The 57,671-nt window shown below is 40.0% G+C and carries 48 protein-coding genes, 1 tRNA gene and 2 riboswitches (2 of these 51 cut by a window edge); of the genes, 37 read left to right on the top strand and 12 right to left on the bottom strand.

The window, feature by feature from the left end; translation table 11 throughout:
* Window positions 1-52: the 5' portion of an amino acid ABC transporter substrate-binding protein gene (locus BTO23_RS19905; protein WP_105064396.1), read on the bottom strand. Its footprint begins 701 nt before the window's first position; the window shows 52 of its 753 coding nt (coding positions 1-52); the start codon lies at window positions 50-52; its stop codon lies beyond the left edge, outside the window.
* A 294-nt stretch (window positions 53-346) separates the two neighbouring features.
* Between BTO23_RS19905 and dnaA the strand changes: the two genes are divergently transcribed.
* The 5 genes from dnaA to ibpA all read left to right on the top strand — a co-directional run bounded on the left by dnaA (window position 347) and on the right by ibpA (window position 7,278).
* Window positions 347-1,756 carry a chromosomal replication initiator protein DnaA gene (dnaA, locus tag BTO23_RS19900; RefSeq protein WP_060993461.1) on the top strand — a complete coding sequence of 470 codons (1,410 nt, stop codon included), beginning with the start codon at window positions 347-349 and terminating at the stop codon, window positions 1,754-1,756.
* A gap of 31 nt (window positions 1,757-1,787) precedes the next feature.
* Entirely contained in the window at window positions 1,788-2,888 is a 1,101-nt protein-coding gene (gene dnaN, locus BTO23_RS19895; RefSeq protein WP_060993460.1) for a DNA polymerase III subunit beta, read from the top strand.
* Between the two features lie 15 nt (window positions 2,889-2,903).
* Window positions 2,904-3,983 (top strand): DNA replication/repair protein RecF, encoded by a 1,080-nt coding sequence (recF, locus tag BTO23_RS19890; protein WP_060993459.1) that lies wholly within the window; start codon window positions 2,904-2,906, stop codon window positions 3,981-3,983.
* Window positions 3,984-4,000: 17 nt separating this feature from the next.
* The gene (gene gyrB / locus BTO23_RS19885) at window positions 4,001-6,418 is read left to right on the top strand and encodes a DNA topoisomerase (ATP-hydrolyzing) subunit B (RefSeq protein ID WP_105064395.1); all 2,418 of its coding nucleotides are present in this window, start codon (window positions 4,001-4,003) and stop codon (window positions 6,416-6,418) included.
* 425 nt (window positions 6,419-6,843) lie between these two features.
* Window positions 6,844-7,278 (top strand): small heat shock chaperone IbpA, encoded by a 435-nt coding sequence (gene ibpA, locus BTO23_RS19880; RefSeq protein WP_023604444.1) that lies wholly within the window; start codon window positions 6,844-6,846, stop codon window positions 7,276-7,278.
* A gap of 246 nt (window positions 7,279-7,524) precedes the next feature.
* On the opposite strand, the gene BTO23_RS19875 is transcribed toward ibpA, so the two are convergent.
* Window positions 7,525-8,772 (bottom strand): valine--pyruvate transaminase, encoded by a 1,248-nt coding sequence (locus tag BTO23_RS19875; RefSeq protein ID WP_105064394.1) that lies wholly within the window; start codon window positions 8,770-8,772, stop codon window positions 7,525-7,527.
* A 218-nt stretch (window positions 8,773-8,990) separates the two neighbouring features.
* Between BTO23_RS19875 and glyQ the strand changes: the two genes are divergently transcribed.
* The 4 genes from glyQ (at window position 8,991) to BTO23_RS19855 (ending at window position 14,185) form a co-directional block, all read left to right on the top strand.
* Window positions 8,991-9,923 (top strand): glycine--tRNA ligase subunit alpha, encoded by a 933-nt coding sequence (glyQ, locus tag BTO23_RS19870; protein ID WP_060993456.1) that lies wholly within the window; start codon window positions 8,991-8,993, stop codon window positions 9,921-9,923.
* Window positions 9,924-9,925: 2 nt separating this feature from the next.
* Window positions 9,926-12,007 (top strand): glycine--tRNA ligase subunit beta, encoded by a 2,082-nt coding sequence (gene glyS, locus BTO23_RS19865; protein WP_105064393.1) that lies wholly within the window; start codon window positions 9,926-9,928, stop codon window positions 12,005-12,007.
* Window positions 12,008-12,151: 144 nt separating this feature from the next.
* On the top strand, window positions 12,152-13,774 hold the full coding sequence (locus BTO23_RS19860; protein ID WP_105064392.1) for an alpha-amylase: 1,623 nt from the start codon (window positions 12,152-12,154) through the stop codon (window positions 13,772-13,774).
* A gap of 150 nt (window positions 13,775-13,924) precedes the next feature.
* Entirely contained in the window at window positions 13,925-14,185 is a 261-nt protein-coding gene (locus tag BTO23_RS19855) for a hypothetical protein (protein ID WP_060993453.1), read from the top strand.
* Window positions 14,186-14,243: 58 nt separating this feature from the next.
* On the opposite strand, the gene tusA is transcribed toward BTO23_RS19855, so the two are convergent.
* On the bottom strand, window positions 14,244-14,495 hold the full coding sequence (gene tusA / locus BTO23_RS19850; protein ID WP_060993452.1) for a sulfurtransferase TusA: 252 nt from the start codon (window positions 14,493-14,495) through the stop codon (window positions 14,244-14,246).
* 186 nt (window positions 14,496-14,681) lie between these two features.
* Between tusA and BTO23_RS19845 the strand changes: the two genes are divergently transcribed.
* Complete coding sequence (locus BTO23_RS19845; RefSeq protein ID WP_060993451.1) at window positions 14,682-14,873, top strand: hypothetical protein; 192 nt, start codon at window positions 14,682-14,684, stop codon at window positions 14,871-14,873.
* Between the two features lie 165 nt (window positions 14,874-15,038).
* Window positions 15,039-15,980 carry a LysR family transcriptional regulator gene (locus BTO23_RS19840; RefSeq protein WP_060993450.1) on the top strand — a complete coding sequence of 314 codons (942 nt, stop codon included), beginning with the start codon at window positions 15,039-15,041 and terminating at the stop codon, window positions 15,978-15,980.
* A gap of 108 nt (window positions 15,981-16,088) precedes the next feature.
* On the opposite strand, the gene acuI is transcribed toward BTO23_RS19840, so the two are convergent.
* From acuI to fadB, 3 genes are all read right to left on the bottom strand, one after another.
* On the bottom strand, window positions 16,089-17,069 hold the full coding sequence (gene acuI / locus BTO23_RS19835) for an acrylyl-CoA reductase (NADPH) (protein ID WP_060993449.1): 981 nt from the start codon (window positions 17,067-17,069) through the stop codon (window positions 16,089-16,091).
* Between the two features lie 758 nt (window positions 17,070-17,827).
* Window positions 17,828-18,991, bottom strand: coding sequence for an acetyl-CoA C-acyltransferase FadA (gene fadA, locus BTO23_RS19830; RefSeq protein WP_061030387.1), 1,164 nt, complete (start codon window positions 18,989-18,991; stop codon window positions 17,828-17,830).
* A 13-nt stretch (window positions 18,992-19,004) separates the two neighbouring features.
* Entirely contained in the window at window positions 19,005-21,185 is a 2,181-nt protein-coding gene (gene fadB, locus BTO23_RS19825) for a fatty acid oxidation complex subunit alpha FadB (protein ID WP_105064391.1), read from the bottom strand.
* A 243-nt stretch (window positions 21,186-21,428) separates the two neighbouring features.
* Here fadB and BTO23_RS19820 point away from each other — a divergent pair, with 243 nt between their 5' ends.
* From BTO23_RS19820 to thiH, 13 genes are all read left to right on the top strand, one after another.
* The gene (locus BTO23_RS19820; RefSeq protein ID WP_105064390.1) at window positions 21,429-22,043 is read left to right on the top strand and encodes a YigZ family protein; all 615 of its coding nucleotides are present in this window, start codon (window positions 21,429-21,431) and stop codon (window positions 22,041-22,043) included.
* A 53-nt stretch (window positions 22,044-22,096) separates the two neighbouring features.
* Window positions 22,097-23,554, top strand: a complete 1,458-nt coding sequence (locus tag BTO23_RS19815) for a TrkH family potassium uptake protein (protein ID WP_060993445.1) — start codon at window positions 22,097-22,099, stop codon at window positions 23,552-23,554.
* A 32-nt stretch (window positions 23,555-23,586) separates the two neighbouring features.
* Window positions 23,587-24,111 (top strand): menaquinone-dependent protoporphyrinogen IX dehydrogenase, encoded by a 525-nt coding sequence (gene hemG, locus BTO23_RS19810; protein WP_060993444.1) that lies wholly within the window; start codon window positions 23,587-23,589, stop codon window positions 24,109-24,111.
* A 118-nt stretch (window positions 24,112-24,229) separates the two neighbouring features.
* Window positions 24,230-24,306: transfer RNA gene (locus BTO23_RS19805), tRNA-Trp, on the top strand.
* Between the two features lie 859 nt (window positions 24,307-25,165).
* Window positions 25,166-27,922 carry a M16 family metallopeptidase gene (locus BTO23_RS19800; protein ID WP_105064389.1) on the top strand — a complete coding sequence of 919 codons (2,757 nt, stop codon included), beginning with the start codon at window positions 25,166-25,168 and terminating at the stop codon, window positions 27,920-27,922.
* 102 nt (window positions 27,923-28,024) lie between these two features.
* A complete protein-coding gene (locus BTO23_RS19795) occupies window positions 28,025-28,219 on the top strand; it encodes a hypothetical protein (protein ID WP_061005034.1) in 195 nt (64 codons plus the stop codon).
* A gap of 101 nt (window positions 28,220-28,320) precedes the next feature.
* Window positions 28,321-28,387, top strand: a riboswitch (Fluoride riboswitch).
* Between the two features lie 126 nt (window positions 28,388-28,513).
* The gene (locus BTO23_RS19790; RefSeq protein WP_060993440.1) at window positions 28,514-29,893 is read left to right on the top strand and encodes a voltage-gated chloride channel family protein; all 1,380 of its coding nucleotides are present in this window, start codon (window positions 28,514-28,516) and stop codon (window positions 29,891-29,893) included.
* A gap of 256 nt (window positions 29,894-30,149) precedes the next feature.
* Window positions 30,150-30,262, top strand: a riboswitch (TPP riboswitch).
* Window positions 30,263-30,449: 187 nt separating this feature from the next.
* Window positions 30,450-32,384 carry a phosphomethylpyrimidine synthase ThiC gene (gene thiC, locus BTO23_RS19785; RefSeq protein ID WP_105064388.1) on the top strand — a complete coding sequence of 645 codons (1,935 nt, stop codon included), beginning with the start codon at window positions 30,450-30,452 and terminating at the stop codon, window positions 32,382-32,384.
* Window positions 32,385-32,468: 84 nt separating this feature from the next.
* Window positions 32,469-33,137 carry a thiamine phosphate synthase gene (gene thiE, locus BTO23_RS19780; RefSeq protein WP_060993438.1) on the top strand — a complete coding sequence of 223 codons (669 nt, stop codon included), beginning with the start codon at window positions 32,469-32,471 and terminating at the stop codon, window positions 33,135-33,137.
* Window positions 33,138-33,140: 3 nt separating this feature from the next.
* Window positions 33,141-33,983 carry a HesA/MoeB/ThiF family protein gene (locus BTO23_RS19775; protein WP_060993437.1) on the top strand — a complete coding sequence of 281 codons (843 nt, stop codon included), beginning with the start codon at window positions 33,141-33,143 and terminating at the stop codon, window positions 33,981-33,983.
* A gap of 8 nt (window positions 33,984-33,991) precedes the next feature.
* Window positions 33,992-34,192: a sulfur carrier protein ThiS gene (gene thiS / locus BTO23_RS19770; protein WP_105064387.1), complete on the top strand. Its 201-nt coding sequence runs from the start codon at window positions 33,992-33,994 to the stop codon at window positions 34,190-34,192.
* 1 nt (window position 34,193) lies between these two features.
* The gene (locus BTO23_RS19765) at window positions 34,194-34,964 is read left to right on the top strand and encodes a thiazole synthase (RefSeq protein ID WP_105064386.1); all 771 of its coding nucleotides are present in this window, start codon (window positions 34,194-34,196) and stop codon (window positions 34,962-34,964) included.
* Window positions 34,965-34,985: 21 nt separating this feature from the next.
* A complete protein-coding gene (gene thiH, locus BTO23_RS19760; protein ID WP_105064385.1) occupies window positions 34,986-36,098 on the top strand; it encodes a 2-iminoacetate synthase ThiH in 1,113 nt (370 codons plus the stop codon).
* Between the two features lie 107 nt (window positions 36,099-36,205).
* On the opposite strand, the gene BTO23_RS19755 is transcribed toward thiH, so the two are convergent.
* Both BTO23_RS19755 and BTO23_RS19750 read right to left on the bottom strand, forming a co-directional pair.
* The gene (locus BTO23_RS19755; protein WP_105064384.1) at window positions 36,206-37,999 is read right to left on the bottom strand and encodes an aminopeptidase P family protein; all 1,794 of its coding nucleotides are present in this window, start codon (window positions 37,997-37,999) and stop codon (window positions 36,206-36,208) included.
* An 80-nt stretch (window positions 38,000-38,079) separates the two neighbouring features.
* Entirely contained in the window at window positions 38,080-39,045 is a 966-nt protein-coding gene (locus BTO23_RS19750) for a LysR family transcriptional regulator (protein WP_061005022.1), read from the bottom strand.
* Between the two features lie 97 nt (window positions 39,046-39,142).
* Here BTO23_RS19750 and BTO23_RS19745 point away from each other — a divergent pair, with 97 nt between their 5' ends.
* Together BTO23_RS19745 and tsrA are read left to right on the top strand one after the other, a co-directional pair.
* A complete protein-coding gene (locus tag BTO23_RS19745; protein ID WP_061013286.1) occupies window positions 39,143-40,372 on the top strand; it encodes a multidrug effflux MFS transporter in 1,230 nt (409 codons plus the stop codon).
* Window positions 40,373-40,490: 118 nt separating this feature from the next.
* The gene (tsrA, locus tag BTO23_RS19740; protein ID WP_060993430.1) at window positions 40,491-40,775 is read left to right on the top strand and encodes an H-NS-like global regulator TsrA; all 285 of its coding nucleotides are present in this window, start codon (window positions 40,491-40,493) and stop codon (window positions 40,773-40,775) included.
* 76 nt (window positions 40,776-40,851) lie between these two features.
* On the opposite strand, the gene BTO23_RS19735 is transcribed toward tsrA, so the two are convergent.
* Window positions 40,852-41,760: a DMT family transporter gene (locus BTO23_RS19735; protein ID WP_061005018.1), complete on the bottom strand. Its 909-nt coding sequence runs from the start codon at window positions 41,758-41,760 to the stop codon at window positions 40,852-40,854.
* A 127-nt stretch (window positions 41,761-41,887) separates the two neighbouring features.
* On the opposite strand from BTO23_RS19735, the gene rmuC reads away from it, so the two are divergent.
* The 7 genes from rmuC to tatC are packed head-to-tail and all read left to right on the top strand — an operon-like array spanning window position 41,888 to window position 47,937.
* Window positions 41,888-43,408: a DNA recombination protein RmuC gene (gene rmuC / locus BTO23_RS19730; protein ID WP_061005016.1), complete on the top strand. Its 1,521-nt coding sequence runs from the start codon at window positions 41,888-41,890 to the stop codon at window positions 43,406-43,408.
* 56 nt (window positions 43,409-43,464) lie between these two features.
* Window positions 43,465-44,229, top strand: coding sequence for a bifunctional demethylmenaquinone methyltransferase/2-methoxy-6-polyprenyl-1,4-benzoquinol methylase UbiE (gene ubiE / locus BTO23_RS19725; RefSeq protein WP_060993427.1), 765 nt, complete (start codon window positions 43,465-43,467; stop codon window positions 44,227-44,229).
* 11 nt (window positions 44,230-44,240) lie between these two features.
* Complete coding sequence (locus BTO23_RS19720; RefSeq protein WP_061005014.1) at window positions 44,241-44,864, top strand: ubiquinone biosynthesis accessory factor UbiJ; 624 nt, start codon at window positions 44,241-44,243, stop codon at window positions 44,862-44,864.
* Window positions 44,861-46,492: a ubiquinone biosynthesis regulatory protein kinase UbiB gene (ubiB, locus tag BTO23_RS19715; protein WP_060993425.1), complete on the top strand. Its 1,632-nt coding sequence runs from the start codon at window positions 44,861-44,863 to the stop codon at window positions 46,490-46,492. Before BTO23_RS19720 ends, ubiB begins: the two co-directional genes overlap by 4 nt.
* A 54-nt stretch (window positions 46,493-46,546) precedes the next feature.
* On the top strand, window positions 46,547-46,798 hold the full coding sequence (tatA, locus tag BTO23_RS19710; RefSeq protein WP_060993424.1) for a Sec-independent protein translocase subunit TatA: 252 nt from the start codon (window positions 46,547-46,549) through the stop codon (window positions 46,796-46,798).
* Window positions 46,799-46,801: 3 nt separating this feature from the next.
* Window positions 46,802-47,179, top strand: a complete 378-nt coding sequence (gene tatB / locus BTO23_RS19705; RefSeq protein ID WP_060993423.1) for a Sec-independent protein translocase protein TatB — start codon at window positions 46,802-46,804, stop codon at window positions 47,177-47,179.
* A gap of 2 nt (window positions 47,180-47,181) precedes the next feature.
* Complete coding sequence (gene tatC / locus BTO23_RS19700; protein WP_061005007.1) at window positions 47,182-47,937, top strand: Sec-independent protein translocase subunit TatC; 756 nt, start codon at window positions 47,182-47,184, stop codon at window positions 47,935-47,937.
* Window positions 47,938-50,058: 2,121 nt separating this feature from the next.
* On the opposite strand, the gene BTO23_RS19695 is transcribed toward tatC, so the two are convergent.
* Entirely contained in the window at window positions 50,059-50,820 is a 762-nt protein-coding gene (locus tag BTO23_RS19695) for a TatD family hydrolase (RefSeq protein ID WP_060993421.1), read from the bottom strand.
* A gap of 135 nt (window positions 50,821-50,955) precedes the next feature.
* On the opposite strand from BTO23_RS19695, the gene hemB reads away from it, so the two are divergent.
* Complete coding sequence (hemB, locus tag BTO23_RS19690; RefSeq protein ID WP_061030379.1) at window positions 50,956-51,969, top strand: porphobilinogen synthase; 1,014 nt, start codon at window positions 50,956-50,958, stop codon at window positions 51,967-51,969.
* Window positions 51,970-52,229: 260 nt separating this feature from the next.
* Here hemB and gppA read toward each other — a convergent pair whose 3' ends face one another.
* The gene (gppA, locus tag BTO23_RS19685) at window positions 52,230-53,723 is read right to left on the bottom strand and encodes a guanosine-5'-triphosphate,3'-diphosphate diphosphatase (protein ID WP_061005003.1); all 1,494 of its coding nucleotides are present in this window, start codon (window positions 53,721-53,723) and stop codon (window positions 52,230-52,232) included.
* A gap of 33 nt (window positions 53,724-53,756) precedes the next feature.
* Complete coding sequence (gene rhlB, locus BTO23_RS19680) at window positions 53,757-55,061, bottom strand: ATP-dependent RNA helicase RhlB (RefSeq protein ID WP_060993418.1); 1,305 nt, start codon at window positions 55,059-55,061, stop codon at window positions 53,757-53,759.
* Window positions 55,062-55,173: 112 nt separating this feature from the next.
* Here rhlB and trxA point away from each other — a divergent pair, with 112 nt between their 5' ends.
* The 3 genes from trxA to BTO23_RS19665 all read left to right on the top strand — a co-directional run.
* The gene (trxA, locus tag BTO23_RS19675; RefSeq protein ID WP_060993417.1) at window positions 55,174-55,500 is read left to right on the top strand and encodes a thioredoxin TrxA; all 327 of its coding nucleotides are present in this window, start codon (window positions 55,174-55,176) and stop codon (window positions 55,498-55,500) included.
* A 239-nt stretch (window positions 55,501-55,739) separates the two neighbouring features.
* Window positions 55,740-56,999, top strand: a complete 1,260-nt coding sequence (gene rho, locus BTO23_RS19670) for a transcription termination factor Rho (protein WP_060993416.1) — start codon at window positions 55,740-55,742, stop codon at window positions 56,997-56,999.
* A 161-nt stretch (window positions 57,000-57,160) separates the two neighbouring features.
* Window positions 57,161-57,671, top strand: the 5' portion of a protein-coding gene (locus tag BTO23_RS19665) for a hypothetical protein (RefSeq protein ID WP_105064383.1). It continues 485 nt past the right edge of the window; the window shows 511 of its 996 coding nt (coding positions 1-511); the start codon lies at window positions 57,161-57,163; its stop codon lies beyond the right edge, outside the window.

The raw sequence follows: 57,671 nt of genomic DNA, 5'->3' as shown, positions 1-57,671 counted from the left end.
TTGCTGCTAAAGTTAACGCTAATCCAGTAAGGATATTCTTTGTCCATTTCATGATTGATACTCCCATTATTCATCAGTGAGATCATCATACTTTTTTTGCGATTCATCTCTAAATACCCGATGGTTATGTGTAATAACCAAATGCTCAATAAAAGTCTGTTTTTCAATCATTGTTGATTAATGTGGGTATAACTAAGGTAAAAAGTGTGTTGATCTAGGTAAAAAAGCGTGATCGGTGTGAATAACTTCGATCTTATTCACTGGATCATCGATCTAACACTGGCACAATAGTTATCCACAGTATAAAATCGACAACCTTTTAAAATAATTATGAGTGGGGTTGTCCGTGTCTTCATCGCTTTGGCTGCAGTGTTTACAGCGCCTTCAAGAAGAATTACCTTCCGCAGAATTCAGCATGTGGGTTAGACCACTGCAAGCTGAATTAAATGACAATACCCTTACGCTATTTGCGCCGAACCGTTTCGTGTTGGATTGGGTTCGTGATAAGTACCTAAATAGCATTAACTCATTATTAAATGAGTTCTGTGGTAGTGATGTACCTACATTACGCTTTGAAGTGGGAAGTAAACCTGTATCTGCTGCACCAGCGCCTAAAAGAACGGCTGCGGATGTTGCTGCTTCAACCTCAGCACCTGCACAACTTCAAGCTCGACAATCAGTAAATAAACCATGGGAATCCCAGAGTTCAGAACCGGTTTCTGCTGATTTAAATCATCGCTCTAACGTTAACCCTAAGCATAAATTTACTAACTTTGTAGAAGGTAAATCAAACCAACTTGGTTTAGCCGCTGCTCGTCAGGTTTCTGATAATCCAGGAACGGCATATAACCCACTTTTCTTATATGGTGGAACTGGCTTAGGTAAAACCCATTTATTGCAAGCCGTAGGTAATGCGATTCTTGAACGTAAACCAGATGCTAAAGTTGTATATATGCATTCCGAACGTTTTGTTCAAGATATGGTTAAAGCGCTACAAAATAACGCGATTGAAGAATTTAAACGTTATTATCGTAGTGTTGATGCTTTGCTTATCGATGATATTCAATTCTTTGCTAATAAAGAGCGTTCTCAGGAAGAGTTCTTTCATACCTTTAATGCATTATTAGAAGGTAATCAGCAAATCATTCTAACGTCGGATAAATACCCAAGAGAGATTAATGGCGTAGAAGATCGCCTTAAGTCTCGTTTTGGTTGGGGTCTTACCGTTGCGATTGAGCCGCCAGAATTAGAAACTCGGGTTGCTATCTTGATGAAGAAAGCAGAAGATCATCAGATTCACCTAGCTGATGAAGTTGCTTTTTTTATTGCAAAACGTTTACGTTCAAATGTACGTGAATTAGAAGGTGCACTTAACCGAGTTATAGCTAATGCAAACTTTACTGGTCGTGCGATTACGATTGATTTTGTGCGAGAAGCACTGAGAGATTTGCTAGCACTGCAAGAAAAGCTCGTGACGATTGATAATATTCAAAAAACCGTAGCGGAATACTACAAGATTAAAATGGCAGATTTATTATCTAAACGCCGTTCTCGCTCGGTTGCTCGCCCACGTCAACTTGCAATGGCACTGTCAAAAGAGTTAACTAACCATAGTTTACCTGAGATCGGTGATGCGTTTGGTGGTCGAGACCATACAACTGTACTTCACGCTTGTCGTAAAATAGCTCAGCTTCGTGAAGAGAGTCATGATATAAAAGAAGACTACTCTAACTTGATTCGAACGTTATCATCGTAAGTCATTATCTACTTTTAAATAAACGAGTATTATGAAATTTTCTATTGAACGCAGTCTGTTGTTAAAGCCACTGCAACAAGTATCTGGTGCCCTTGGGGGCCGTCCATCATTGCCAATTTTAGGCAATATTTTACTTCAGGTAGAAAATGGTCAGTTGTCTATGACTGCAACCGATTTAGAAGTAGAATTGATCAGTAAAATTACGTTAGAAGGAGATTTTGAAGCCGGTACTATTACGGTTCCTTCTCGTAAGTTTCTTGATATCTGTCGTGGTCTTCCTGATAGCGCCAACATTACTATCGCATTAGAAGGCGATCGTGTTTTAGTACGTTCTGGTCGTAGTCGATTTACATTAGCGACTTTACCTGCGAATGATTTTCCAAATATTGAAGGCTGGCAGAGTGAAGTAGAGATCACGTTATCTCAAGCTCAACTGCGTAAGCTAATAGAAAGTACACAGTTTTCTATGGCGAACCAAGATGTTCGTTATTATCTCAATGGTATGATGTTCGAAACTCAAGGTAATATCTTCCGTTCTGTAGCAACCGATGGTCACCGAATGGCAGTATGTAATATGCCAGTTGAATCTGAACTACCTGAACAACAAGTGATCATGCCACGCAAAGGTATTCAAGAGCTTGTTCGTCTTCTTGACTCGCCGGATCAGAGTGTTACTTTACAGTTTGGTAATTCAAATGTACGTGCTGAAGTAAATAATTTTGTGTTCACTTCCAAACTTGTTGATGGCCGTTTCCCTGATTATCGCCGTGTAATGCCGCAGAGCAGCAACAAAACATTAGAAGCGGACTGTGATGAATTGCGTCAAGCATTTGCGCGTGCCGCTATTCTATCGAATGAAAAATTCCGTGGTGTTCGTGTTAATTTAGCGAATAACCAAATGCGTATTACTGCTAATAACCCAGAGCAAGAAGAAGCAGAAGAGATCTTAGATGTAGATTTCCAAGGCGACGATATAGAGATTGGGTTTAACGTTAGTTACGTATTGGATGTATTAAATACATTGAAGTGTGAGCGTGTACGTATTTCAATGACAACCGCGAACGCGAGTGCGTTAGTGGAAGATTGTGCGAATGATGAAGCACAATATGTTGTTATGCCTATTCGTCTATAAAGACAACAATAAAACATGCCATTATCACGTTTAATCATTAATGATTTTCGCAACATTAACTCATGTGATATTCAATTATCTACAGGGTTTAATTTTGTTATCGGTCCTAATGGTAGTGGGAAAACCAGTGTCCTTGAAGCTATTTATTTGCTCGGGCACGGGCGTTCTTTCAAAAGCTCGTTAACAGGTCGAATTATTCGAAATGACTGTGACGAGCTTTTTATTCATGGTCGATTTACCACGCCAGAGCAGTTTGAATTGCCAATAGGCATAAATAAACAGAGAGATGGCACAACTGAGGTAAAAATAGGCGGAGAAAGTGGACAAAAACTGGCACAATTAGCCAAGGTTTTACCACTTCAATTGATTCACCCTGAAGGGTTTGAATTAGTTACCGACGGCCCTAAATTTCGCCGAGCATTTATTGATTGGGGGGTGTTTCACGTGGAACCTGCATTTTATGATGCATGGAGCAGGGTGAAGCGACTGACTAAGCAGCGTAATGCGTTATTAAAAACGGCACAAAGTTATCGAGAGTTGAGTTACTGGGATTTGGAACTTGCACTGCTAGCTGAGAAAATCGATCAGTGGCGAGTGGATTATATCAATCACATATCTGAAGCAACTCAACAAATATGTCAGGCATTCTTACCAGAATTCGACATAAAGCTGTCATACTACCGAGGTTGGGAGAAAGATACTCCTTACGCGGAATTGCTTAAACGAAATTTTGAGCGAGATAAACAGCTGGGTTATACCGTCGGCGGCCCAAATAAAGCCGACTTACGAATTAAAGTTGCAGGCACTCCTGTTGAAGATGTGTTGTCTCGTGGTCAACTTAAGTTGATGGTATGTGCGTTACGATTAGCGCAAGGACAACATTTAACGGAAGCAACAGGAAAGCAGTGCATCTATTTAATAGACGATTTTGCTTCTGAATTGGATAGTCACCGTCGCCAATTGCTGGCTCAATATTTGAAACAGACAAAGGCACAGGTGTTTATCAGTTCAATAACTGCTGAACAGATTGCAGATATGCATGATGAAGAAAGCAAGATGTTTGAGATAGAACATGGCAAAATAGCCCAAGGATAAAAACGCGAGAGTAACTCATGTCAGAAAATTATGATTCATCGAGTATTAAAGTACTAAAAGGTCTGGATGCGGTACGTAAACGTCCGGGTATGTATATCGGCGATACCGACGACGGTACTGGTCTTCACCACATGGTGTTTGAGGTTGTCGATAACTCAATCGATGAAGCTCTTGCTGGTCACTGTAATGACATTATTGTAACGATTCATGAAGATAACTCTGTTTCGGTTAGTGATGATGGTCGTGGTATTCCAACTGAAATCCATGAAGAAGAAGGCGTATCAGCAGCAGAAGTTATCATGACGGTACTTCACGCTGGTGGTAAGTTTGATGATAACTCATACAAAGTATCGGGTGGTCTTCACGGTGTTGGTGTTTCGGTTGTAAACGCATTATCTGAAAAAGTTGAACTAACGATTCATCGTAAAGGTGAAATTTTTCAACAAACGTATTGTCACGGTGAACCTCAAGCGCCATTAGCGGTTGTGGGCACAACAGATACAACAGGTACCAAAATTCGTTTTTGGCCTAGTGACCAAACATTCACAAACGTTGAGTTTGTTTATGACATCTTAGCTAAACGTCTACGTGAACTTTCTTTCTTGAATTCTGGTGTGTCTATTATTTTACAAGACATGCGTGAAGAAGATAAATCTGATCACTTTATGTTTGAAGGTGGTATTCAAGCGTTTGTTACTCATTTAAACCGTAATAAAACGCCAGTTCACCAGAAAATATTCTATTTTGATGCAGAGCGTAAAGAAGACGGTATTGTTGTTGAAGTAGCGATGCAGTGGAATGACTCTTACCAAGAGAACATTTTTTGTTACACCAATAACATCCCACAACGAGATGGTGGTGCTCACTTATCTGGCTTCCGCTCTGCGTTAACTCGTACATTAAACACGTTCATGGACAAAGAAGGCTTTTCTAAGAAAGCGAAATCATCAGCATCAGGTGATGATGCGCGTGAAGGTCTAACGGCGGTTGTTTCTGTTAAAGTTCCTGATCCTAAATTCTCAAGCCAAACTAAAGATAAACTGGTTTCTTCAGAAGTGAAGTCTGCGGTTGAATCGGCAATGAATGAAAAATTAGCTGAATTTTTAGCGGAAAATCCAGGCGAAGCAAAAATGGTTTGTTCTAAAATCATTGATGCGGCTCGCGCACGTGAAGCGGCTCGTAAAGCTCGTGAAATGACTCGTCGTAAAGGCGCGTTAGATATCGCAGGTCTTCCTGGTAAGCTTGCTGATTGTCAGGAAAAAGATCCTGCACAATCTGAACTATACATAGTGGAAGGGGACTCTGCTGGCGGTTCAGCCAAGCAGGGACGTAACCGTAAAAACCAAGCGATCCTTCCGCTGAAAGGTAAAATTCTAAACGTAGAAAAAGCACGTTTTGATAAAATGATCTCTTCTCAAGAGGTTGGAACACTAATTACTGCATTAGGTTGTGGTATTGGTCGTGACGAATACAATCCAGATAAACTACGTTATCACAACATCATCATCATGACCGATGCCGATGTCGATGGTTCTCACATCCGTACTCTACTTTTGACTTTCTTCTACCGTCAAATGCCTGAGCTGATTGAACGTGGCTACATCTACATTGCTCAACCACCACTTTACAAAGTGAAGAAAGGTAAACAAGAGCAATACATTAAAGATGAAGAAGCGATGGGTGAATACCAAATTACGCAAGCATTAGACAATGCCGCGTTATTTGTTAATCCAAATGAATCTATCTTCGGTCAAGAGCTTGAAAACTTAATTCGCACGTTTAATGGTGTGGTTAAATTGATTGAGCGTATGAGCCGTCGTTACCCATTACCGCTATTAAATCGTTTAGTTTACACGCCTCGTTTAACTCAAGAAGAGTGTGAAAATGAAGCGACAGTTCGAGCATGGACTGAGGCATTAGTTGCTGATCTTAACGAGCATGAAACTGGTGCAAGCCAATATAATCCGGCTCTAGATTTTAATGAAGAATTAAACATTCACCAGCCTAAGCTTGTTGTGCGTACTCACGGTGTTCAACATGAATACGTATTAAGTGCAGATCTACTGAACTCGAAAGAGTACGGTCGTATTGCTGATTTATCAGAATCGCTTAATGGTCTGATTGAAGAAGGTGCTTATGCACAACGTGGCGAGCGTAAGCAACTAGTAGAAACACTGGATGAAGCGATTGCATGGTTGATTAAAGACTCTCGTCGTGGCGTTTATTTACAACGTTACAAAGGTCTAGGTGAAATGAACCCAGAGCAGCTTTGGGAAACAACGATGGATCCTGATTCTCGCCGTATGATGCAAGTAACGATTAATGACGCAGTAAGTGCGGATGAATTGTTTACTACGCTAATGGGTGATCATGTTGAGCCGCGTCGTAACTTCATTGAAGAGAACGCATTACGTGTTGCTAACTTAGACGTATAAATTTTTAATTCTATATTTTGCCAGTTAGTCCTACTTCTGCGTCGAAGGTGCTCACTTATGTTCATAAGCTCCGCGCCTTCTTCTTGAATTAGAACGAACTGACTTCATCTAGAATCATAAATGCTAAGTTGAAAATTAAGAAGCACTGCTGTTGGCGGTGCTTTTTTTTGTCTGGAATTTGGGGTTTATTTTTATTTATTGTTCAGAGGGTTAGCGGTATTTTTGGTTTAAATCGAAAAATAAATAGCCAGTATCTCTTGAAAGTAAAATCACTGAGCCACATATCTAGTTATGAAGAGGATGCCGATAGGGTCTTCTGAAAATGACTTGTCCAAAATGGAAAGTCTTATAATTTGATAGAGTCAACTAAGGACCCAAGTTCGGGGTAGTTGTCCTCACTATTGCTTAAAGTAAAGGATAGTATTATGCGTAATGTAGATTTCACTCCACTGTACCGTTCAGCAATTGGTTTTGATCGTCTTTTCAATCTAATGGAAAATAACACGGCAAAAACAAATGGCGGTTACCCTCCGTACAACATCGAACAAAAATCAGAACATAACTACCGTATAACCATGGCGGTGGCGGGTTTTGCTGAAGAACAAATCGATTTAACTCAACATGAAAATATGCTGATTGTGCGTGGTGAACGTCCTGATGCTGATGAAACTAAAACCTATTTATATCAAGGTATTGCAGAGCGTAATTTTGAGCGTAAATTCCAATTAGCGGATTACGTGAAAGTGGTGGGCGCAACCATGGAAAATGGTTTGCTGCATGTTGATTTAGAACGTGAAATTCCAGAAGCGATGCAACCACGTAAGATTGCGATTAACGGCAATAATTTACTGGAAAGCTAATCGTAGATTGGTAAATATTGGTAAAGATTTGAAATGAAGGCGCTGTGATAGCGCCTTTTTTGTGTCTGCTATTCGCTGAGCTATGAATTAATGGATTATTGCTTTTCCATCATCAATAGATGGCATTTGTAGGAGTGGTTCATTTAGCGATGACAAACAGAATTGCTGATTCCAAAGCAACAAACCATTATTTGAGTTAATTACAAAAGCAATGAATCATGAGTACCACAACTCACCGCTTTTTATCTACTCTGAATACGCCTTCAGTACTTCTTCTGCAATAATATCGATGCCTTTTTGCATCATGGCTTCATCTTGTACGTAGTTCATGCGTAAGCATTGGTGAGCATGATCCCAACTGTCGTCTTGGCCGATAAAGAAATACTCTCCCGGAACAATTAATACGCCACGCGCTTTCAAGCGTCTGTACAGTTCCATCGTGGTGATTGGCAGCCCATCAAACCATAGCCACAAGAAAATCGCGCCTTCAGGTTTATGAATACGAAAACGAGGTTCAGTAATCGCCGTTTGTAGCATCTTAACCGCGGCTTGAGATTTATGACGGTAGAACGGCTGTATTACGTCTTCACTTAAACGCAATAAATCACCAGACTCAATCATGTGCAGGCCTAATGCTGGTCCCATGCTTCCTGGTGCAAGGCTGATAATGCCATTTAGGTTGGTCATCGCCTCTGTCATTTTCTCATTGGCAATCACGATGCCACAGCGTAAGCCCGGTAAACCTAATTTAGAAAGGCTCATGCAAAGAATGGTATTTTCATTCCAAAATGGCGTGACTTCTTCAAAGATAATATTCGGAAAAGGGGTACCATAAGCATTATCGAGAATTAATGGGATATTATTTTCACGCGCCAGTTTATCAAGCTTAATCACTTCATCGTCGGTGATCACGTTGCCTGTTGGGTTAGTCGGGCGAGAAATACAGATAGCGCCAACCGAGTCATCAACTTTAAGCTGACTAAAATCGACATGGTATTTAAACAAACCGTTGTCGAGTAATTCAATCTCTGGGCGGTAAGAGATAAAACTATCTACTTCTAATTCAGAATCGGCATAGCCAATGTATTCAGGTGCGAGAGGCAATAAAATTTTCTTTTTAGAACCATCAGCATAAGTACCTGCTAATAAATTGAATAAGCTAAAGAATGCACTTTGAGAGCCATTGGTTAGGCTGATGTTTTTAGAGCTGATATCCCAGCCGTAAGTCTCTTTAAGTAAGTTAGCTAATGCTTTTACAAAGCTGTCTTTGCCTTGTGGGCCATCATAGTTAGCCATTGCTGCCACTAATTCACCTGAATCGAGCATCTTTTGTGAGGCATTTTTAAAGTAGTCGAGCATGGCGGGAATGCCAGCTGGGTTACCACCACCGAGCATGATTGCGCCAGGGGTGCGTAGGCCATCATTTAGATCATCCATTAATTGGGTGATCCCGCTGTAACGAGTAAATTTTTCGCCAAATTGAGTAAACTTCATTACGACTACCGTGATAATTAGAGAGTGGATGTATTGATTGTTTTAACAACATACCTCAACACCAAACAGAGATAAAGAGCCAAGATAGGCCCTTATTTCATTGCTTAGGCCGTAAACTCAAAGTGAATTTTCATAAAGTGCTTATTTTTGCTACTCCCAAAGGGGTCAGCGAGGTATACTTCTTGGTTATATTTATCAACCATCGCGCGAATTAAATTATGCAAAAATACGATATCAAAACCTTCCAGGGAATGATCCTCGCGCTGCAGGATTATTGGGCACAACAAGGTTGTACAATTGTACAGCCACTAGATATGGAAGTGGGTGCGGGTACATCTCATCCAATGACATGTCTGCGTGCACTTGGCCCAGAGCCAATGGCTACCGCTTATGTTCAACCATCTCGTCGTCCTACGGATGGCCGTTATGGTGAGAACCCAAACCGTCTGCAGCACTACTATCAATTTCAGGTAGCGTTAAAGCCTTCTCCAGATAACATTCAAGAGCTGTACTTAGGTTCTTTAGAAGTGCTTGGTATCGATCCTCTTGTTCATGATATTCGTTTCGTAGAAGACAACTGGGAAAACCCAACATTGGGCGCTTGGGGTCTAGGCTGGGAAATCTGGCTAAACGGCATGGAAGTAACGCAATTTACTTACTTCCAACAAGTTGGTGGTCTTGAGTGTAAACCTGTTACTGGTGAAATCACTTACGGTATCGAACGTCTTGCTATGTACATCCAAGAAGTAGATTCGGTTTACGATCTTGTTTGGAACCATGGTCCTCAAGGTGTGGTTACTTATGGTGATATTTTCCACCAAAATGAAGTAGAGCAATCGACTTACAACTTTGAACACGCCGATGTTGATTTCCTATTTGGATTCTTCGATCAGTGTGAAAAAGAGTGTAAAGAATTGCTTGAGCTTGAAAAGCCGCTACCTCTTCCAGCGTACGAGCGCATTCTAAAAGCAGGTCATGCATTCAACCTGTTAGATGCTCGTAAAGCTATCTCTGTAACAGAGCGTCAGCGTTATATTCTTCGTATTCGTAACCTAACTAAATCGGTTGCAGAAGCATACTATGCATCACGTGAAGCGCTAGGCTTCCCTATGTGTCGTTCTAATAAACCGACAGCAACTGAGGAGAAGTAATCATGGCGAAGAATTTTCTAATCGAATTAGGTACTGAAGAGCTTCCACCAAAAGCACTTCGTTCATTAGCTGAAGCGTTTGCTGCTAATTTTGAAGCAGGCCTTAAAGCGGCGGATTTAGCACACCAAGGTATTAAATGGTACGCAACTCCTCGTCGTTTAGCGCTTAAAGTGGCTGAATTAGATGAAGGTCAAGCGGATAAAATCGTTGAGAAACGTGGTCCAGCTATCGCGTCTGCATTTGATGCTGACGGTAATCCAACCAAAGCAGCTCAAGGTTGGGCTCGTGGTAATGGTATTACGGTTGAGCAAGCTGAGCGTCTAAAAACAGACAAAGGCGAATGGTTACTTCATAAAGAAGCTGTTAAAGGTCAACCGGTACAAGAGCTTGTTGTTGAATTAGCAGCAAAAGCACTTGCTGGCTTACCAATTCCTAAAGCAATGCGTTGGGGTAACTCAGACATTCAATTTATTCGTCCAGTAAAAACACTGACTATCCTATTGGGTGATGAATTAGTTGAAGGCTCTATCCTAGGTGTTGCTTCTGCTCGCACTATCCGTGGTCACCGTTTCATGGGTGAAAGCGAGTTTACGATTGATTCTGCTGACCAATACCCTGCGATCTTAGAAGAGCGCGGTAAAGTAATGGCTGACTACGATGCGCGTAAAGCGATCATCCTTGCTGATGCTCAAAAAGCAGCTCAAGAAGTTGGTGGTACAGCGGATCTAGAAGACGAGTTAGTTGAAGAAGTAACGTCTTTGGTTGAATGGCCTGTTGTATTAACAGCTAAGTTCGAGCAAGAGTTCTTAAACGTTCCTTCAGAAGCGCTAGTTTACACAATGAAGGGCGATCAAAAGTACTTCCCAGTATATGATCAAGAGAAGAACCTACTTCCTAACTTCATCTTTGTTACTAACATCGAATCTAAAGAGCCTCGTCACATTATCGAAGGTAATGAGAAAGTGGTTCGTCCGCGTCTTGCTGATGCTGAGTTCTTCTTCAATACAGACCGTAAGCGTCCGCTTATCGACCGTCTGCCAGAACTAGAGCAAGCTATCTTCCAGAAGCAATTGGGTACAATCAAAGACAAAACAGACCGTATTACTGAGCTTGCTGGTTACATCGCAGAGCAAATTGGTGCGGATGTTGAGAAATCTCAACGTGCAGGTCTACTTGCTAAATGTGACTTAATGACATCAATGGTATTTGAATTTACAGATACACAAGGTGTTATGGGTATGCACTATGCAACTCACGATGGTGAAGATGCACAAGTTGCACTAGCACTTTACGAGCAATACATGCCTCGTTTCGCTGGTGATGATCTACCAAGTACTGACGTATCTGCATCAGTAGCAATGGCTGATAAGTTAGATACGCTTGTAGGTATCTTCGGTATTGGTCAAGCACCAAAAGGTTCTGATCCATTTGCACTACGTCGTGCAGCTCTTGGTATCCTACGTATCATCGTTGAAAAAGATTACAATTTAGACCTAGTTGATCTAGTGGCTAAAGCACAATCTTTATTTGCTCTAGAAGATGGTACAACGAAGCTAACGAATGCAAACGTAGACACTGACGTAATTGATTTCATGCTAGGTCGTTTCCGTGCATGGTACCAAGATGAAGGCTTCAGTGTGGACATCATCCAAGCGGTACTAGCTCGTCGCCCTACTAAGCCTGCTGATTTTGATAAGCGAGTGAAAGCGGTATCTCACTTCCGTGAACTAGACGCTGCTGAATCTCTAGCGGCTGCGAATAAGCGTGTAGGTAATATCCTTGCGAAATTCGATGGTGAACTGGCTCAAGAAATCGATCTGGCTCTTCTTCAAGAAGATGCAGAGAAAGTATTGGCAGAGAAAGTTGAGATCCTAGCTGAAGCACTAGAACCAGTATTTATTGCTGGTAATTATCAAGAAGCATTAAGCCGCCTAGCTGAGCTACGTGAGCCTGTTGATGCCTTCTTTGATGGTGTTATGGTTATGGCTGATGATGAAGCGCTTAAGCTTAACCGTTTAACCTTACTGAATAAGCTACGTAATTTATTCTTAGATATTGCTGATATTTCTCTTCTTCAAAAATAGAAATTCATATATCTGATGAAATACCTCGCTCTGGCGGGGTATTTTTTTGTCTAAATATCGTGTTTTCGAAAATTAGAGGTTAATTATATAGAGAACAGTGACTACAATTGACACTCTTCTCTTTATATTAGGCTGCTGATTTCGATGAAATTATCTGTGTGTGCAACGCTTATCTCTCTTTCTCTTATGGTTGGGTGTCAAAGTACCTCATTACTATCTACGGATAATTCAAATACCCCAACCACCAATGAGCCTATTTCATCGACCTCAACGACTGATAAAGAGACAATATGCCCTTCACTAGGAATACAGTCTGTTACAGTGACCGTTTCTGATCTGTGGTCAGAAGGAGAGGTAGTTACTGATGCCTATACTGGTAATATTGCTCAGGTAAAAAATGGACAAATAACGTTAACGCCAAGTCGTCATAGTGGTGGTTTACTATTATTAGAATCAAGAGCAGTATCGGAATCAACAACAGAGAAGGTTGATTTCCAATGGCAGAGTGCCACATTTTACCATATTGCTACTGATCGTTTTTATAACGGTAATAGTTGGAACGACCACAGTTACGGCCGTCAAAGTGCAGAACAAGGCTTTAATGGAGGGGATATTGCAGGATTAACCCAAAAGCTAGATTATTTAGCTGAATTGGGAGTTGATGTTCTTTGGCTTTCGACACCGTTAGAGCAAATTCATGGTTGGATTCCGAGTAAAGATGGTAATACACCAGAATACCCATATGCAGGTGGTGCAACGTTAGATTGGACTCAACTCGATACCAACATGGGTAGTGAGCAAGAAATGCAAACCTTCGTCGATTTAGCTCATCAATTAGGAATGAGAGTGGTGTGGAGTGTGGATACTGCGCCATCTCAACCAAGTTTATCGGATTTACAACAATTTGGAATTAAGCCAAGTTCAGAAAACAATCTTCCGAGTTACTGGAGTGAGTGGCAACCTAAAGACGGTCAAAACCTGACAAATTATCTTGATGATTTTAAAAATGAAAAAGGTGAGATACCACAGTGGTGGTCAGAAGCTTGGTTTAATGGTTCTGTTGATGTAACGACACCAAGATTCTTTACTAATAAACCAACGACAGCGGTTCTTCAGGTTAGCGGAAATAAAAATGAATTACTCTCTGAATGGATAACAGCCTGGGTTACTAAATTTGGTATTGATGGGATTGTGTTGTCTCAATCTACGCCACAACTAACAAAACTATTGGAACAGAGCGGCAGCAAAGTCTTTGATGCGTGGAAAAAGAACAATCAATACAAAGCACTTGAAGGCTCTTCATTTGCAGTGATTGATTTAAAAAATAATAATTATTTTATTCCTCAAATGCATTCAATTGAAAAGCAGTGCCTTGCGTCGTTAAATCATCAACTTGATACGTCAGAAGAAAATCATTTATCAGCATTAACGTGGTTTGGTAAAGATAAAAAGCCAGAACTAAGTTCAGCGAATTATGTTCAATACCGTGATGCGGCATCAGCCTTATTATTGTCTAAAGGTGGTTTATCTGTGTGGTATGGCGATGAAAGTGCTAAAGCCGGAAATTTATATAGCATGATGAATTGGGATGAAATGACGGGACAAAATTGGACATTATCAGCTCACTGGAAGAAGTTACTTACTTTTAGAGGTAATCATTCCTCTATTTCACAAGGTGAGAGTCAGGTTATTAAACAAGAACCTTATTATGCTTTTATACGTAAAAATGATACCGATAAAGTGATGGTTGTGTATACCGGAGAATAGCACTTTCAATCGGGATTTATTATGTCATCAAAGTTTCATAATATCAGAATAAGAGTGTGATACTAGACACATAGGTTTTGATGTAGAGGTGATAATCTATAGCTAGAATAGTTGTATTGGTAGATGTTTCTTAAAGGATAGGAGCTTATCATGACTCGTTTTTTAGCTATCTCACCGCAAAGCCAGTGTTACTTATTTACTGTAGCATTAGCACTGAATTTATTGGGTATGGTATTAACAGATATGTGGGTACCCATGGTGGTTGGAGCCATTGTAACAACAGGACTTTCTGTTGATGCTTGGGTCCGGGTTCATTATGTATTACCAATGAAAAAAGAAATGCGTAATTTGCAGCACGAAATAGAAAGTATTCAGAAACAAATTCGAGATATCAGTACACAAACTCAATAGCTGTCTGTTCATAATGAAAAATAGAATAAAGGCGACCACATTGGTCGCCTTTATCATTTTAAGCTGGAAGCCCTTTACGAATTAAAAATCGGTAAGGGAGAGTATCGGTGTCTTCTGCAAGTAGCTCATGATCCATAAAGCGACAAAAACTTGGGATGTCACGAGTTGTTGATGGGTCATCGGCTTTAATTAGCAAAGTCTCGCCATCTTGCATCTGTCGGATTGTTTTTCTAACCATCATGACAGGCTCAGGGCAGCGTAATCCTTCCGCTTCTAGTGTTTGGGTTGCTGTATCAAAGTTGATGGTCATTGTTGTATCTCTTTACAATTAAAGGCGACCAAGATCATACTGCTGTAAAAAAAATAATCAATACACATTGGCAAAGAACTGAAAAGAGAGTAATTTGCTTATTAACAACACATTAACATTGGATGGTTAACGTATTGTTTTAAATGTTTTTGGTTATAGAAAGAAAGTAATAGAAGGATCGCTATTATGCTTACTCAAATAGATCGTTTAACTATTTATTGTGTTCTTTGTTTTGTTACGATTTGCTCGCTAGTGCTGCGCACACCAGAAAATATTAATCTTTTCCCTTTAATTAGCCTTGCCTCCGTTATGGTTGCGCTTACTATCGAACTAAAAACATGGTCAGAAAGTGAAGCAGCAGAAGAGCAAGATTACTAACTCAGAATTAATACAATAAAAAATAACACACACTTTAACTTTCCCGTCTCTTTATCATTCTTAATCCCAAACTAAGAAGTGAATAAATTGCGGGATTTTTTTTATCTTAAAAACCGTTAAACTAATGGTTCAACCATTCGGTTATTTCAGACATAGGTTTAGATAATGGAACTCGAAGAAGTTTATCGTCGTGATTTAAATTTACTCATTGCCTTAAAAGTATTATTAGAAGAAAACAGTGTAAGCCAAGCTGCGATCCGATTGAGTTTAAGTCAGTCGGCAATGAGTCGTGTATTAGGTCGATTACGTGACTTACTTGGTGACCCATTATTTACTCGTCAGGGGCAGCATTTAGTTCCTACACAAAAAGCATTGGAGATTAATGCTCAAATTAATCAACCATTAGAGTCACTTCGTCAATTACTTACTCCAAGTGATTTTACCCCGATGCATTGCGATCAACATTTTTTGATTGCAACCACTGACTACGCAATGCAAACCATTTTACCTTATGCGTTACCTAAGATTTATGAACAAGCGCCGAATATCTCCTTGGAATTTACTTCTCTAAACCATGAGAATTTGTTTAAACAACTAAGTACAGAAAAAGTAGATATGGCTATCTGTCGTCCTATTGGCTCTGTTTCTCCATTGAAACAAGAAGTATTAGGGCAAGTCGGGGTGCTGTGTTTACTTTCTAAAAATCATCCGCTTTCTGGCGTTCGTTTAAGCTTAGATGATTATTTATCATTACCTCACGCCATGATTGCTATTAGTGATGGTGTAAAAGCATTATTGGATAATGCGTTATTAGGACAAAGAGAGAGAAGACAAGTCTTGAGGGCATATCATTTAGAAGCGGCATTAGCGATCGTCGATAAAATGCCATTAGTGATTACTGTTCCTGCGGATCTCGCTTACTTAATGGCCGATCGTTATGATTTAGTAATTAAACCCTTACCGTTTGAGTTTACCCCGTTTGATTATTCTTTAATTTGGCACTCTCGTTGTGACTCTTCACCAGCACAAACGTGGCTTCGACGCGTAGTAAAAGAAGAGTGCGGTAAGTTAATTGAAAAGCGTATCGAAGATATAGGGTTTGTTTAATATTAGGGAATAAAAAAGGCAGCGATTAAGCTGCCTTGGTTTACTGATGTTTTCACATTAACGCTAAGCTAGGTAGGGCTCAGCATTAAATCCTTTTAGCTAGTAAGACTAAATTTTGATAACTACACGGCCCGTGATTTGACCGTTGGTAATGTCTTCTGCTGCTTGAATCGCATCATCTAATGCCACTTCTTTTGTTGCTTGAGCATAGAACGACTCAGGCAGAAGCTCAGCTAGTTGTTCCCATGCTTTGATGCGTTTTTCACGAGGGCACATAACAGAGTCAACACCTTGTAAACGTACATTACGTAAAATGAATGGCATTACCGTAGTTGGTAAATCAAAACCACCAGCAAGGCCACACATTGCGACTGCACCGTTGTAATCAATTTGTGCTAATACTTTAGCTAATACTTTGCTACCAACAGTATCAATTGCGCCAGCCCATAATTGTTTTTCTAATGGTTTTGCTGGTTCTTCTAGTTCGCTACGCTCAACAATACGTGATGCGCCTAATGATTTAAGCAGCTCACCATTTGAAGAAGATCGACCAGTTACCGCTGCAACTTTATAACCAAGTTGGTTAAGAAGCGTGATTGATACGCTGCCTACACCACCACTTGCACCCGTTACTAGGATCTCTCCATCTTCTGGCTTAATGCCTGCATCAACAATGGCTTGAACACACAGCATCGCAGTGAAGCCAGCAGTACCAATAGCCATTACTTTTTTAGCATCTAAGCCTTTTGGCATAGGGACTAACCAGTCACCGTTTAGGCTCGCTTTTTCAGCCATTCCGCCCCAGTGACCTTCGCCAACACCCCAACCAGTAAGAACAACTTCATCACCTGCTTGGTAACGAGCGTCATCAGATTGAGATACCACGCCAGCTAAATCAATACCAGGTACCATAGGGAAGTTACGAACAATGCGCCCTTTACCTGTAATCGCTAAGCCATCTTTGTAGTTTAAAGAAGAATAGCTAACATTAATTTTTACGTTACCTTCAGGAAGTTGAGATTCATCGATCTCAGTAACAGCAGCAATTGTATTTCTTTCTTCTTGATTCAAAACGAGTGCTTTAAACATAATAAACTCCAATGAAATTAAATAGAGAATCAAATTCAACATTTGATTGATGGATTAAGTATAGGGGAGGTTTTTTTAGAAAAAAAATGATACTTAAACATGAAAGCTATGCATTTTGTGCATAGATCCTTTAGTAAAAAAAATTTTAAAAAGAGCAAATAAGATCTTTACTTTTTATTGGATCATGCTATTTTGCATCCTTGCTCTGATGTATAGAGTTATTAATACAAGCAATAAGTACAAGTCAAACCCTCAGAAAAATATCTTCGAAAAAGCTATTATCTCCGTGTTTCATTTCACTTTTCCAATTATTAATAATTGAACATTTCAGCAGATCGTTAGCAACGAATAAGCCTAACTGGATCTATTTATAATGTAATATGACCGTGTGCTATCGAAGTTGTGAAAATGCGTTGGCTTTATACCTGATATCGTTATCGGGCTATCTATTGTTCTACTGAAAAATAGATTGATGAGGTAAAGAACGTACAACTTCTCTATGTATAAATTACATAAGATAAATATCTCTTCTCAGGCTAAACAAGCGCATCGTATTGATGCATGTTTATACTAAAGTTAAGAAGGATATCTCATGTCTAAATCAACAGGCAGAAAGCGTTTTTGGTTCCACCAAGCGCGTGATACAAAAATCATCTCTAAAAAATAAGATGATAAAAGCGATACCAAATTAGGTATCAACTCGAAAAAAGTCGCCCAAGAAGGCGACTTTTTTAGTTTTTACGGTTTAGAAATTTTTTCTAAGGTCGTTCAAATACCGTTGCGATACCTTGACCAAGACCAATACACATAGTTGCGACACCCAATTTCGCGCCAGTGCGTTCCATGTTATTGATTAAGGTGGTGGCAATTCGAGAACCCGAACAACCTAATGGGTGACCTAGTGCAATAGCCCCTCCATTTAAGTTAATCTTCTCTTCCATGACATCCATTAAACCTAAGTCTTTAATACATGGTAGTGATTGAGCTGCAAACGCTTCATTCAATTCGAACAAATCAATTTCATCAATCGACAAACCTGCTCGTTTAAGTGCTTTTTTGGTTGCAGGAACAGGTCCATAACCCATGATGGATGGATCACAACCAGATACCGCCATTGAACGAACTTTAGCGCGAATGGTTAAACCAAGTTCATTGGCTTTATCTTCACTCATTATTAGCATTGCAGAAGCACCATCAGACAGAGCAGATGAACTGCCTGCAGTGACCGTCCCATTAGCTGGATCGAACGCAGGGCGAAGGGCTGCTAAACCTTCGAGTGTTGTTTCCGGACGAATAACTTCATCGTGTTTAACTAATGTTAGTGCGCCATTTTCATCGTGACCCTCAATCGGTAAAATTTCAGAATCAAAATGTCCCTCAATGGTTGCGCGATGTGCTTTTTGATGTGATGCGAGAGCAAAGGCATCTTGTTGTTCACGAGTAATGCCGTGCATCTTACCTAGCATTTCTGCCGTTAGTCCCATCATACCAGAGGCCTTAGCAACACTTTTGGATAGACCTGAGTGAAAATCGACACCGTGGTTCATTGGTACGTGGCCCATATGTTCCACACCGCCAATAATACAGATATCTGCATCGCCAACCATGATAGCGCGAGAAGCATCATGCAATGCTTGCATAGATGAGCCACACAAACGGTTAACCGTGGTTGCGGCGATAGACTTTGGTAAACCTGCTAATAATGAGGCATTACGAGCGATATTAAAGCCTTGTTCTAACGTTTGCTGAACACAACCCCAGTAGATGTCTTCGATTTGATTCGGATCGACGTTTGGGTTCCTCTCCATTAAGCCTTTCATTAGATGTGCTGATAAGTCTTCGGCACGAGTATGACGAAATACACCATTTTTAGATCGACCCATCGGAGTACGGATACAATCAACAATAACTACATTTTTCATGATAAATCCTTCCTTAGAGTGATGCCGATACAGAGGGTGCTTTAGGGACTGGGTAGTAACATTCTCCTACCGCCGCTTTTTGTTTGATGCTTTCTGGTACTTGGTAAACCGCACCAAGTTGCTCAAACTCTTTTGCCATCTCTAAATAGGTCGGCAATCCAATGGAATCAAGGTAACGGAATACACCGCCTTTAAATGGAGGGAAACCGAGTCCATAAACCAATGCCATATCAGCTTCAGCAGGTGAGGCGATAATGCCCTCATCCAAACAGCGAATGACTTCATTAATCATCGGGATCATCATTCGAGCACTGATCTGCTCTGAGGTATAAGGTTGAGTTGTGTCCGTTACTGTAGCAATGATTACGTGAGTGCCATCATCCACATTCTTTTTCGGTTTGCCTTTTCTATCTACGGTGTAAGCATAAAACCCAGAGCCATTTTTCTGGCCGTAACGGCTTTCATCAAACATTGCATCAATAATATCTCGACCATTTTTAGCCATTCGATCGGGAAAACCTTGTGCCATTACTGCTTGAGCATGATGAGCAGTATCAATACCGACAACATCAAGTAAGTAGGCTGGACCCATTGGCCAACCAAACTCTTTTTCCATCACCTTATCGATCTGTTGGTAATCTCCACCATCACGGAGCAGTAAACTAAAGCCAGCGAAATATGGGAAAAGAACACGGTTTACAAAGAACCCGGGACAATCATTAACAACTATCGGGGTTTTACCCATTTGAGAAGCGTAAGCAACAACGCGATCAATGGTTTGTTGTGAGGTTTTTTCACCACGGATAACTTCAACAAGAGGCATACGATGTACAGGGTTGAAAAAGTGCATACCACAGAAATTTTCAGGACGTTTTAATGATTTTGCTAATAATGAAATTGGAATGGTTGAAGTGTTCGACGCTAAGATTGCATTCTCGTTAACTTCATTTTCTACTTCTACTAAAACCGCCGCTTTGATTTTTGGATTCTCAACCACAGCTTCAACAATGACGTCTTTGCTCTCAATACCACCATAGTTTAAAGATGGCGTAATGGATGAAAGCACTTGCGCCATTTTTAATCCAGATAAGCGCCCGCGCTCTAATTGTTTATTAAGCAGTTTAGAGGCTTCATTCATTCCTAGATCTAATGAGGCTTGAGCAATGTCTTTCATTAAGACAGGTACGCCTTTAGATGCTGATTGATAAGCGATGCCTCCACCCATGATGCCCGCGCCAAGCACGGCAGCGTTAGCTACTGGTTCACAGTTTTTAACCGCTTGTTTGGCTTTGCTTTTAACGTATTGGTCGTTTAAGAAAATACCTACAAGGGATTTCGCGACTTCAGTACGAGTTAGAGCAACAAAGTGTTTGTTCTCAATCGCTAGAGCTTCATCACGACTCATACCAGCACTTTGTTCTATTGATTTAACCGCTGTAATTGGCGCAGGATAATGTTTCCCTGCCATTTTCATTATCATGCCTTTAGCGACATTAAATGACATCGCCGCTTCTAATGGTGATAGTTGTAATGGGGCTTTCTTTTGTTCACGACGTTGCTGCCAATTTAGTTGGCCATCAATTGCTTTTTTTAGCATAGAAATAGATGCATCGATCAAGGTTTCACGTGGAACAACGCCGTCAACCATTCCTAGCTTTAAGGCATCTTTTGCTCGTTTAGGTTTACCTGTGGTAATCACTTCCATTGCAGGATCAGCACCAATTAAGCGCGGTAAGCGAACAGAACCACCCCAACCAGGCATAATGCCAAGCTGTGTTTCTGGTAAACCGATTGATGCGGTTTCGTCCGCTAAGCGGAAGTCGGTAGCAAGTACACATTCACAACCGCCACCGAGCGCAAAACCAGTAATAGCGGTTAAGGTAGGAACAGGAAGATCTTCTAGCTTATTAAAGATAACGTTGGCTTGATGAAGCCATGCGCTGAGCTCTTCCGGTGGAGTATCAAATAACCCAAGAAACTCAGTAATATCTGCACCCACAATAAAAGCATTCTTACCTGATGAGAGTAAGAGTCCTTTTAATTCTTTTTGCTCGTAAAGCGCATCAATGGCTTCACCAAGTGATTGTATAGTGGCAAGGTTGAGCTTATTAACACTGCCTGTCGCATTAAACACTAGGTGAGCAATGCCTGATTCGATGTAGTCTACAGAGAGGTTTTCACCTTGATAAATCATTTTCTATCTCCATGAAATAAGAACCAGATCCGAGTATTCGTTATTATAATAATCTGGTTTGACCAGTTAATAGTGGTGCTAAAGTAAACAGATATCAAATTAAATTTAACATTTTATTTACGTTTATCTTGGTTGATCACAAATTTACTTTCTTCGGTTGGTGAATAAATATCAGGATGGAAAGCGTAAATGTCATTAGAAGTGATACACTTTAAGGTTCCGTTTTTAGTATCAGTGTAGTCTATGAGTGATCAGCCATATCCAGTCCCAAAAGCGATGGCGGTATTTGAAGAAGAGATAAAAAAAAGCGTCTTTATTACTTATCTTGCTAGAACAGCATCGATTGATGAAGCCAAAGCGTTTGTGGCAGAAATAAAAGTTAAGCATTCTGATGCTAGGCATAATTGTTGGGGCTTTGTTGCCGGAAGACCTGAAGATTCTATGAAATGGGGCTTCAGTGATGATGGTGAACCCTCTGGTACTGCTGGTAAACCAATACTTGCTCAACTAAGTGGCAGTGGTATTGGGGAAATCACCGCAGTGGTGACTCGTTACTCTGGTGGGATCAAGCTAGGAACGGGGGGGCTTGTTAAAGCGTATGGTGGTGGAGTTCAGCAAGCTCTTAAATTGATAGAAACAGAAGAAAAACGCATTACAGCTCATATTATTTTGCATTGTGACTATAACTTAGTGAGTTTGGTCGAAACATTACTGCACCAATATGAAGGACAACAGGTGGCAGCGGATTATAGTGATAAGGTTGTAATGACATTAGAACTAGAGAAACGTGTCATTACTGAATTTAAAACCGCGGTGATTAATAAAAGCGGTGCCAAAATTGAATTCCCAACAGAGTAATTCAATTCATATAAACCATTAGGATGTGAGTGACGCGAAGCGTTCAATAAATCATGCAGTTTCGTTCAATTATTCGAATCGTGGGTACTTTACTCGCGGTTTTTAGTTTTTTCATGTTGGCTCCGGCTCTTGTCGCGTTTATTTATCGTGATGGTGCGGGTGTGCCGTTTGTTATTACCTTTTTCTTATTGTTAGCTGGAGGCGGTGCACTTTGGTTTCCTAATCGTCAGCATAAACAAGAATTAAAATCTCGTGATGGCTTCCTTATTGTTGTTCTATTTTGGATGGTAATCGGCAGTGCGGGTGCATTACCATTCTTGCTTTCTGGCTCTCCTGATATATCGGTAACCAATGCCTTTTTTGAATCATTTTCTGGGTTAACGACAACAGGGGCGACCGTTCTTACGGGGTTAGACCATTTGCCAAAAGCTATTCTATTTTATCGTCAACTTCTTCAATGGTTTGGCGGTATGGGTATTATTGTTTTAGCCGTCGCGATCCTTCCAGTGCTAGGTATCGGTGGTATGCAGCTTTATCGTGCGGAGATCCCTGGGCCAGTAAAAGATTCAAAGATGACACCAAGAATAGCGGAAACGGCAAAGGTGCTTTGGTATATCTACCTAACGTTAACTATCGCTTGTACTTTAGCGTTTTGGGCCGCAGGAATGGACTGGTTTGATGCTATTTCTCATAGTTTCTCAACCATTGCTATTGGTGGGTTTTCTACTCATGATGCAAGTATGGGACACTTTAATAGCCCTATAATTAACGCTATAACTGTGGTCTTTTTACTTATCTCTGCCTGTAATTTTTCATTGCACTTTGCTGCATTCGCCTCAGGCGGCGTTCATCCTAAATATTATTGGAAAGACCCCGAGTTTAGAGCGTTTATTTTTATCCAAGTATTACTGTTTTTAGTTACTTTCTTGTTGTTATTAAAGCACAGTACTTACGATTCAATTGGCGCAGCGGCAGATCAAGCTTTGTTCCAAACGGTATCAATTTCAACGACGGCAGGTTTTACGACAACCAGTTTTTCTGAGTGGCCATTATTCTTACCTGTTTTATTACTGTTTTCTTCCTTTATTGGTGGCTGTGCAGGATCAACAGGTGGCGGGATGAAGGTTATCCGTATATTGTTACTTTCTCTGCAGGGTATGCGTGAACTAAAGCGTCTTATCCACCCAAGAGCTATTTTTACGATCAAGATTGGTACAAAGGCATTACCTCAACGAGTTGTTGATGCGGTGTGGGGGTTCTTCTCTGCTTATGCGTTGGTATTTGTTATTTGTATGCTGGCATTAATCGCGACCGGCATTGATGAATTAACCGCTTTTTCTGCGGTTGCTGCGACACTAAATAACTTAGGTCCTGGTCTGGGTGAGGTTGCGGTGCATTTTGGCGAGGTGAATGACTCTGCAAAATGGATTTTAATTATTTCTATGTTATTTGGGCGTTTGGAAGTATTTACGTTACTTATTTTATTCACGCCGACGTTTTGGCGTAGTTAGTTTTTAGTATTGAAAAGATTTAAGAGGTTACTGTGGAAAGAGTATTACTTCTTCACTCAAGCCGTGAAGGTCAAACGATTAAAATATTAGATTACATTGCGACGAAGCTAGGCAGTGATGTTGATTGTCAGTTAGTCGATTTACACCAACCGGTAACGGTATCGTTTTCAGATTATGATCGTGTTGTGATTGGTGCTTCTATTCGTTACGGTCATTTGAATAAAAAGCTGTATCAATTTATCGCTCAGCATCAAATTGCTTTAGAGCAAGCAAAGGCTTCATTTTTTATTGTGAACCTGACAGCTCGAAAAGAGGGGAAAGATACTCCAGAAACCAGTGCGTATTTTAAGAAGTTCTTATTAAAGTCACCTTGGGTCCCTGAGTTACAAGATACCTTTGCTGGTGCATTGTTTTACCCACGCTATAACTTTTTTGATCGATTTATGATTCAACTGATCATGAAAATGACAGGTGGAGAGACCGATCCGACGAAAGAAGTTGAATATACGAACTGGAAACGAGTAGATCAATTTGTTGATAAGATAAAACTCGGTTAAATTCTATTCGTTTTCAGTAAAATAGTGCGATAGATGTAGAATTTTTAGTTTAGATTCATATTTTTAGCGTTCAAAGTGTGGATTTTATTTTGGAAGTCATTACAATAGCACGCACAACAGGGGTGTAGCTCCAACTGGCAGAGCAGCGGATTCCAAATCCGCGTGTTGGGAGTTCGAATCTCTCCACCCCTGCCATATTTAGAGAAGGCTCATATCGAAAGATATGAGCCTTTTTGCTATTTGTAGTTTGAGAAAAGATCCGCGGATTCCCCCCACCATAAGAACACGTGTGTTGGGAGTTAGAACTACTCTAGCTTTGCCATATTTAGAGAAGGCTCATATCGAAAGATATGAGCCTTTTTGCTATCTGTGGTTTGAGAAAAGAGCCGCGGATTCCCCCACTATAAGAACACGCGTGCTGGGAGTTCGAATCTCTCCACCCCTACCATATTTAGAGAAGGCTTGTATCGGAAGGTATGAGCCTTTTTGCTATTTGTAGTTTGAGAAAAGAGCCGCGGATTCCCCCCACCATAAGAACACGCGTGTTGGGAGTTCGAACTACTCTAGCTTTGCCATATTTAGAGAAGGCTTGTATCGGAAGGTATGAGCCTTTTTGCTATTTGTAGTTTGAGAAAAGAGCCGCGGATTCCCCCCACCATAAGAACACGCGTGCTGGGAGTTCGAATCTCTCCACCCTTGCCATATTTAGAGAAGGCTTGTATCGAAAGGTATGAGCCTTTTTGCTATCTACAGTTTGAGAAAAGAGCCGCGGATTCCCCCCACCATAAGAACGCGCGTGTTGGGAGTTCGAATCTCTCCATCCCTGCCATATTTAGAGAAGGCTTATATCGAAAGATATGAACCTTTTTGCTGTCTGAAATTTAAAAAATATGATTTTTGGGCTATTTTCGGTTTAGAAAAGTGTGGTGAATTTCGCAAGTAACAAAAAAAACACTGAGAATAATAATCATTTACTTAATGCCCTTGCATTTATACATAATTTATATTTAGATCATAATCTTATAAAATATAAATATAATTACTAGGATGTATTATGAAAACTTATTGGTTACCAATAGCTTTTTCTTTATTCGTTACAGGCTGCGCAACTCACTCCGTTACACCAATAAAAGCAGATCCTAATTGGGTCAGCGAACAACTTGATAATGGGCTTCGTTATCATATCTATCCAGATACTGAAAAAGAGGTCTCTGTTAGGCTGATTATTCACTCTGGTTCATTCCAAGAAAGACAAGATCAAAAAGGATATGCGCATTTTGTTGAGCATATGGCGTTTAATGGAAGTGAACATTTTTCTCAAAATGATGTTATTTCTTTATTTGAAAATGCAGGGCTCAGCTTCGCAGCTGATATTAATGCGTATACTTCTTATGAGGAAACCGTTTATAAACTCGATCTGCCCAATAATAGTGAATTAAATAATGCACTTACTTGGATGCGAGATATTGGGGATGGTATCGAGCTTTCCTCTAAAGAAGTTGAGAAAGAGAAAGACGTTATTCTTGGTGAGTTTAGATACTCTCGGTCTGAAGAGAAGGATATATCGACACAGTTTTATGAGCATATGACTAATAATTCATATGATGCTTATGATCCTCTTGGTAATAAAGAATCTGTTCTTTCTGCGTCTTCAGAAACATTAAGAGAATTTTATAATAAATGGTATCAACCGCAATTAACAGAAATAGTGATTACGGGAGATGTTACTTTAGCACAAGCGACTGAGCTCGTTAAAACACATTTCTCTTCATGGGAAGAAGGGACAACCATGGTAACGGCAATGGAAAAAGAGGTGTTAAATACCTCTGATTTTATTGGCTATATTGCGGGTGGCGAAGCTCCAAGTATTAATATGATTATTGATCGTGGAAATTCGAATGTTCAAAGTAGAGAAAAACAACACCAACTTTGGTTAGATTATATTTCTCAAGAATTAATTAAACAAAGAATGAATGCTGCATTTTTAGATGCAGCGATGCCTGCACAGTGGATTTATTCGACGGAATATTTTGTTTCAGACAGTCGCTACTCCATTTCTTCAGTATCGTTTCCGGCACGTTATAGAGATCAAAGCGAAAAGCAATTTTTAGAGGTGTTGGCTTCTTTACGTGATCATGGTGTAACGGCTAATGAGTTAAAAGACATCGTAAAATATTATCAATATGAATTAGATAATATTGGTAAAAACCAAGACGATTTAAACGCTGTTGATCATGCAGAAAATAAATCAATGAATATCGTTAACCAGCAACCAAGTCAGTCTATTTTAGACTATAAAGAAAGCTTGGAAGCTTTTATCTCTATGGTAGAGCTTACGGTTGTTAATCAACATATGCATGACTTTCTCTCAAGCTCTTACCAATTTGGTATTGGTTTAGATGCGAGTGAAAGCATTGATGCTACTAAACTAAGAATTCCTGAATTAAGAGCTCTGTATAACAAGCAGGGTAATAAGCCTTTACTTAATAATGTAACCTCTGCTTTCCCAGTTCCTGCTATGTCCGGAAGTATTCTTTCAGAAGCGTTGATATCGAGCGAAAGAAACTTAACAAGTTGGACGTTAGATAATGGCATTAATGTTCTGTATTTAAGAGATACAAACTCTGGGGATGACATCAGTATCTCGTTAGCGAGCAAAGGTGGAATGGCGGCATTAACTCCAAATCTAATTCCGGCAGCAAACATTGCGATCCCTGTTGTTAGTCGCAGTGGATTAGGCGATCTTACTGGGTCTCAGTTAGATGCACATCTAAGACGTAATGATATTGAGCTTTATCCATATATTAATTTTACTCATCATGGCATTGAAGTTCTCACCGATAGAGAAGGGGTTGCCGAAAGTTTTGCTGTTTTATCAACATTGATGTCTGAGATAAAAGTCGATAATGATCAGCTTAAAGCCGTAAAACAGGAGTTTAATCAAAATAGGAGTGCATACCTAGAAACACCATTAGGTAAATTTACTCAAGCGATTAATCACAATACGTATGTAGTAACGAGCAGTCATCGATTACTGGAAGGTGATGGGGTGGTTGATGTCACTGATGAACAAATAAAACAAGTTCATCAATTATTATTCCAACAGAATAGAAATTATCAATTAGTGATTGTTGCTGATCTTAAACCCACAGAGTTAAAACCGTTATTACGTCAGTATGTTGCGAGTATCCAATTAGCTAATTCTAAATCTGTTAACTATGCCGCTAGTTACAAAGAATCATTTAAGCCTAGCTTTACAATGGCAGTTAATACCGAGAACAACAGCCACTATATCGCTCATTTTATTGCGAATAAGGCTGATGAGAACCAATCAGCGAAATCTTTGTTTATGGAAGATATGCTGCAGCGTATTGTTTCTAAACGTTTGATGTCTTATGTACGTGAAGAGTTGAGCTTAGATTATGCTCCTTATGCTGAAATCATAAACTCTGATGGTGAATTACGAAGTAATTGGATCGTTGGTGCTCAAGTCGACCCTAAAAATGCAGAGCTTATTGGATCGGCGATAGATAAAGTGATTACTGATTTATTAAAAGGAGTGTCTGAGGAGGAAACCCGTTCTGCTGCAAAACAGTTAGTAGTTGATTTGTCTCCAATGAAAAATAACTCATCACAACAAGCTTGGTTATTTACGAGATATACAATACATGGTTATGGAATTGATGCGCTATTGAATATTCAAAAGACGGCTGATTCTATACATTCTCAGGAGATGACAGCGTTAATTCAAAGTACATTTGGGGAAGGTGTTCGTAAGTCTACATACTTAGCAACACCAGTTATTCGATAATTTTCTATTTTATTATCAAATAAAAAACGTGATCTAGATCTTGTTTTTTAGAGAGTAAGCAGTACAATTCGCTGCTTAATTAATCTCTAAGGTTTTATAACAATGAATTACGATTTAGGTGCTGTATATCTTGGTCAAATTGCTGCAAAGAATATGCTAAACGAAGAAATGTATGGCAAACAGCAATCAAGAAAGAAAAAAACAGCGGTAATAAAAAAACTTTGGAAAGGATTCGAAAGCGTAAATACTAAGATGGTTAACGCGGTGAGTGGTTACACTCCAGTGCTGACTTGGTAAGTATTTACTAAATGATAAAAGGCGCTTAAATAATTAAGCGCCTTTTATTTGCCATTTATAAATGATAGGAGTAGCATTTCTCTCATTGATTGGTGTTATCGTCGATCTCAGGTGATGGATTTCCACCTTTAACCGCTCTAATTTAGAGATAATGATTCCTACTGTAGCGTATCCTGATCAGATTATTCTGATTCTATTGGGATAGATCCGTCTATAGTAGAGTTGTTTGTTATTTCTCTTCTCTTCTAAGATAGTCTATCCTTTTGATTAACCATTATTAAAAGATAGATATTCATGGCACATCCTTTAAATCGAAATTTTCAAAACCTTTTTCAAGTATTCCGTTGGTCTTTACTTGTACTTCCGGTTGCTTTGCTTGTTGGTTCATTTAATGCCTTCTTTCTATGGTTGCTCAGTGAAGCAACTCAGACTCGGATCAACAACCCTTGGTTAATTTACCTTTTACCTCTTGCTGGATTAGTGATTGTCTACAGTTACCGTAACTGGGGTAAGAACTCTGCGGGAGGTAATAATTTGATCATGGATGAGATAAATCAGGCTGGTGAAGGGGTTCCCGTTCGAATGGGACCTTTAGTTCTTATCACTACAGTCATTACTCATCTTTTTGGTGGTTCTGCTGGGCGCGAAGGAACAGCTGTTCAGATTGGCGGTGCAACAACAGATTGGTTATCAAGAGTATTTAAGTTATCTGAAGATGACCGAAGAATGATGTTAACCGCGGGTGTTGCTGCAGGATTTGCGTCTATTTTTGGTACTCCATTTACTGGAGCTATTTTTGCGCTTGAAGTTCTCTTTATTGGTCGAATTAAATTCAATGCAATTATTCCAGCTTTGCTCGCAGCCATTTTGGCGAATGTTGTGGCCTCTGCATGGGGTGCTCATCATACACATTACTTAATTAGTTTTGATCAAGTTACGACTTTATTTGGTCATACTGTAGATATTGATTTAGTACTCATGGCTAAGGTTATTGTCGCGGCGATCGCATTCGGTTTAGCGGGTTATCTATTTGGTGAGTTAACTCATGGCTTCAAAGATTTGTTTAACGCAACGCTTAAAAACCCATATTTGATCGTTGTTGTTGGTGGTTTGATGGTGATTGGTATCACTCAGCTTATCGGTAATTATGATTACATTGGTATTGGGGTATATCCAAGTCGAGACGGTGGTGTGAGTATTACTTCCGCGTTTAGTGCAGGTGGTGCTGAGTGGTATAGTTGGATTTTAAAACTATTGCTTACCGCCATTACATTAGCTGCTGGTTATAAAGGTGGTGAAGTTACTCCTTTATTTTTTGTTGGAGCAACACTAGGTAATTTCTTAGCTTGGGTGATGGGTGCGCCAGTTGATTTATTTGCTGCATTAGGCTTCTTGGCTGTGTTTGCTGCAGCAACTAATACACCGTTAGCGTGTACTATTATGGGGGTTGAATTGTTTGGTGCTGATTATTTACCTTACTTTGCGTTAGCGTGTTATACCGCATATTACTTCAGTGGCCATACTGGAATTTATTCCTCTCAGCGCGTTGCTGTTTCTAAAACGTTAGAGCATGGTCGTGATCATGATGGTTCGAATAAAATTGGTTCATATCGTGAGTATAACTCCTCTTCATTAAAGCACTTGGTTAAAAAATTAATCAAAGGTGATAAGTAGTTTCACGTGAAACATGTAGATTAGAACCTAATGTGCTTCTCCAAAAAAAGAACATTGTATTTGATGGTGTAAGAGCTGCGGATGCAAAGGTGTTTTTTTGCTACGAAGCACACAAGGCTCAATATGAGTTGTTATATACAAAGCACAATATGCGGTTACTCACAAACTCCACCAACCAGATTAAATCTCCGTTTCAATTTTAATTTACTTTCTTTATACTCCGATAGAGTTCAGTTTTTCACCAAAGAAAACTGAAAGAAACTTGTCGGAGTGCTTAGTACTTTTTAAAGTACGAGCTGAGACCGCATTGCGGGATCCGTAGAACCTGATTAGGCTAATACCTGCGAAGGGAACAAGAGATCATTTACATCTTAGATATAAAGAAATTGTGGGATTGTTTGATAGATAATCGATTCATTTGAATTTATTGCTATTGAAAATAACACCAATGTAGGTAATAAAAACTTATAATCACACTTTAATTTTATACTAAGATCCTCTTGCTACAACTCAAATCCGACAAGCAATTATTCTATTTTTATCAAGGAATTTTGCTATGTCGTCAAGTCGTAAACAAGCACGTTTAGATGCTAAAACTAATATTGAATCGCTGTCGGTTCAACCATACCCAAACTCAAGTAAAGTCTATATTGAAGGATCTCGTCCTGATATTCGCGTGCCTATGCGTGAAATTGCATTGGCTGATAGCTTAGTTGGTGGAACAAAAGACAATCCAATTCTTGAACCAAATGAACCTATTCAAGTGTATGACACATCTGGTGTGTATACCGATCCAAATTACGACATTGATGTTTACCAAGGGTTACCAAAGCTTCGTGAACGTTGGATTGAAGAGCGCTGTGATACTGAGGTTTTGGGGGGCGTTAGCTCGGTTTATTCTCAAGAACGATTGGCTGATGAAACCCTTGATGAGCTTCGTTATGGAAACCTACCAACAATTCGTCGAGCGAAACAAGGGCAGTGCGTTACCCAACTTCATTATGCTCGCCAAGGTATTATCACTCCCGAAATGGAGTACATTGCGATTCGTGAAAATATGGGCCGCCAAAAGTTTGCAGATGAACAACTCAATCATCAACACCCTGGACATAGTTTTGGTGCGAGCTTACCAAAAGAAATCACGCCTGAATTTGTACGTAAAGAAGTGGCAGAAGGTCGTGCGATTATCCCATCAAATATTAATCACCCAGAAGCCGAACCTATGATTATTGGTCGTAACTTTTTAATTAAAGTGAATGCCAATATTGGTAACTCATCGGTTAGTTCATCTATTGAAGAGGAAGTAGAAAAGCTAGTTTGGTCGACACGCTGGGGTGGTGATACGGTGATGGACTTATCTACAGGCCGAAATATTCACGAAACACGAGAGTGGATTTTACGTAATAGCCCTGTGCCAATTGGTACTGTCCCTATGTACCAAGCTCTCGAAAAAGTAAACGGTGTAGCTGAAAACCTGAATTGGGAAGTAATGCGAGATACCTTAATCGAGCAGGCAGAACAAGGGGTCGATTACTTTACTATTCATGCGGGATTGTTACTTCGTTATGTACCAATGACTGCAAAACGAGTTACTGGAATTGTTTCTCGCGGTGGTTCAATCATTGCGAAATGGTGTCTTGCTCACCATCAAGAAAGCTTCTTATATACACACTTTCGTGAAATCTGTGAAATATGTGCCAAGTATGATGTGGCATTATCATTAGGTGATGGCTTGCGCCCAGGGTCTATTGCCGATGCGAATGATGAAGCACAATTTGCCGAACTAAGAACATTAGGAGAGTTAACCAAAGTTGCATGGGATTATGATGTTCAAGTCATTATTGAAGGTCCTGGTCATGTACCGATGCACATGATTAAAGAGAACATGGATGAACAACTCAAACATTGTCATGAAGCTCCTTTCTATACATTAGGCCCACTGACTACCGATATTGCTCCGGGATACGACCATATTACTTCTGGTATTGGTGCCGCGATGATTGGTTGGTATGGCTGTGCAATGCTTTGTTATGTCACACCAAAAGAGCATTTAGGTTTACCAAATAAAGAAGATGTTAAGACGGGATTGATTACTTATAAGTTAGCGGCTCATGCTGGGGACTTAGCCAAAGGTCATCCGGGGTCTCAAATTCGTGATAATGCGTTATCAAAAGCTCGTTTTGAATTCCGTTGGGAAGACCAGTTTAACCTCTCACTTGACCCAATAACTGCTCGTGAATTTCATGATGAAACCCTACCTCAAGAATCAGGGAAAGTATCTCACTTTTGTTCAATGTGTGGTCCTAAGTTCTGCTCAATGAAAATTTCTCAAGAAGTTCGTGAGTATGCTAAAGATACAGAACAAGTTGCACTGGACCAAGCTATCGAAATTAAAATGATTGATGACCCACTTGAAGGAATGCGTCAAAAATCAGAAGAATTTAAAGCATCGGGTTCTGAACTTTATCACCCAGCAGTTGAAGCAGAGTAAGACTCTGTGATTTTTTATCATTACGGTTAAATCGTATTTATTAATATCGGTGTTTCACGTGAAACACCGTTTGGAGATAGCAGTATGTATTCGTTTCCTTCAATAGATAAAAATAAGTTTGGGTTATACCCAGTTGTTGATGACGTGTTATGGATTGAAGCGTTATTAAAGTTGGGAGTGCAGACGGTTCAGTTACGTATTAAAGATGCAGAGCAACCCGATTTAGAACTACAGATAATAAAGGCAATAGAATTTGGTCGCTACTATAACGCACAAGTATTCATTAATGATTACTGGGAATTAGCAATAAAACACCAAGCCTTTGGTATCCATCTTGGACAAGAAGACATAGAGATAGCAGATTTGCAGGCAATATCAGATGCTGGTATTTGTTTAGGTTTATCTACTCATGATGATAATGAATTACTTAAAGTAAAAGCGCTTAACCCAAGTTACTTAGCTTTGGGACATGTTTTCCCTACACCAACAAAAGATATGCCATCTCAACCTCAAGGTTTAGAGAATTTGGCAAATAATCAAAAACTCGCAGGTGATACACCAACAGTTGCCATTGGTGGAATTGATCTATCTGTTGCTGAAGCGGTATGGCAAACCGGTGTAGATAGTATTGCTGTAGTTCGTGCCATTACTCAAGCTGATAACGTAGAAGATACGCTTGCTCAATTTAATTCTATTTTGGCTCAACCAAGAGCAGAACTAAAAATAGAAAGCCAGACAAAAACGTTGGGGTGATGGATGAGTAATCTATTAATGGAAAGTCTTAATGACCAAGATTTCTTACGCTACAGTCGTCAAATTATGTTGCCTGATATTGCCGACAAAGGACAGTTGTTACTAAGAAATAGTACTGTGTTGATGATTGGTTGTGGCGGACTTGGTTCTGCGGTTGGGATGTATCTATCTGCCGCTGGTATCGGTACGTTAATTATTGCAGATGGAGATAATCTTGACCTCAGTAATCTGCAAAGACAGGTTGTTTTTCGTAAATCAAACCTTAAACAAAATAAAGCTATAGCGATGGCCCAACAAATAAAAGAGCTAAATAGCCAAGTGAATGTTGAAGTTATTAATCATCATTTAACTGAACCTGAGTTATCTCGTTTTATTAATCAAGTCGATGTCGTTTTGGATTGTACTGACAATTTAACCACTCGCCATGAGATAAATTTAGCTTGTGTTAAGCAAAAGGTTCCACTTATTTCTGGGGCGGCAATTGGGTGGCAAGGGCAGTTAATGCTGTTTTCGAATCAACCAGCTATTGAAGAAAAGCAGTCGGCTTGTTACCACTGTTTATTTCCATTCACTCAAAGTCCGCAAAATCAAAATTGTCAGTCTTTTGGCATTATAGGCCCAGTAGTTGGCATTATTGGTAATTTACAAGCGTTAGAAACGCTTAAATATTTAACTCAACCAGAATGGATGACATGGAATTCACTTCATCAATTTGATGGAAGAACACTGGCATGGTCTGTAATTCATATCCCTAAAGATCATAGCTGTCCTGTATGTGGGTCATTAAGTGATTTGCAGGATGTTTCACGTGAAACACATAATAAAAGAGAGAGTATTGGTCAGTGAATAATTTAATGAGTATTGAATTAAATGGTGTGAAGTACCGAGTAGAAAAAAACCTCACGTTACTCGTATTTTTATCTCAACAGCAAATAGAGACTAAAGGATGTGCTTTAGCTATTGATCAACAAATTGTTCCGAGAAATGAATGGCAACAACGTGGTTTATCTGACGGTGAATCAATCTCTTTATTCCAAGCCATTGCTGGAGGCTGATATGACACAACCACTGATTATCGGAAATAAATCATTTTCATCTCGTTTGTTTACAGGAACGGGAAAATTTCCTAATTCATCAATAATGCAACAGGCATTAATTGAATCGGGTTCAGAGCTAGCAACAATGGCATTAAAGCGAGTGGATGTAAGTAATCCGGAAGATGATATTTTGAAGCCAATTGTTAATGCTGGTATTAATTTATTGCCTAATACATCTGGTGCCAAGAATGCTCGAGAAGCAATTTTTGCGGCTCAGTTAGCTAGAGAAGCATTGCAAACTAATTGGCTTAAATTAGAAATTCACCCTGATCCAAAATACTTAATGCCAGATCCAATAGAGACGTTAAAAGCAGCGGAAGAACTCGTTCGACAAGGGTTTATTGTATTGCCTTATTGTCACGCTGATCCGGTTTTGTGTAAGCGATTAGAAGAAGTAGGTTGTGCTGCAGTAATGCCATTAGGAGCACCTATTGGTTCAAATAAAGGGATTGTGAGTCGTGATTTTTTAGAGATTATTATCGATCAGGCGAGAGTGCCTGTTGTGGTTGATGCTGGGATTGGTGCGCCATCTCATGCAGTTTTTGCAATGGAACTTGGTGCTGATGCTGTGTTGGTGAATACCGCAATTGCCGCTGCGAGGAACCCAGTAGCAATGGCAACAGCATTTAAATTATCTGTTCAGTCTGGACGATTAGCGTATGAAAATGGTTTGGCGTCTGTGAGTTCTCAAGCGGTAGCATCGAGTCCGTTAACGGCATTTTTGGATTAGCAGCCCATTTAAGGAAAGACTATGACATTTACCAATGAATGGAAAAACCTGAATTGGGACGAGGTGAAACTCTCAATCTATAGTAAAACAGCACAAGATGTAGAAAGGGCTCTAAATAAACCAAAGCGTAATTTAGAAGATTTCAAAGCATTAATTTCGCCCTCAGCTGAAGCGTATTTAGAGCTAATGGCTGAAGAGTCAGCTCGACTTACTCGACAACGATTTGGTTATACTATGGGATTTTATATTCCTCTTTATCTTTCGAATTTGTGTGCGAATGCATGTTCGTATTGTGGGTTCTCGATGGAAAACCGTATTAAACGAAAAACACTGAATCAAGATGAAATAGCTAATGAGATTGATGCGATAAAAGCGATGAATTTTGACAGTGTGCTTTTAGTTACTGGAGAACATGAAACTAAAGTTGGGATGAGTTATTTTCGTAAAACACTGCCACAAATAAAACGTAGTTTTAATTATGTAGCGATGGAAGTTCAACCGCTTGACCAGATTGAATACACTGAACTGAAAACCTTGGGTTTAGATGCAGTGATGGTGTATCAAGAAACTTACCATCCATCGACCTATGCTGAGCACCATCTTCGAGGTAATAAAACTGATTTTAACTATCGGTTAGAAACTCCGGATAGATTAGCTAAAGCGGGGGTTGATAAAATTGGCATAGGGGCGTTAATTGGTTTGGAGGAGTGGCGAACGGATTGTTTTTATGTTGCTGCACATTTAGATTATCTTGAGCGTACTTATTGGCAAACAAGATATTCCATTTCGTTTCCTCGCTTACGTCCATGTGAAGGGGCTTTGCAACCCAAATCAATCATGAGTGATAAACAACTTGTACAACTCATTTGTGCTTATCGATTATTAAACTCTGAAGTTGAGCTTTCATTATCAACTCGTGAGTCTGAATATTTCCGAGATAATGTATCGTCATTGGGCATAACATCACTATCTGCGGCATCGAAAACTCAACCGGGTGGTTATGCTAATGATGATGAAGAACTAGAACAATTTTCGATTAGCGATGAACGACCAGCATTTGCGGTTGCACAAGCGGTTAAAGCAAGGGGATTTGAACCCGTTTGGAAAGATTGGGAGCGAGGTTATTCGGGATAGATCGTTATCATGATAATTTAGTGTTTCACGTGAAACTTATTTAAAAGTAAATACAAAAATGCCACGTTAATTCGTGGCATTTATTTCTAATTACTGGCTTAAATTAATTAACTTTCGTAGCTTAATTCTACTGTTGCTTTTTTTAGCCATTCTTTCACGTCACAATCAACTAACGGACTTACTTCATCCCATACTTTTTGATGGTAATTGTTTAACCAAGCAAGTTCTGGACGGTTTAGCATATCAACATTGATTAAACGTTTATCAATAGGGCAACGAGTTAATGATTCAAAACCAAGTACAGAGAAATCGCCTTTAGTTTCAATCTCTACTACTAATTCTAAATTTTCGATACGAATACCAAACTCGTCAGCACGGTAATAGCCAGGTTCGTTTGATAGCACCATACCAGGAAGTAAAGCCGTATTATTGACGACTTTAGCAATGCGTTGTGGGCCTTCGTGAACACTTAAGAAGTGACCAACACCATGACCAGTACCATGATCATAATCATAGCCTTGAGCCCATAAATGTTGACGAGCAAGAATATCTAATTGATGACCACATGTACCTTTAGGGAAACGAGCAGAAGCTAAACCAATGTGACCTTTTAAAACTAAAGTAAACTGCTGTTTAATATCATCACTTGGAGTACCAACCGCAAGAGTTCGAGTGATGTCTGTTGTCCCATCTGGATACTGACCGCCTGAATCAACAAGGTATAAGCTGTTCATTTGTAGCTTGCCTGGTTCAGGTTGGTTTTCATGATTATAGTGGCACATTGCGGCGTTGCCTGCAGCCGCTGAGATAGTATCAAAACTTAAATCAGCTAATGTTTCATCTTCTTCACGGAAGCCTTGAAGTTTATCAGCTAGAACCGCTTCGTCATGTAAATTACCCGCTTCGATTTCTGCATCAAACCACGTTAAAAACTTCACCATTGCTGCACCATCACGAATATGACACGCTTTCATGCCTGCTTTTTCAGTGTCATTTTTAGCGGCTTTTGGTAATAAACATGGATCAGACGCTTCTATAATCGTGGCTCTAGCATCTGAAAGTACTAATGATATCCACGCGTTTGACGTTGCAGAATCAACCAATACTTTTTTACCCGTAAGTGATTCTAGAATTGATTTTAGGGCTTCAGGTTTATGTACTCTAACACCTTGACCAACATGTTGATTAAAGTCAGAAGGCAGTCGAGTTGGATCTAAGAAGAAATCGACAGTTTCATCGGCATGAATAATGGCGTGAGATAATAGCACTGGCAAACGAGATACGTCTAAACCACGAACGTTCAACAACCAACAAATAGAATCTAATTGTGTCAATAGTGCGGCATCCGCATTTTTCTTTGCAACTTCTTTGGCTATTTCATTGCGCTTATCTGTGCTTGATTGGCCAACTAGATCAATAGGCATTAAACGAACATCTGACACTTTTACTTCTGGACGGTTTGCCCAAGAAAGGTCAATAGGGTTACTTGTAATCGTTTCTAAGGAAACAAAACCATCAACCGTTATCGTTGCATTTTTTAACCATTGTGCAGTATGCATTCTAGGATCAACAGCGACTTTTGAATTGGCAGCGAGAGTATCTTTAATCCATTCTAATAATGGTTCTTCATGTAAATGGCGGTACTCAAACACATCCGCTGGAACTTGTTTTCGAACTTGAACAGTATAACGACCATCAACAAAAATCGCGGCTTTATCTTTGGTGATTACCGCTGCACCTGCAGAGCCTGTAAATCCTGTTGCCCATAATAAACGTTCATTATGTTCAGGAATGTACTCGCCTAAAAACTCATCTTCATGTGGAATGATAAGAGCGTCAAAATCTTGTTTAACAAGCCATGAGCGAAGTTGCTCAATGCGTTGAGAAGTCTGTGGGTGCATCTGAGTATCCTTATTAATGTTCTGTCCGTATATGGCGAGGCAGAAAGCGGGATTATTATTCGAGTTATAACCTAGCGCTTTTATCCCGCATCTGCAATTGTTGATGCTGATAAATCTTTACAGTGATTAATTATGGTATTGCGCAGCCAGCAATTTGCAGCATCATTCTCTTTTTGCTGATGCCAGAAAAGGGTGTAAGCCATTTGCGGCAAATCAGTAGGCAAAGGTAAGACGACCAAATTAAGTTGCTTTGCTATTAACTTAATGAAGTGGCTAGGGGCAGTAAATATTAAGTCAGTATGGGTACATAAACTCGCTGCACTATTAAAATCAGGGACGATAATTCCAATGCTTCGCTCAAGTCCTCGGTCTGCCAGCTTATAATCAAGTAACCACTGATCTTTACCATCACAACGCACTTGAACATGACGTTGTTGAAGGTAAGTCTCTAATGTCCATTCTTGAGTTAATACTGGATGTTCTGGACGAACTAAGCACATCTGGCTGTCTCGATAGATCTCTTTTCCTCGTATATCTGCTGGCATTTGCATGGTGATATTTGCGTATTTGGGGTCCAAATCCTTTCCCGTAATACCAATATCCATTTCACCTGATTGCAATTTCTTTAAGGTCGTCATATCCCAAGGATGCGTATCTAACATGACATTAGGGGCTTTATTTAAAATGTAAGACATGAAGTGTGGCAGCAATAATGGATAGGTACTTTCTACTAACCCTAATCGGAATCGATAGTGGCTGTGCTGAGGTTCAAAGCTAGAGGCTTCTGTAATGGTTTCTAAATGACTTAATAGCGTATGCAGTTGCCCTTGTAGGTTACGTGCTTTCGCCGTGGGCTGTAGGCCATAAGCGGTACGAGTAAATAGGGGGTCATTAAATTGCTCTCGTAATTTAGCTAAGTTCTTACTGACAGCTGATTGACTCAAGCATAGACGTTGAGATGCGCGCGTTACGCTTTTTTCTTCTAGTAATAAGTGCAGAGTTAAAAGCAAGTTGAGGTCAATTTTAGCTAACTTTTCAAAGAACATAGAGATATTCCAAATTAGAATGTTAGATCTGAATATAAACCATTTCTGTTCATATCTCTAATTGAGTACACTCCTCGAACTATTTTAGGAGTTACACATGCACACGCCAGCTTCAGTTCAACCAGCAACACCGCTTACGCAACCATCTGATAAAAAAATCATCGCTCTGATGGTTGTTTTGGTTTTATTTAGTCCTCTTGCTATTGATATTTATCTTCCTGCTTTACCTATGATGGTTAGTGAGTTTCAAGTCGCTTCAACCTTAGGTCAAGATACTATTACGTGGTTCATGTTTAGCATGGGCCTTGGACAGTTATTTGCAGGCCCGTTGGCAGATCGCTATGGTCGCCGTCCAATTGCATTAACCGGCATTGTTATTTATGGATTGAGTGCGGCACTTGCTTATTCTGCTCAAGAAATGGAAATGCTATTAATTGCCCGTTTATTACAAGGCTTTGGTGCCTGTGCTACGTCAGTCGCTGCATTTGCTTCCGTTCGTGATTCATTTGGTGCTGAGAAAAGTGGCCGAATGATTAGTTATCTTAATGGTGCAATTTGTTTTATTCCTGCTTTAGCCCCAATTTTAGGTAGCTACTTAACGATTCATTTTGGCTGGCGTTCAAACTTTAGTTTTATGGCGGGTTTCGCACTAGTGAGCTTGGCATTAATTGCAATTAATTATAAAGAAACAAAGCCAAAAAACACGGTACAAACAGGGCGCTTAATCAGTCCATCTCGTTATTGGTCAGTACTGCAACATCCCACTTTTTTATTTCACGCAACGTTATGTATGTTAGCAATGGGCGTTATTTTAGCTTATGTGACATCAGCACCAGTGCTTCTTATTGATAAGCTTGGATTAACGATGCAAGAGTTTACCAATTGGTTTGCAGTTAATGCCGTACTTAATATTATGGCTTGTTTTGCTGCACCTAAATTCATGGTCAGATTCGGAACGAAAAAGGCATTATTATTCGGCTTAAGCGTACTGGTTATCGCTGGCGGATTAATGCTTAGTTTCCAACATATTCAGCAAGCTTGGGCGTTTATGGTCCCGATTTTCTTCTCGTCAGTAGGCTTCGCATGGGTACTGGGTTCGGCGGCAGGTAAAGCATTAGCACCTTTTGGTGATAGAGCTGGTACTGCTGCTGCATTATTAGGGTTATTTCAAATGAGTGGTGCAGGCGTCATTGTTGGCACAATGCAAAGATTAGCACTCCCTTCTGCACAACTCTTAGCACTAATGATGTGGCTTCTTATCCCAGGCTTGCTGATCCTATTAACAAAAACAGGCCAACGTTGGCATTCAGGCATTACTGAGAAGTAATTCCTATAAATTGAACAGAAAAGGAACAATATTGTTCCTTAATATATTCAGTTAATGCGACTTTCAGTGTATATTCAGCATTATTACTAATATTGACAACTGAAAGGCAAAACACGCAATGTCGATGTCTATTATTGAAATGGCTCGTGTTCTAGAGCAGATGGAAGAGTCACCAGAAAAATTAATGTTTGGTAAACTTTTATCTGAGTTAGGAAACCAAAGTCAAGAGCGCGTAAGAAGTGCTGCGCGCCAAGTGTCTGTTCCTACATTGCGTGATCTTATTTACCAATTTCAAGTGGTAATTGAAGAGCGCAAAGGCGAAACGACAAAGAAATTAGCTGAAGAGATGGCGAAAGAAGGAGTTTCTTTAGAAGACTTCCAAGCTTATCTAGCAGGTAAATAACTATAGCGGTATAAATAAAAAAAGCAGCGAATGATCGCTGCTTTTTTTATATTTAAAATTTGGTTAGGGATGAGTATTAACTCTTAGCAATCTCTGCTTGTTCCTTTTTCTTACCGTAGAATTGCTGTATCAATAATCCACATACAATCATAATTAAACCAATTAGAGTTGATGGATGTATTTCTTCACCGATAATATTCGCGAGTAGTAATAAAGAAATAAAAGGAGAAGCAAAAATCAGGTTACTAATACGGGCGGTATTCTGAGTTAAACGTAATGCAGATAGCCATAAAACAAAGGTGATCCCCATTTCAAATAGCCCAACATAAGACACGGCCAACCAACCACTCATTGGGATATGAGCCCAAGGAGCACCTTCATAAAAACTTAAACCTATTGCTACTGGAAGCGCGACTAAGAAACCGAGCAGTAATCCTAAAATTGGGTCCGCTTTATTCTTGGTGTTCAGTATCCAATACCCAGCCCAAAGCAGTGTTGAAAACAACGCTAACCCCACGCCTAGTGGGCTATCAAACTCTAGCGCCAAGACGTTACCTTTGGTTGCAATCACTATCACACCTAAATAACCCAACACACAAGCAATCCAATCTTGTTTTCTGATTTTTTGACCAAGAAAAACCGCAGCCATTAATGTGAGTGTTATTGCCCAGCTGTAATTTAGAGGCTGAGCTTGAGATGCGGGTAATAAATCATAAGATTTAAATAACACCAAGTAATAAGCAAGAGGGTTAATTGCGCCAAGTAAAATGTAATACAAAGGGTTGGCAACAAAAGTATCAACGAGTTTAGATAATGTTTTTTGGTAGGCAGCAACAGCAACTAAAGCAAGGATAGATACTGCACTAGCAATTGTCAGCATTTGAGTTGGGGTAAAGAACTCCAATGTAATTTTAAAAGCGGTGGCGACGGTTGACCATAATAGAACCGCAGCGATGCCAAATCCTAAAGCGCGACGTTCGTTCATTGTTATTATTCTCAATTAGAAATCCATTTAAGGCAGGAGTTTACCTGTGCTTGTAAAATAGTGTTAACTGGACATTTATCCAGTATCAAAATATCCTATAAGAATAAGTTTTTGTATTGAGTGAGTTATGGAATTTTTGAATCAATTTGGTGGCCATTTATTGTTTGGTTTTGTTGGAGCAAGCATTGCTTATGCTGTCGCTCATGTGTTGGCTAATAGCCGAAATCAGCAAGAATTAGCGTTGTTAGAGCATGAATTAGAATCAGAAAAAAAACTCAACAATAATCAATTGAGCCAATTAACCCAGCAATTAGAAAAACAGCAAACAGAACTCGATGAGTTAGATGGTGAAAGAGATCAGTTAGCGCAAGAACAAAAGCAATCACATGGCCGTTTAATGGCAGCGATGGAAAAACTTCGTTATTTTGAAGCAATTCAAAAAGAAAAAGAATTTCTTACACAGCAACTGGAGTTTTCTCGCCAAGCAAACTCAAATATCGAAGCTGAATTACGAGAGCAGGAAGCTCGTCATGAAGAAGAGCGCAAAGCCAGTTTAGAAAAAATGGAATTATTAGAGCGTGCTGAACTACGCTTAAAACAACAATTTGAAAATTTAGCTAACCAGCTGTTTGAACAAAAAACCAAAACGGTCGATGAGCAGAACAAAATTAGTTTAGAAGGTTTGCTGTCACCATTGAAAGAGCAGTTAGAAGGATTTAAAAGACAGGTTAATGATAGTTTTGGTTTTGAGGCGAAAGAACGCCACACCTTAGTTCATGAAATTCGAAGCTTACAGCAACTTAATGAGCGAATGACACAGGAGGCGGTAAACCTGACCAACGCGCTAAAAGGTGACAATAAACAACAAGGCAATTGGGGTGAAGTTGTTCTTGCGCGAGTTTTACAAGAATCAGGCTTACGAGAAGGTCATGAATACGACACTCAAGTCAGTATGGATGATGAAGATGGCAAACGTTTTTATCCCGATGTGATTGTTCACTTACCTGATGAGAAAGATGTCGTGGTTGATTCAAAAATGACCTTGGTTGCGTATGAGCGATTTTTTAATAGCGATGACTTTAATCAAAAAGAGCAAGCACTTGATGAACACTTAATGGCTATTCGTGCGCATTTACGTGGATTAAGTAAAAAGGATTACCACAAATTAAATGGCTTACGCAGTTTAGATTATGTATTAATGTTTATTCCTGTAGAGCCGGCATTCCAAGTTGCAATTGAAGCCGATCCATCATTAATTTCGGACGCGATGGAGCAAAATATTATCATCGTAAGTCCAACGACGTTACTTGTAGCGCTAAGAACCATCAGTAATTTATGGCGTAATGAAAGACAAAATCAGAACGCAAAAATCATCGCCGATCGTGCCAGTAAGTTATACGACAAAATGCGTTTATTTGTCGATGATATGGAAGCCGTCGGAGGTGCGTTAGATAAAGCGAATCAAAGCTATCAAGGTGCAATGAATAAATTAGCAACAGGGCGTGGCAACATTATTCGTCAGGCTGAAAGCTTTAAAGAATTGGGTGTTGAGGTAAAGCGAGATATAAATCGTCGTCTTATTGAACAATCTTTTGAAGCAGATACGATGCAAACACTTGGTGATAATGGGTTGGATAAAGTAGACTAGAGCGCTGTTGAATTCAGAGTGTAGGGATTCAGCGAACAATCTCTAGAGGACGAAAAATGACGGACAAGATGAACATTGCTGAAGAAACAACGCACTTTGGCTTCACTACAGTCGCGAAAGATGAAAAAGTCGCGAAAGTTGCAGAAGTATTTCACTCTGTAGCTGCAAAATACGACATCATGAATGACCTTATGTCTGGTGGTGTACATCGTGTTTGGAAACGATTCACTATTGATTGCAGTGGCGTACGTCCTGGCCATAAAGTTCTTGATTTAGCCGGCGGTACTGGTGACTTAACCGCTAAGTTTTCTCGTATTGTCGGTGAAAAAGGTCAAGTTATCCTAGCTGATATCAACAACTCAATGTTGAATGTTGGTCGTGATAAACTGCGTGATATGGGTATTGTTGGTAACGTAAACTACGTACAAGCAAATGCTGAAGAGCTGCCATTCCCTGATAATCATTTCGATTGTATTACTATCAGCTTTGGTCTTCGTAATGTTACAGATAAAGATAAAGCATTACGTTCGATGTTCCGCGTATTAAAACCGGGTGGTCGTTTGTTAGTTTTAGAATTCTCCAAGCCAGTTCTTGAACCACTATCAAAAATCTACGATGCATACTCTTTCCATTTATTACCTAAAATGGGTGAGTTAATCGCGAACGATGCAGATAGCTACCGTTATTTAGCTGAATCTATCCGTATGCACCCAGATCAAGAAACACTGAAAAGCATGATGGAAGACGCTGGTTTTGAGCAAGCAAACTATTACAACCTTACTGGTGGTATCGTTGCGTTGCACCGTGGCTATAAGTTTTAAAGGATAAAATAATGCCATTAGAACCGTTTGTAACAGGCGTAATGGAAACAGGGTTAAATACTCTGTTAAAAGAATCACCTGATAGCAAAGCTGCGCTGCTTAGGTTAAAAGAAAAAATCATTCATGTTCATTTAAATGAAGTGAACAAAGATTTGTATTTTATTTTTAGTCAGCAGCAAGTAGATATCCTGTCAAAGTTTGAAGGTGAGGTCGATTGCTACCTTGCTTTAAACCTTTCTGTTTTGCCGCAACTGCGTGAGAAAAACAACATAACTCAATTAATAAAACAAGATAAGTTGGTGCTTGAAGGTGATCTTAACCTCGCACAACAATTCTCTGCGTTATTAACTGAGCTTAAACCGGATGTGGAAGAGAAACTTTCCCAATATACTGGTGATATTGTTGCTCATACTTTAGTGAGTGGTGTAAAAAACAGTGCGTGTTGGGTAAAGAAACAAATTTCTCGTCAAACACGTCACGCGGCAGAAGTGTTAACTGAAGAATGGAAAATTGCACCAGCGCCGTTAGAAATTGCGCATTTTTGTGATCAAGTTTCTGATGTTGATACTCAACTTGCGGATCTTGATGTTCGTTTAACGCGATTATTGAATGCTTATCCAATGGAGCGCGCATGACACCATCAGAGCTAAAGCGTTTATATCACATCACCAAGGTTCAGCTTGAGTATGGATTAGATGAACTGCTGCCTGATCACGCGTTAACTCAACTACCAAAGCGTTTACGTCGAGGGCTTTTCTGGATAAAAAATAAATATCCAGAGAAACCATTAGGTGAACGCTTACGTTTGGCGCTACAAGAGTTAGGACCTGTATGGATTAAATTTGGTCAAATGATGTCAACTCGTCGTGACCTTTTTCCTCCTCATTTAGCCGATCAACTGGCATTACTGCAAGATCAAGTCGCTCCATTTGATGGCCAATTAGCTAAAGATCAAATGGAAATTGCACTGGGTGGGCCATTAGAAAATTGGTTTACTGAGTTTGATATTATTCCTTTAGCCTCTGCCTCTATTGCTCAAGTACATACAGCAAAGCTAAAAGAGTCAGGCCGAGAAATAGTACTTAAGATTATTCGTCCTGATATTCGTCCAGTTATTGAAGCTGATATTCGATTAATGTATCGAATGGCAGGGTTAGTTGAGCAACACATTCCAGAAGCTCGTCGTTTAAAGCCTGTTGAAGTTATTGAAGAATACGAAAAAACCTTACTTGATGAACTAGACTTAAGAAGAGAAGCCAGTAATGCAATGCAGCTGCGCCGTAATTTTGAAGGCAGTGAAGAGTTGTATGTACCAGAAGTTATTTTAGATTTAAGCTCTGAAAACTTGATGGTGTCTGAGCGTATCTATGGTATTCAAGTTTCTGATATTGAACAATTAGAAAGAAATAACACCAACATGAAGCTATTAGCGGAACGTGGTGTGTCTGTTTTCTTTACTCAAGTGTTTAGAGATAGCTTTTTTCATGCGGACATGCACCCAGGGAACGTGTTTGTAAATCCAGATAATCCAGATAATCCACAATGGATTGGATTAGATTGTGGTATTGTTGGAACACTCAATAAAGAAGATAAGCGCTATTTAGCTGAAAATTTATTAGGCTTTTTTAATAGTGATTATCGTAAAGTCGCACAATTACATGTTGATTCAGGTTGGGTTCCGGCGGACACTAATGTCGAAGAATTTGAATTTGCGATCCGCATGGTATGTGAGCCAATATTTGCAAAGCCATTAGGTGAGATATCTTTTGGGCATGTATTATTGAATTTATTTAATACAGCACGTCGTTTTAATATGGAAGTGCAACCGCAATTGGTTCTATTGCAAAAAACATTGTTGTACGTAGAAGGATTAGGGCGACAGCTGTACCCTCAACTGGATCTATGGGCAACCGCCAAACCGTTTTTAGAAACGTGGATGGCAAAACAAATTGGACCGGCAGCCTTCGTGACTGCTTTGAGTGAGAAAGCGCCATTTTGGGCTGAAAAATTGCCAGAACTACCAGATTTAGTTTATGACAGTTTGCGCCAGGGCAAAGTTCTCAATCAACGAATGGATAAACTCTACGCAGGTTATCGTCAAAGTAAGCGTCAACAAGCGAAAGGACAATTCCTATTTAATGTTGGAGCAACTCTGCTGATTTGTTCTGCGGTGTTATTAACCAGTAACATTACTGCGTTAGCATCAATTAGTGCTGCTACAGGAATCACGTTTTGGCTATTAAGCTGGCGAGCATATCGTTGATAAGCGTTATTCTGATTAGCAATTTTTTAACCCTAACACGCTGAGGAAACAAGCATGGGTGGTATTAGTATTTGGCAACTTCTTATTATTGCAGTAATTATCGTTCTGTTATTTGGTACGAAAAAATTACGCGGTGTAGGCAGTGATTTGGGTTCTGCAGTTAAAGGCTTTAAAAAAGCGATAAGTGAAGAAGATACAGCAAAAGATGCGAAAAAAGACGCTGATTTTGTTGCTCCTCAAAACTTAGAGAAAAAAGAAGCAGAGACAGTAGAAAAACAAAAGCAAAACGACAAAGAGCAGGCATAACACGTGTTTGATATCGGTTTTTGGGAACTGATACTGATCTCTGTTGTTGGACTCGTTGTATTAGGACCGGAACGTTTACCAAAAGCGATCCGCTCTGTGGCTCAGTTTGTTGGGGCAGCAAAAAGCATGGCGAATAACGTCAAAGATGAGCTGACACAAGAGCTGAAGATACAAGAGTTACAAGAAAATTTGCGTAAAGCAGAACAGATGAATATGGAAGACTTAGCGCCTGATCTTAAAAAATCAGTAGAAGAGTTAAAGCAAGCGGCAGCTGATGTCACTCGCCCATATGCAAAACCAGAAGAAACTGTAGATACTCCAAAAGTAGATACAGAAACGCCGGTAACATCTGATTCAACTTCTAAAACAAAAGCAGAGTAATTATGTCATCAGTTGAACACTCTCAGCCGTTGTTAACTCACCTATTAGAGCTAAGAAACCGTCTATTAAAGGCATTAATTGCCGTAATCGTGGTGTTTTTAGGTCTGGTCTGGTTTGCTAATGACATTTATGAGTTCTTATCAGCGCCGTTGGTAGAAAGATTACCAGCCGGTGCAACGATGATAGCAACTGATGTCGCGTCACCATTTTTCACGCCTATAAAGCTGACTTTGGTGGCATCGATATTTGTCGCTGTTCCAGTGATTCTTTATCAAGTATGGGCATTTGTAGCTCCTGGACTGTATAAGCATGAAAAGAAACTGATCATGCCGTTATTGTTCTCAAGCTCAATGTTGTTTTATGCAGGCGTTTCTTTCGCTTACTTTATCGTTTTTCCGTTAGTGTTTAGCTTTTTTACAAACATTGCACCGGAAGGCGTTCAAGTTGCTACGGATATCGCCAGTTATCTTGATTTTGTTTTAGCTTTATTCCTTGCCTTTGGTATCGCGTTTGAAATTCCCGTCGCCATCATTTTATTATGTTGGACAGGAGCAACAACACCTGAAACCTTAAAGCAAAAACGTCCATACATTGTTGTCGGTGCGTTTGTTGTGGGTATGATGCTAACACCGCCAGACATTATTTCTCAAACCCTACTTGCAGTACCTATGTGTATTCTGTTTGAGTTCGGTTTGTTCTTCTCTCGTTTTTATGTAAGGGAAGAAAATGAAGATGACATGGAAAAAGACGAAGCATAATACTTGTTAGAATAAATAAAATTGAAAGCGCTGATACTATATCAGCGCTTTTTTTTATTCTTTTTTAAGCCATAAATAGGGCGTTATTTTATTTTATTCGGCTATAGAGTGATCAGTATCACGGTTAGATTTTTAAGGCATGAGAGATAGTAGAGATAAAATGGAAAAGCCGTGTGCGAGATCTCTTACAAGTTAGTGAGATTTGGCGCTTTATTTGTAGTCGAAAATTATCGGTTTTTAGTTAACTTGTTGAAATTTAATACTTTTGTTTTTCGTGGTAAATAACGTATATTTTTTTTTGCAAAAATTAGGATTTAGTCTATTGCTGAAATAGGTGAAAGGCGTAATCTCAATGGTGTCGGAAGGATGCTGACACGGAACAGGAACTAGCCAAGGATTTGGTACGCTTCAGGATGAGGCACTCGGTTACTTAGGATTAGTAATCGGCACGGATAGCGAAATGGACATTGAATGGACGCAATAGTAACTAGGATGGTTACTACTAAGGAAAGACAATGGACACCTCTAGGATTGAGGTAAATGGACTGCACATCAGGATGATGTAACGGACACCGCTCAAGGAACAAGCGAAGAGAGTTAACTACGGACTGTTAACGGATCAGGATAAGATCAAGGACACCGCTAGGATAGCGAGAAAGGAATGCACTGAAGGAATCAGTATACTATCAAGGATTTGATGCATGGAGCACCATTAGTAGCCGGATTGCTGCGAGTAAAGTTATAACCCCGTTAGACGAGAGTCTAGCGGGGTTTTTCTTGTTTGGGGTAAAGTAAAAGCCTATACGCTACGCTAACTAGAGGCTAGAACGCTTCGCTTTTATAAGAGCGAGAGTTGATTCTGAATTTAATAGATTATGGTGTCAGCAACCCCCTCTAACTCCCCCTTATATTGATATTATCGCTCTCAGGAATTCATAGATAAAGGGGGAGAACCTTCTTTGGTGCGGATATTTTAGCGCTCGCAATACAGTTCCTCCCCTTGAGTAAATATCTCATGTGATCACCAATGTCGATATAAGGGGCGGCTAGGAGGGGTTGTGAATACAGGTGTTAATTGCTCCGTATTTTGTCTTGATCTTATAGTTTCTAGTTGTATTTATCACTTACCACGCTCACTCTTGAAACCTTTAAGCGTAGCGATCTGAATCCTTATTCCCAAAACCCCATTACCCGTGTGCGAGATCTCTCACAAACAAGTGCGCATTTTCGCTTTATTCATGTCTAAATTGAACTAATTACTAGTTAAGTTATTGATATGTATATTTTTTAATTTTACTATTGAAAGTAGGATAATTCTTTTTGCAAAAGTTTGAATTTAGTCTATTGCTGAAAATAATGAAAAGCGTAATCTTATTGGTGTCGGAAGGATGCTGACACGGAACAGGAACTAGCCAAGGATTTGGTACGCTTCAGGATGAGGCACTCGGTTACTTAGGATTAGTAATCGGCACGGATAGCAAAATGGACATTGAATGGACGCAATAGTAACTAGGATGGTTGCTACTAAGGAAAGACGATGGACACCTCTAGGATTGAGGAAAATGGATTGCACATCAGGATGATGTAAGGGACACCGCTCAAGGAACAAGTGAAGAGAGTTAACTACGGATTGTTAACGGATCAGGATAAGATCAAGGACACCGCTAGGATAGCGAGAAAGGAATGCACTGAAGGAATCAGTATACTATCAAGGATTTGATGCATGGAGCACCATTAGTAGCCGGATTGCTGCGAGTAAAGTTATAACCCCGTTGGACGAGAGTCTACCGGGGTTTTTCTTGTTTAGAGCAAAGTAAAAACCTATACGCTGCGCTAACTAGAGGCTAGACCGCTTCGCTTCTATAAGAGCAAAATCTGATTCAGAATCTTGATGAAATATGGTATCAACAACCCCCTCTAACTCCCCCTTGTATTGATATTATTGCTCCCAGTAATTCATAGGTAAAGGGAGGAGAACCTTCTGTGGTGTGGTTATTTCAGCGATCACAAGACAGTTCCTCCCCTTGAGTAAATATCTTATGTGATCACCAATGTCGATATAAGGGGAGGCTAGGAGGGGTTGTGAATGCAGGGTTTAATTCTGAACTCTATTTTTCTCTCTTAAATCCCAAAAAGTCTTTTCGCATTCGCCGTCGTAATCGCATCCACATCCGCTAAACTTATCTCACGTAAGTCAGCTACACGTTGAGCAACTAATTGCGTATACGCTGGCTCATTACGTTTACCACGATGAGGTACAGGGGCTAAATATGGGCAATCGGTCTCTAGAATTAAGTAATCCATATTAAGATGAGGGATTATTTTATCCATACCACCATTCTTAAAGGTAGAAACGCCGCCTAAACCAAGATGAAAGCCTAAATCATTAATTGCTTTCGCTTCGTCAACAGAACCACCAAAGCAATGGAAAGTGCCTGATAATGAGCCATCTTGCTCTTGCTTAAGCAGGGTTAATGTTTCTTCAATAGAATCACGAGTATGGATAACAACAGGCAGTTTCATCTCTTTTGCCCAGTTTAATTGGGTGATAAAAGCCATCTCTTGTTCAGCTTTAAAGGTTTTGTCCCAGTATAGGTCAATACCTATTTCACCTACCGCAATGAAGTTGTGTTTCTCAAACCAAGAGTGGATTGTTGCTAGGGTTTGCTTAACATCTGCATTTACATAGCAAGGGTGTAATCCCATCATTGAGCGACAAATATTAGGGTAGGCAGCTTCGGTTTGAAGCATTGGTTCGATAGATTCTAAATCGATATTTGGTAATAAAATTTGATCAATACCTTGTGCTAAGGCGCGCTGAACCACTAAATCTCGGTCTTCATCAAATTCTTTCGCATATATGTGAGCGTGGGTATCAATCATATTTAAGGCTCTTTTATTAAAATTATATTTTCTATCATACCAAGTTAATCGTAAAAATCAGATCTCTAAGAAAATTTGGATTCAAAAGGCGATGGGTATATATTGATTGCATCATAAATACAAAAGGAGCTCAGTGTGTCTGTATCCATTCAAGGTACGTTTCCAAACCGTCGTATGCGTCGTATGCGTAAGCATGAATTTAGCCGTCGTCTAATGGCTGAGAACCAGTTAACCGTAAATGATTTAATTTATCCGATGTTTGTGTTGATGGGTAAAGATCGTCGTGAAAGTGTTGATTCAATGCCTGGTGTTGAGCGCTTATCGATCGACTTATTACTTGAAGAAGCACAGCGTTTATATGATCTTGGGATCCCCGCTATTGCACTTTTTCCTGTGGTTTCACAAGATGCAAAAAGCTTATGTGCTGCAGAAGCACACAACCCTGAAGGGTTAGTTCAACGTGCAGTGAAAGAGCTTAAAGCTCATGTACCAGAGCTAGGAGTGATTACTGATGTCGCATTAGACCCATTCACGACTCATGGTCAAGATGGCATCATCGATGAAGATGGTTACGTAATGAATGACGTAACAACAGAAGTACTTATCAAGCAGGCATTATCGCATGCTGAAGCGGGTGCTGATGTGGTAGCTCCGTCAGATATGATGGATGGTCGTATCGGTGAGATCCGTAAAGCGCTAGAAAAAGCGGGTTACGTTCATACGCAAATCATGGCATATTCTGCAAAATATGCGTCTTGCTACTACGGTCCGTTCCGTGATGCTGTCGGCTCTTCATCGAACCTGAAAGGTGGCAATAAAAAGAACTACCAGATGGATCCTGCTAACAGTGATGAAGCAATTCACGAAGTGGCAATGGACATCAATGAAGGTGCGGATATGGTAATGGTGAAACCTGGTATGCCTTACCTAGATATCGTTCGTCGTGTTAAGACTGAACTTCAAGTTCCTACATTTGCTTATCAAGTATCCGGTGAGTATGCGATGCACAAAGCTGCGATTATGAATGGTTGGCTGAGTGAGCGTGATACGGTTATGGAATCTTTATTATGCTTTAAGCGCGCAGGTGCTGATGGCATCCTAACTTACTTTGCGAAAGATGTAGCTGAGTGGTTGGCGGAAGAGAAATAAGAGTAAGGTTCAGATCGCTTCGCTTAAAGGTTTCAAGGGGTAGCTTTGGTATTAACTAGAGACTATATGCTGCGCTAACTAGAAACTATAAAAGTAAGAATTTTGAATGCTGTAAGTTCTTTATTCAAAAAACAAAAAAGCATGATGATTTTAGTTAATCATCATGCTTTTATTTTTCCTGAATCCTGAATCCTGAATCCTGAATCCTGAATTTAGTACCAATCTAGCTCTTGAGTTTGCTCTTATAGAAGCGAAGCGTTCTAGTTTCTTGGCTCTATAACCAAATCCCAACCAATATTCGTTTGCTTATCTGCTTCAATTTCCAACTCCGCTCTAGTTAGAGGGTTTGCTGCTAACCATTTCTTATTAATAGATAATGATAATACATCGTCTTTTTCAGATAGAGTCACAACTGGAGCCAAAGACACATCGCGACGATGCGTTAAGATAAGGGCTAAACGCAGGATTCGTAACATGCGTTGGGCTGATAAATCAGACACCGCGTGTTGAGTCGGCATAGCTGAGAACTGCTCACGGTAGCGGCGAAGTAGTTCACCTAGTAGGTGTTTTTGCGCGCGCGTGTAGCCGGGTAAATCTAATGCATTAATTAAGTAAGCTGAGTGTTCACCTGCTTTTTTATAATCAATACACATTCCCAATTCATGCAGCTGAGTTGCTGTTTTTAATAACGGCAGAGCTTGAGGTTCTATTAACCATTCCGAACCACATTGTATAGCAAGCTGTTCTGCTAAATCAGTAACTTGTTGAGCGTAGTCGAAATCTAGTTGATAGCGTTTTTGTATGCTACAAATCGTACGTTGACATACTTCATCGTGCTGAAGTGCTTCGATCATACCGTAACATAGCCCCTCACGTAGAGCGCCACCAGCCAATGTCATTGAATCGATATTTAGTAATTCAAATATAGCGATAAGAATGGATAAACCACTTGGGAACACTAAGGCGCGTTCTAGGGTTAGCCCATCAATATCTAATTCTTCTAAATGTTCGTATTGCATTGCTTGCTTTTGAAGGCGCTTAAGCTTGGTTAAGGTAATCACCTCATCCATGCCTTGCGCCAACATAATTTCTTGCAAAGCTTGAACCGTGCCGCTAGCTCCAACACAAGTCTGCCAACCAAGGTTGGTGTACTGCTGTAAGATAGGAGCTAAAGTCTCTTTTGCGCCAGTAATTGCCGCATCAAAGTTTTTTTGAGTTAATGCACGGTCTTTAAAATAGCCTTCAAGCCAAGTGACACAACCCATCTTTAGACTTGTGAGTGCTTGTGCTTCAAAACCGTCACCAATAATCAGTTCAGTACTTGCACCGCCAATATCGACAACCAGTCGACGGCCATTACCACCAGAAGTGTGTGCAACCCCTTGGTAAATCGTACAAGCCTCTTCTTCACCTTCGATCACATTAATGTCATGACCTAAGATTTGATTGGCTTTTTCTAAGAAGATATCCACATTAGTCGCTACACGCAGTGTTGCAGTACCGACAATGCGAATATTTTCTACCGGGATGTCTTGCAGACGTTCTGCAAATAAGCTCAAACAATCCCACCCACGCTGCATAGCTTCATGGCTGAGTGTGTTGTTTTCATCTAATCCCGCAGCTAAACGTACTTTACGTTTGATTTTAGCCATGGTTTGCACACTACCATTTATATGACGCACAACAAGCATATGGAAGCTATTGGAGCCTAAATCAATGGCGGCATACATAGGTGATATTGTTGAACTTTTCATAACATCCTTTTAATTTTTTCCGCAGAACTCAAATTACGCTTGAGGGCTACGAGGTTGACGTGGGCGAGAGTACTTACGATTTCCGCCTTGACGTTGACCATTGTTGTTGCCGTTACGACGATTTTGCTGCGGACGACGTTGAAGACGTAATGGCGCAGGTAAATCTTCTAATAATGCGGAAGAGTCGTAATCAGATTGTGGAATTGAATGCTCAATGTACTCTTCGATTGCTGGAAGATTAATTGCGTACTCTTCACATGCGAAGCTGATTGAATTACCACTTTCACCAGCACGACCTGTACGACCGATACGGTGAACGTAATCTTCAGCTTCGTTTGGTAAATCGAAGTTAAATACGTGAGTTACTTGTGGGATGTGTAAACCACGAGCGGCTACGTCAGTAGCAACAAGGATATCAACATCACCTTTAGTAAATTCTTCTAGGATGCGTTCACGTTTTTTCTGTGGAACGTCACCAGTAAGAAGACCCACACGGTGTTTATCAGCTGCTAGGTGACCCCAAACTGATTCACATTTGTGTTTAGTATTAGCAAAAATGATCGCGCGGTCAGGCCATTCTTCTTCAATTAATGTCTGAAGAAGTGCCATTTTATGATCGTTCGAAGGATAGAATAATTCTTCCTGGATACGATGACCTGTCTTTTGGTCAGGTTCAACAACAACGTGTTCAGGCTCTTGCATGTGTTCAAAAGCAAGCTCTTGTACACGGTAAGATAGCGTTGCAGAGAACAGCATATTTAGGCGTTCTGTTGGCGCAGGCATACGACGGAAGATGAAGCGAATATCTTTAATGAAACCTAAATCGAACATGCGATCAGCTTCATCAAGAACAACCACTTGGATCATCTTAAAGTCAATGTGACCTTGCTTGTAGAAGTCGATGATACGACCGGTAGTACCGATCAAAATATCAACGCCTTGCTCAATCACTTGCTGTTGTTTTTCATAACGTTCGCCACCGTAAGCTAACGCGGCTTTTAGACCTGTGCTTGCGATTAGTGACTCTGCATCATTGAAGATTTGAATCGCTAATTCACGTGTCGGAGCCATGATAATGGCACGCGGTTGCGTAATTTTACGACCTTCAGGAGCAGGTGTCGTTAATAGGTGATTAAAAGTAGCAGTAAGGAACGCTAGCGTCTTACCTGTACCCGTTTGGGCTTGGCCTGCAATGTCTTGGCCGGCGAGCAGTACCGGCAATGCCTTAGCTTGAATAGGAGTACATTTAATGAACCCTTTTGCATTCAAACCATCAAGGACCTGAGGCTCTAAACCTAGGTCGGCAAACTTTTGCTCTGTGATGTGCGTCTTTTTCATTGCTATAGAATATCAGTTAAAGCTTGCAATACGAAACGTATTCCATTCAAATAGGGCATCAATTTGCTGGTTATCATCAAATCAGCCTTTAAATTTAACGTTGGAGTTGACGATGAGCGACAAAATTTTGCAGCTTACAGATAGCGGTTTTGAAGAAAGTGTGATCAATGCTGCAGGCCCAGTACTAGTAGATTTCTGGGCAGAATGGTGTGGTCCTTGTAAAATGATTGCCCCTATTCTGGATGAAATCGCAGATGAGTACGAAGGTAAGCTAACGATTGGTAAATTAAATATCGATCAGAATGCAGGAACACCACCAAAGTTTGGTATCCGTGGCATTCCAACGCTTCTTTTGTTTAAAGATGGTGGCGTAGCTGCAACGAAAGTGGGTGCACTTTCTAAAACTCAACTTAAAGAGTTTCTTGATGCAAACCTATAATCTAGGGTGCAATTAAGTCAGATAGAACCGCGTATAATGAGAAATTATGTGCGGTTTTGTTTTATCTGAGCTAAGCTAAGCTTAGAAATCAGGGCCAAGCCCTAGACTAAAATGCAAATAAGTGATAATTTATCGGGCGTATTTCATACGATTTCATTTCTTGACCGAGCTCGAAGGTCATCCATTCTTAAATCAACTAAAGATAGAATCTGATTTTGACTAAACAACTACCTACCACTATGAATCTTACTGAACTTAAAAACCGACCTGTATCGGATCTTGTTGCTCTTGGCGAATCATTAGGCCTAGAAAACCTAGCTCGTCTAAGAAAACAAGACATCATCTTCTCCATCCTTAAGCAACATGCGAAAAGCGGTGAAGACATCTTTGGAGATGGTGTTCTTGAGATTCTTCAAGATGGCTTTGGTTTCCTTCGTTCAGCAGATTGTTCTTATTTGGCAGGCCCGGATGACATTTATGTGTCTCCAAGCCAAATTCGTCGCTTTAACTTGCGTACCGGTGATACGATTTCTGGAAAGATTCGTCCACCTAAAGATGGCGAGCGTTACTTTGCCCTTCTTAAAGTAAACGCTGTTAACCATGACCGTCCTGATAATGCTCGTAATAAAATCCTTTTTGAAAACCTTACTCCTCTACATGCGAACGATCGTTTGCGTATGGAACGTGGTAATGGTTCAACTGAAGACATTACAGCACGTGTTCTTGATTTAGCATCTCCAATTGGCCGTGGTCAACGTGGTTTGATTGTTGCTCCGCCAAAAGCGGGTAAAACAATGCTACTTCAAAACATTGCTCAAAGTATTGCTTATAACCACCCTGAGTGTGAGTTGATGGTTTTACTTATCGATGAACGTCCAGAAGAAGTAACAGAGATGCAACGCCTTGTTAAAGGTGAAGTAATTGCTTCTACGTTTGATGAGCCTGCATCTCGTCACGTACAAGTTGCTGAGATGGTTATTGAGAAAGCAAAACGTCTTGTTGAACACAAGAAAGACGTTGTTATCCTATTGGATTCAATTACTCGTCTTGCTCGTGCTTATAACACCGTTATTCCATCATCTGGTAAAGTTCTTACTGGTGGTGTTGATGCAAACGCATTACACCGTCCTAAGCGCTTCTTTGGTGCAGCTCGTAACGTTGAAGAAGGTGGTAGTTTAACTATCATTGCAACGGCACTTGTTGATACTGGCTCTAAAATGGATGAAGTAATCTACGAAGAGTTTAAAGGTACTGGTAACATGGAATTACACCTAAACCGTAAAATTGCGGAAAAACGTGTATTCCCTGCAATTGACTTTAATCGTTCAGGTACTCGTCGTGAAGAGCTTTTAACTAAGCCTGATGAGCTACAAAAAATGTGGATCCTGCGTAAGATTGTTCACCCAATGGGCGAAACAGATGCAATGGAATTCCTAATTGATAAGTTATCAATGACAAAAACGAACAATGAGTTCTTTGATGCGATGCGTCGTCAATAATTGAGGCTTTACTCAATAACTGATACTTAGCTCTATAAATAAGAAAACGCTGCCTATTTAGGTGGCGTTTTTTGTTGATTATTTGTTAATTTGACGGCATCATCGTTTGTACTAAGCTTTGGAATAGGAATGTCCACTTAGTTTATCTCAAGGAGCTACATATGCGACAAGGACTGTTAGCATCGATCCTCCTCTCTGCAAGTTTGCTGGTTGGTCATGTATCAGCGTCAGAAATTCAACCTAGCTTTGTACAAAGTTTGTTGGTTGATCAGCAACTCAATAAGAAGGTCGATGAACTGCATCAATATTTGATTGATGGAGACATCATCACACTTAACTTTTCTCTTAATCGTCTTTCAATGCCACAACAGGAAGCTGTTCGTTTCATGTTGGTGCAGCAGATAGAACAACAGAAGCTGATTCTCGATCCTAAAGGAACCATCTGGCTAAAAGAGCAATTATCTGTCCATCCTACTTATACTATTAAAGAGCAAGGTAATGGCTATGTGGTCACTAAGTTGGCCTTTGATTATTCTAGTATTGCCTCCCGTATTTTGAGCCAAATGTCGAAAGATCAACAAGTTTTAGATTTTATACTTGCCGCTGAAGAGCATCGCTTAGTATTGTCTGAATGGTTAGTTGGTGATCCTCATGAAGTTCGAGTTCGTCAAT

The organism is Aliivibrio sifiae, from assembly GCF_002954715.1.
GTDB lineage: Bacteria > Pseudomonadota > Gammaproteobacteria > Enterobacterales > Vibrionaceae > Aliivibrio > Aliivibrio sifiae.
The sequence above is the reverse complement of the archived record's forward strand: the minus strand, read 5'-3'. Positions and strand labels throughout refer to the sequence as shown.

Excerpts from the sequence above, each read along its gene's own strand:
- dnaN (WP_060993460.1), top strand. The coding sequence starts at position 1,788 with ATGAAATTTTCTATTGAACGCAGTCTGTTGTTAAAGCCACTGCAACAA.
- recF (WP_060993459.1), top strand. The coding sequence starts at position 2,904 with ATGCCATTATCACGTTTAATCATTAATGATTTTCGCAACATTAACTCA.
- gyrB (WP_105064395.1), top strand. The coding sequence starts at position 4,001 with ATGTCAGAAAATTATGATTCATCGAGTATTAAAGTACTAAAAGGTCTG.
- ibpA (WP_023604444.1), top strand. The coding sequence starts at position 6,844 with ATGCGTAATGTAGATTTCACTCCACTGTACCGTTCAGCAATTGGTTTT.
- BTO23_RS19875 (WP_105064394.1), bottom strand. The coding sequence starts at position 8,772 with ATGAAGTTTACTCAATTTGGCGAAAAATTTACTCGTTACAGCGGGATC.
- glyQ (WP_060993456.1), top strand. The coding sequence starts at position 8,991 with ATGCAAAAATACGATATCAAAACCTTCCAGGGAATGATCCTCGCGCTG.
- glyS (WP_105064393.1), top strand. The coding sequence starts at position 9,926 with ATGGCGAAGAATTTTCTAATCGAATTAGGTACTGAAGAGCTTCCACCA.
- BTO23_RS19860 (WP_105064392.1), top strand. The coding sequence starts at position 12,152 with ATGAAATTATCTGTGTGTGCAACGCTTATCTCTCTTTCTCTTATGGTT.
- BTO23_RS19855 (WP_060993453.1), top strand. The coding sequence starts at position 13,925 with ATGACTCGTTTTTTAGCTATCTCACCGCAAAGCCAGTGTTACTTATTT.
- tusA (WP_060993452.1), bottom strand. The coding sequence starts at position 14,495 with ATGACCATCAACTTTGATACAGCAACCCAAACACTAGAAGCGGAAGGA.
- BTO23_RS19845 (WP_060993451.1), top strand. The coding sequence starts at position 14,682 with ATGCTTACTCAAATAGATCGTTTAACTATTTATTGTGTTCTTTGTTTT.
- BTO23_RS19840 (WP_060993450.1), top strand. The coding sequence starts at position 15,039 with ATGGAACTCGAAGAAGTTTATCGTCGTGATTTAAATTTACTCATTGCC.
- acuI (WP_060993449.1), bottom strand. The coding sequence starts at position 17,069 with ATGTTTAAAGCACTCGTTTTGAATCAAGAAGAAAGAAATACAATTGCT.
- fadA (WP_061030387.1), bottom strand. The coding sequence starts at position 18,991 with ATGAAAAATGTAGTTATTGTTGATTGTATCCGTACTCCGATGGGTCGA.
- fadB (WP_105064391.1), bottom strand. The coding sequence starts at position 21,185 with ATGATTTATCAAGGTGAAAACCTCTCTGTAGACTACATCGAATCAGGC.
- BTO23_RS19820 (WP_105064390.1), top strand. The coding sequence starts at position 21,429 with ATGAGTGATCAGCCATATCCAGTCCCAAAAGCGATGGCGGTATTTGAA.
- BTO23_RS19815 (WP_060993445.1), top strand. The coding sequence starts at position 22,097 with ATGCAGTTTCGTTCAATTATTCGAATCGTGGGTACTTTACTCGCGGTT.
- BTO23_RS19800 (WP_105064389.1), top strand. The coding sequence starts at position 25,166 with ATGAAAACTTATTGGTTACCAATAGCTTTTTCTTTATTCGTTACAGGC.
- BTO23_RS19795 (WP_061005034.1), top strand. The coding sequence starts at position 28,025 with ATGAATTACGATTTAGGTGCTGTATATCTTGGTCAAATTGCTGCAAAG.
- BTO23_RS19790 (WP_060993440.1), top strand. The coding sequence starts at position 28,514 with ATGGCACATCCTTTAAATCGAAATTTTCAAAACCTTTTTCAAGTATTC.
- thiC (WP_105064388.1), top strand. The coding sequence starts at position 30,450 with ATGTCGTCAAGTCGTAAACAAGCACGTTTAGATGCTAAAACTAATATT.
- thiE (WP_060993438.1), top strand. The coding sequence starts at position 32,469 with ATGTATTCGTTTCCTTCAATAGATAAAAATAAGTTTGGGTTATACCCA.
- BTO23_RS19775 (WP_060993437.1), top strand. The coding sequence starts at position 33,141 with ATGAGTAATCTATTAATGGAAAGTCTTAATGACCAAGATTTCTTACGC.
- thiS (WP_105064387.1), top strand. The coding sequence starts at position 33,992 with ATGAGTATTGAATTAAATGGTGTGAAGTACCGAGTAGAAAAAAACCTC.
- BTO23_RS19765 (WP_105064386.1), top strand. The coding sequence starts at position 34,194 with ATGACACAACCACTGATTATCGGAAATAAATCATTTTCATCTCGTTTG.
- thiH (WP_105064385.1), top strand. The coding sequence starts at position 34,986 with ATGACATTTACCAATGAATGGAAAAACCTGAATTGGGACGAGGTGAAA.
- BTO23_RS19755 (WP_105064384.1), bottom strand. The coding sequence starts at position 37,999 with ATGCACCCACAGACTTCTCAACGCATTGAGCAACTTCGCTCATGGCTT.
- BTO23_RS19750 (WP_061005022.1), bottom strand. The coding sequence starts at position 39,045 with ATGTTCTTTGAAAAGTTAGCTAAAATTGACCTCAACTTGCTTTTAACT.
- BTO23_RS19745 (WP_061013286.1), top strand. The coding sequence starts at position 39,143 with ATGCACACGCCAGCTTCAGTTCAACCAGCAACACCGCTTACGCAACCA.
- tsrA (WP_060993430.1), top strand. The coding sequence starts at position 40,491 with ATGTCGATGTCTATTATTGAAATGGCTCGTGTTCTAGAGCAGATGGAA.
- BTO23_RS19735 (WP_061005018.1), bottom strand. The coding sequence starts at position 41,760 with ATGAACGAACGTCGCGCTTTAGGATTTGGCATCGCTGCGGTTCTATTA.
- rmuC (WP_061005016.1), top strand. The coding sequence starts at position 41,888 with ATGGAATTTTTGAATCAATTTGGTGGCCATTTATTGTTTGGTTTTGTT.
- ubiE (WP_060993427.1), top strand. The coding sequence starts at position 43,465 with ATGACGGACAAGATGAACATTGCTGAAGAAACAACGCACTTTGGCTTC.
- BTO23_RS19720 (WP_061005014.1), top strand. The coding sequence starts at position 44,241 with ATGCCATTAGAACCGTTTGTAACAGGCGTAATGGAAACAGGGTTAAAT.
- ubiB (WP_060993425.1), top strand. The coding sequence starts at position 44,861 with ATGACACCATCAGAGCTAAAGCGTTTATATCACATCACCAAGGTTCAG.
- tatA (WP_060993424.1), top strand. The coding sequence starts at position 46,547 with ATGGGTGGTATTAGTATTTGGCAACTTCTTATTATTGCAGTAATTATC.
- tatC (WP_061005007.1), top strand. The coding sequence starts at position 47,182 with ATGTCATCAGTTGAACACTCTCAGCCGTTGTTAACTCACCTATTAGAG.
- BTO23_RS19695 (WP_060993421.1), bottom strand. The coding sequence starts at position 50,820 with ATGATTGATACCCACGCTCACATATATGCGAAAGAATTTGATGAAGAC.
- gppA (WP_061005003.1), bottom strand. The coding sequence starts at position 53,723 with ATGAAAAGTTCAACAATATCACCTATGTATGCCGCCATTGATTTAGGC.
- rhlB (WP_060993418.1), bottom strand. The coding sequence starts at position 55,061 with ATGAAAAAGACGCACATCACAGAGCAAAAGTTTGCCGACCTAGGTTTA.
- trxA (WP_060993417.1), top strand. The coding sequence starts at position 55,174 with ATGAGCGACAAAATTTTGCAGCTTACAGATAGCGGTTTTGAAGAAAGT.
- rho (WP_060993416.1), top strand. The coding sequence starts at position 55,740 with ATGAATCTTACTGAACTTAAAAACCGACCTGTATCGGATCTTGTTGCT.